The following is a 57,671-nucleotide window of genomic DNA, read 5'->3' as shown; positions in this document are numbered from 1 at the left end:
ACGCTGGCACAGATTGAGTTGTTCACGCATGACTATGATGTCAATGTTTACCTTTTGCCGAAAAAACTTGACGAAGAAGTAGCACGCTTACACCTTGAAAAACTTGGGGTAAGACTAACCGAACTAACTCCGGAACAAGCAGCATACATCGGAGTTCCCCAAGAAGGTCCATATAAACCGGAACATTATAAATATTAATCCGGACCATTTATTTAGAGAATAATCGTCGAAACAAAATTATTGCTGTTGAAGTATATCTATGTTTAGTCAACTTTGCTCCGAAATTTTTGAAGCTTCTACGTCTAAATATCATGACACAGATGATGTGGATGCCGTAATGCCTTCGGTCTATCCTGATCAGACCATTGAGTATTATCTGTTTCGTAAAAACTGGATTGATGCTGTGCAATGGCATCTTGAAGATATCATTCGTAATCCTGAAATTGATCCGGTGGAAGCATTGGCAATTAAACGCCGTATTGATAAATCTAATCAGGACAGAACTGATCTCGTAGAAATGATTGATTCTTATTTCTGGCAGAAATATATCAATGTTACGAGAGCTACAGATGCGACTATTAATACCGAAAGTCCTGCTTGGGCAATCGACCGTCTGTCGATTCTGATTCTGAAAATTTATCACATGAAACAGGAAACGGAACGCCCCGAAGCTACTCCGGAACACCGTCAGGCATGTGTCAATAAGTTAAATATATTACTGGAGCAAAAAGCGGATTTATCCACAGCTATTGATCAGTTGCTGTCTGATATTGAGCAAGGTAGTAAGTGGATGAAAGTGTACAAACAAATGAAGATGTATAACGATCCGGCACTCAATCCTGTATTATATCGTAGCAATAAATAAACGCAAATTAAAAGCCATTTGAAAGAACTCTACACAACAAATTAACGGTCTACTTTCAAGTTCGTTTGTCATTATAAAAAGTTCATGTAGTGCAAATAGCAGTGACACGATTTTCGGCTTTAGGAGATGTGGCAATCTCTATTCCCGTGGTGCGTCAGATGGCAATACAACATCCTGAACATCATTTTTATATGATTTCCATGCCAATGGTTGTCCCTTTGTTTCGCGAAATACCCAACCTGACATTTATTGCTTTCGACAAAAAAGGTCAACATAAAGGTTGGTTAGGAGCCTTCAGATTATTTCGGGAATTGCAACGCCTGCATATTGATGCTTTGGTTGATTTACATGATGTACTGCGTACCAAAGAGCTTCGTTTGTTTTTCCGGATAACTGGGAAAAAGGTTGTGTCGATTCATAAAGGACGTCATGAAAAACGACTGCTGACAAAAAACGGATTTCAACATTCAGCCCCTTTGACACCGACAATTGAAAGATATCAGATGGTATTTGAAAAATTGGGATTACAAAAAGTAAATCTGGATAAATATGCGTTCAGTATATCTTCAAAACCGATAGACCGGGAATTAAATGCTCTGTTTGGAGCAAAACATGGAGATTGGATAGGTATTGCACCGTTTGCCCAACACAAAGGAAAACAATTGCCCCTTAAGACAATAGAAGAAATCATAGCACATTTTAGTGAGCAGGAAAATACAACAGTATTTCTGTTTGGAGCAGGAAAAACGGAAGGATCGAAAATGCAGGAATGGACAAATCAATATATAAATGTGATTTCTGTTGCCAATCGTTTTGAAATAGATGAAGAAGTGATGTTGATGAAACGGTTGGATATGATGCTGACCATGGACTCAGCCAATATGCATCTGGCTTCTTTAGCTGCGGTGCCGGTGCTTTCCGTTTGGGGGGCAACACATCCTTATGCTGGGTTTTATGGATTTCATCAATTGGAAGATACCTCCATTCAGCTTGATTTGGCCTGTCGGCCATGTTCTGTTTTTGGAAATAAACCATGTCGGTTTGGTACGTACGAATGTTTGGAAAGGATTGATTCAGGATATATTATTCAAAAAATGAATCGAATGCTACAAACAAAGAAAGAATCTTCTTTAACATAGTGATGTAAGATTGAATATTAAACAATAATTATGGGGAAAATCATTGCATTAGCAAATCAAAAGGGTGGTGTAGGTAAAACAACTACCGCTATTAATTTGGCAGCATCTTTAGCAACACTGAATAAAAAAGTGTTATTGGTGGATGCCGATCCTCAGGCCAACGCTTCTTCTGGATTGGGCATTGATGTGCGTTCCGTGAAAAATAGCATATATGAATGCCTTGTGGAAGAAATTAGTCCCAACGAAGCCATTCTTGAAACCGATATTCCAAACTTATCTATCATCCCTTCACATATTGATTTGGTGGGGGCTGAGATAGAAATGCTCGAAATAGACGAACGGGAAAAAATTATGCGTCGTCAACTTCAACCACTGAAAGATAACTACGATTATGTATTAATCGATTGTCTTCCATCATTAGGCCTTATTACTGTGAATGCTTTAACAGCTTCTGATTCGGTTATTATTCCTGTTCAATGCGAATATTTTGCGTTGGAAGGAATCAGTAAATTATTGAATACCATAAAAATAATTAAGACCAGACTTAATCCTGAACTGGCTATCGAAGGATTGCTTCTCACCATGTACGACAATCGGTTGCGTTTGGCAAATCAGGTATATCAGGAGGTACAAAAACATTTCGGTAGCTTGGTATTCTCAACGGTAATTCAGCGTAATGTAAAATTAAGCGAAGCGCCAAGCCATGGGAAACCGGCCATTCTTTACGATAAAGAGTCGAAGGGAACACAAAATTATATGGATTTAGCGAAGGAATTGATTAGCAAAAACCCAATACCATCAACAGAAAGTAAAAAATAAAAAATACTATGGTACAAAAACATGCTTTGGGTCGTGGATTAAGCGCACTCATTGATGCAGAGCCGATTTCCACAAGCGGCTCTTCGTCAATTAATGAAATCGAGATTCACAAAATTCATCCGAATCCGCACCAACCCCGTACGCATTTTGATGAAGAAGCCTTAGCCGAATTGGCAGCTTCCATTAAAGAGATTGGTATTATTCAGCCGATTACCCTACGTAAAATTGACGAGGATAACTACGAAATTATTGCAGGAGAACGACGCTACCGGGCTTCAAAACGGGTAGGATTAACAACAATTCCTGCATATATCAAAACGGCTGATGACGATCTGGTTGTGGAAATGGCTCTGATCGAGAATCTTCAGCGCGAAGATTTAAACGCTATCGAAATTGCGCTCACGTTCCAACGATTGCAGGAAGAATATAAAATGACACAGGAGCGCCTCAGCGAAAGGGTTGGCAAAAAGCGTGCAACTGTAGCCAATTACCTGCGGCTTTTAAGATTACCGGCCGAAATTCAAATGGCTATCAAGGATAAGCAAATTGATATGGGACATGCGCGTGCTATTATCACGATAGATGATCCTGCAAGACAGTTAGGTATTTATGAGCAAATTATTAAAAACCATTTGTCTGTTCGGAAAGTTGAGGAACTGGTACGTAATATTGACGAAGTACGCGATAATGAGACAAAAAATCAACATCCGATTCCAAAAGAGCATGTCCAGATTGAGAAACAATTGAAAGAACACTTCGGCGTTCCCGTGAAATTCATTTGCAACGATAAAGGGAAGGGGAAAATTACCCTTTCATTCCGCTCGGATGAAGAACTGGAAAAATTGATGGAGTTATTCGACAAACTACACTAACGAAGACAATTGAAACGATTTATTCTCATATTATCAGGGTGCTTCTTAGTGATTGGATGGCATGTTAACGCTCAGTTCACACCAGTCAAAGCGGCAAGGGATACCATTGTGTTGCCATTGGCAAATGGTTCGGCGGCAAATCACAAAATGCTGACTGATACAATAAAAAAACCGGTATTCACACCTAATCCGTCTCGTGCTTTATGGTTAGGTGCCATATGTCCCGGGTTGGGTCAAATTTACAACCACAAGTATTGGAAACTGCCAATTATTTATGGTGGCTTTGTCGGACTGGCATATGCAATTTCATGGAATAACAGAATGTATAATACCTATAAACAGGCGTATCTCGATTTGATGGACAATAACCCAAATACCAACAGTTATTTAAATGTTTTTCCTAAAGGAACGATTACCAATCCTGCCCAGATTGATAAAGCTTGGCTTCAGACTGCTCTGCAACAGGAAGTTAATGTTTTTCGCCGATACCGTGATTTAAGTATTATTGCAGCTATAGGTTTGTATGGAATTTCTTTAATTGATGCTTATGTTGACGCCCAAATGTCTCAATTTGACATTTCCCCCAATCTATCGCTGAGAGTGGGGCCATCTATTATCCAAGAACAACAATTAGGAGCTTCTACTTCGTACGGTGTGAAGCTGCACATTACATTTTAATTTTTATGCGTAGATTCCTGCCTTTGATGATTTTTGTATTGATGATTGTACCAGGAAACAATCTTCGTGCGCAACTTCCCAATGATGTTAAACCAATTGCTGATACCTCTCAAAATACGGATCCGGCGTCTCCTATGGTACCATTAGTAATTCCGGAAGGCATGGATATGAGTTTTGATGGCCTCTTAAATCAATGGTATGCGAAAAAAAACATACCGTCTATAGCGCCATCTGATACGATTAATCCATATGTTTCGGACAGCACTATTATTTCCAGGCTCTCCCGTTTGCCTGATATTATCGAAATGCCCTTCAATGAATATGTTCGCACCTGTATCAATTTTTATACCAACAAAAGACGCAAGCAGGTTTCCTATATGTTGGCATTAGCAAAATATTATATGCCGCTGTTTGAGCAAGTAATATTGGCTAATAAACTTCCTGATGAGCTTAAATACCTTCCGATTATTGAATCAGCATTAAACCCTACCGCTTATTCGCGTGCCGGAGCAGCAGGATTATGGCAATTAGTTGTTTCTACTGCAAGAATTTATGGATTACAGGTCAATAGTTTGATCGATGAGCGGATGGATCCTGTGAAATCAACGAAAGCTGCAGTACATTATCTGAAAGATCTATATCATATCTATGGTGATTGGGATCTTGTTATTGCCGCATATAATTGCGGACCGGGGACAATCAATAAAGCTATCCGGCGATCAGGGGGTAAACATGATTACTGGCAAATTTATCCATACCTGCCAATGGAAACCCGCAGTTATGTCCCGATTTTCATTGCTGCCAACTACGTAATGAACTATTACAAAGATTGCAATTTATCCATAGCCCCGATTTATATGCCATTGTCAGATACAGTTATGGTGCATGATAAGATTCATTTTATACAACTTTCAGATTTGTTGCATATCCCGATTGAAGAACTTCGCACCCTCAATCCTGAATATCGACAAGATATCGTTCCGGGAAATATTGAACCTTGTCCTTTACGTCTGCCACTGGAAGCTACAAGTATTTTTTTGGCGAATGAGAGTAAAATTGCGGCATATAAAGCGGATGAACTTTTTCCGAACCGTTTGGTAGTCGAGCCTGTTAAAGCCAAAAGTGCTTATAGACATCGACGGATTCATCGTGTTCGAAATGGAGAATCACTGTGGGAAATTGCCAGAAGATATCACGTGACTACACGTGAATTAAAACGATGGAATCATCTGCGAACTAAGACATTAAGAAAAGGTACCCGGTTGGTGATTTACTAAGTGGAAATTCGGAAATACAAAATGGCTTTTTGTAAAGAAAGCGAATATTATTTTTGAAGGTTACTATATTATTTATTCAATGATGGAACGTCTTTATTATTCAATCACAGAAGTTGCTGAAGAGTTGAACGTAAATCCTTCTTTGTTACGTTTCTGGGAAAAAGAATTTCCACAACTCAAGCCAAGGAAAAATGCCAAAGGGAGTCGTTTTTATACCACAGAAGATATTAAACTCATTAAAGAAATTCAATATCTGGTAAGAGAACAGCATCTCACTCTGGAAGGTGCACGTCAACGACTAAAATCTTCGAAAGACGAAATATCAAAGAAACAAGAGATTGTAGAACGTCTCACAAACATTAGAAAAGAGCTTCTCAGCATTAGAAAAGCATTAGTGGCAAGTGCGAAGAACAACGAATAACGATAAGATCAATTTAAAACTAGAAAGATTAAATTTCAAAATTATTATTGCTAATTTTGGCATCTAAAGATTCCCGGTCTTCAGATGCCATTATTTTTTTAATCAACATAACATGAATAAATTTATATACACTCTTTCAGTCATGCTTGCTTTTTCTGTAAGCATTGGCATTGCCCAACAATTATCACTGGTACCGACAGATCCTCAGGTTCGTATTGGTAAACTTGATAACGGGCTTACTTATTACATTCGGCACAATAATCTTCCTAAAAACCGGGCAGATTTTTACATTGTACAAAAAGTGGGAGCTATCCTTGAAAATGACAATCAAAATGGTCTTGCTCATTTTCTGGAACATATGTCTTTTGATGGAACAGAGAATTTTCCGGGGAAAGGGATCATTAATTTTTTTGAACAACATGGAGTTCGTTTTGGAGAAAATGTGAATGCATATACATCGTTGGATGAAACTGTGTATAATCTTACCAATGTGCCAACGCTTCATCAGGGAACCATTGACAGTTCATTATTGGTTTTGCATGACTGGTCTCATTTTGTATTGCTGAAGGGAAATGCTATTGATAATGAACGTCGTGTGATTATGGAAGAGTGGAGAACCCGAGCCAGTGCCAGCCGTAGAATGTGGAAAGAGATTAACAGCATTATTTATGCCGGATCTCAATATGCAAAACGGGATGTTATTGGTGATACAGCTGTTATTCTGCATTGTCCTTATCAGGCACTTCGTGATTACTATAAAAAATGGTATAGACCGGATCTTCAGGGTATTATTGTCGTTGGAGATATTGATGTGGATAAAACGGAAGCTGAAATTAAGCAATTGTTTGGTTCTATACCCAATCCGGCTAATCAAGCCAAAAGAATTGTTTATGCCATTCCCGATAATGAGAAACCTATCGTGGCTATTGTAACCGATCCCGAAGCAACAAGTTCTGCCATCATCATTCGGTACAAACATGATCCAATGCCTGATTCATTGAAAAAAACAATCTTAGGGTATGTTGCCCAAGTAAGAAACTCACTGATTTCTATTATGATCAATAACCGTTTTCAGGATCTGGCGCAGCAGCCCAACGCTCCGTTTACTTTTGCATTAAACGAATACGGAGATATTACCAAATCGAAAGATGCATTCATGTTTTACATGATTCCCCGCGAAGGACAATATAAAGAGGCATTTCGGGTGTTAATGAACGAAATTGAGAAAATCAAAAGGTATGGCTTTACCGCTTCCGAATATGAACGCGCTAAGGCTGAAATGCTGACTCAATTGCAGAATCAATACAATAACAGAGACAAACAGGAAACTCAAACCTATGTCAATGAATATATTGCAAATTTTTTGAATTTTGACCCAATTCCAGGTATTGCATGGGAATATAAAATGACACAGGCCCTGTTACCCAAGTTGCCTTTAGAAATCCTCAGTCAACAGGCTGAAAAGTATATTACAAATAGTAATATCTTAGTCTCTATCCAGGCTCCTGAAAATGAAAAATCTAAGCTTCCTACTACCGGACAGGTGCTGGATATGATGAATGCAGTTAAGACAGCAAAACTGGAGCCGTATAAAGATTCAACGATTCATAAGCCATTGCTTTCCACGATTCCTAAACCGGGGAGTATTGTAAAAACCATCGAAAACAAAGAGATGGGGACTACCGAATGGATTCTATCCAATGGCATAAAAGTGATGCTTAAACCTACAAATTTCAAGACAGATGAGATTCGTCTCGGAGCTGTTGCTTATGGTGGGTTATCACTTGTCCCCACTGATCAGCTTCCCTCAGCTTCAGTAACATGTGATGTTATTAACAGTACAGGATTAGGAGATTTCTCTCCGATTGATTTGAATAAACTTCTGGCAGGAAAAATTGCCAATGTATCACCGGCTATGAACGACTATGAAGAAAGTTTTTCAGGATATTCTTCTGTGAAAGATTTTTCCACCATGATGCAAATGCTTTATCTATACTTTGTGGCGCCAAGGAAAGATTTCAATGCCTACAAGGTGTTTATGAACAACATGCGTACAAATCTGGCTAATGCAGCCAACAACCCAAATCAGGCATTTAATGATTCCGTGGTGACAATGCTTTATAATCATTCTCCGCGAAAATTTGTTTTCCATCTTTCAACACTTGATAAAATAAGTCTGGAGCAGATTATGAATATTTACAGGGAACGATTTGCCAATCCGGCAAATTTCACTTTTTTCCTGGTTGGAAATATCAATCCAGACACTATTAAAACAACAGTTCTAACCTATTTGGGCGGACTGACCACATCTAAAAAAACAGAAACCTGGAAGGATCAGAATATCCGGTTCCCCAATGGAAAAATTGAATCTGTATTCAAACGCGAAATGGAAACACCTAAGACTTCTAATTTCATTTTCTATCACGATAAGGCAAAATATACGCTTCCTGATATTTTAGCAGCCAAAATATTGGGTAATATTCTGACCATCCGCTACACACAAAGCATCCGTGAAAAAAATGGAGGAGCCTATTCGGTAGGTGTATTGGGAACGGTATCCCGGTTACCTTTCCCACAGACATTGCTTTATATGCAATTTGACACGGATCCGAAACTCGATGCTAAGATGCTGGGAATTATTCATCAGGAATTACAAAAGATTGCCGACAATGGTCCCGCTGCTGAAGATCTGACCAAAGTGAAAGATAACCTGCTAAAAAAACATGCTGAAGAATTGGAAGATAATAACTGGTGGATCTCTACGTTGAATTCATATTACATTCCCCATATCAATTATGTAAACAATTACAACACAATTGTTGACAACATTACAGGAAAAACAATCCAGGATTTAGCAAAACAACTCATTACAAAAATGAACCGACTCGAAGTAGTGATGCAACCAAAATAAATACATTGAGGGAAAATTGAGAAGACATCATAAGATTTTTTTTCGATGACTTTTTTATTTTGAAGAATGAAATTTGATAGCAATCATAAGACAAAATGAGACTCATCAAATAAATCAGCAACAAAATCAATACATAACCATCTATTTATTATATACTTAGAATCAAAACGCATTAATCAGGTTATTTTCTTTGTCTTGCTATTTTGAGAATAGTAAAAAAATTGTACTTTTGCAACGCAAAAAAACGGCGATTTAGCTCAGCTGGTTAGAGCGCATGATTCATAATCATGAGGTCCGGGGTTCAAGTCCCCGAGTCGCTACCTTAAGGCACTTGTGAAAAACACCTCACAGGTGCTTTGTCTTTTTTTATAATCTTCCATTACTGAAAGATTTTGTTCATTGAAACTTTCAACATAAAACCGATTCAATATGACAACCATTTGTAATATTCCTTCTACTAAAGATAAAAAACGTGTCGTCATCATTGGAGGTGGCTTTGCAGGGTTAAAACTGGCAACACTGTTGGATTCCAGATATTATCAAACCGTACTACTCGACAAAAGGAACTACCACCAGTTTCAACCACTGTTTTATCAGGTAGCAACATCCGGGTTAGAGCCAAGCACAATCTCATTCCCATTTCGAAAAATCTTTCAACAGAAAAAAGAGCTCCATTTTCGTCTTTGTTCAGCAGAAACTATCAACACCGAACTCAATTATGTTGAAACTTCTATTGGAAGGATTCGATATGATTATTTAGTGATTGCCACAGGATGTGATACAAATTTTTTTGGCAATCAGGCGCTCAAAGAGGCTACGCTTCCTTTGAAATCAACCACGGAAGCAATGACCATGCGCAATCAAATCATATACACTTTGGAATGTGCCACCAGTACAGATAATAAGGAGGAACGTCAGAAATTACTTAATTTTGTAATCGTTGGAGGAGGTGCTACCGGAGTCGAATTAGCAGGAGCCTTGGCTGAAATGCGAAAATTCATTTTACCGAAAGATTACCCTGACTTCAAGGTGCAACGAATGCAAATTTATCTGATTGATGGAGCTAATCGTCTTTTAGGGGCCTTTTCAGAAAAGACATCAAAGATTGCATACGATTATTTGTCGAAAATGCATGTTAATATTACCCTTGGAGCTACGGTTAACTCTTACGAAAATGAAATTGTTACGCTAAGCAACGGAGAGCAGGTTCCGACAAAAAATTTATTTTGGGTAGCCGGCGTAAAGGCCAATAGCTTGGATGGTTTTGACAAACAGTTGTATGGACGCGGAAATAGATTGATTGTCAATGAATTTAATCAAATCAACGGATTTAAAAATGTTTTTGCTGTAGGAGACACAGCCTTAATGACTACACCGGAATGGCCTAATGGTCATCCCCAGGTGGCACAACCAGCTATTCAACAAGCAGAAAATCTGGTCAATAATTTAAATCGAATGGCAAAAGAGAACGGTGCATTTAAGCCATTCAAATACAACGACAAAGGTTCTTTGGCAACCATAGGCCGTAATACAGCCGTGGCAGAATTGCCATTAGCTAAGTTTTATGGCTTTTGGGCGTGGTTGTTGTGGTTGTTTGTTCACCTCAGATCCATTGTTGGCGTAAAAAACCGGTTATTCACATTTTTCAACTGGTTGTGGAGTTACCTCACCTATGACCAGTCGTTACGATTATTATTGAAAGACGAAATACCTGTCAGTGAAGGAAAACCATGCGAAACCGACTCAATCACTCAGAACCCTTAGCGGGGAATATTTGGAAAGACATTCCCGAAGCCGGTTGTGACGAAGCCGGACGGGGATGCTTGGTCGGTCCAGTATTTGCTGCAGCCGTGATCTTACCAAATGACTTTCAATGTTCTTCATTAAATGACTCGAAACAACTGACAGAGAGACAACGCTACCAATTGCGCCCTATCATTGAACAGAATGCTATAGCCTGGGCAATTGGCGTAGTATCAGCAGAAGAGATCGATCAAATCAATATTCTGAATGCTTCCATTTTGGCAATGCATCATGCTATTGAAAAACTTTCCGTTACACCACAACATCTTATCATAGACGGGAACAGATTCAAGCCCTATCAACAGATTCCACATCACTGCTTTATCAAAGGCGACGGGCGGTTTCTTTCTATTGCCGCCGCATCAGTATTAGCAAAAACCTACCGCGATGATTACATGTTGGATTTAGACAAGCAATTTCCTGAATATCATTGGATAAAAAATAAAGGATACCCAACCAAAGAACATCGTTCTGCTATTGTACAATATGGAATCAGTCCACATCACAGGAAATCTTTTCGATTGTTAGATCCCCAGACAGAATTAATGTTTTGAAACACGCCAGATCAATAGAAATCGCAAATTTCCGTATCTTTGCTGGAGCAATTTTTACTATGAAACGAGCATGTAAATTATATATCCAAGGATATGATAATGATTAACATGCGAATTTCATGCGACATTTAAAAATAAAAGTTATTATCGTATGAAACTGCTAACTTTCTTCCTATCTACACTTTTTCTAACCATTACATCACAGGTGATGCATGCACAAACCCCAACAAATGACACTTTACTTCATCAAATCATTAATGGGGATTTTCAGCCAAAACAAATAAAAGCGTTACAATCAATGGAAAACGGGGATTATTTCACCCAGCTCTGTGATTCGGGCAAAGCCGTTGTAAAATTCAGTTACAGAACAGGGAAAGCCGTTGATACATTATTTAATATCCGCACGGTATTCCATTGCCCGTTAAAATCTATTGAAGGATACCAGTTAGATTCAGCTGAAGACAGAATGCTGGTTTATGTAAATGCGAAACGCACTTACCGTAGAATTTTTTCGGCTAATTATTATGTTTACGATGTAATGCGCAAAAACATGAAACCTCTTTCCGATGGAGGGCCTCAGGAATCACCCGCGTTTTCGCCCGACGGACGGATGGTCGTATTTGCACGCAACAATAATCTATATATAAATAAGTTGGATTATGATACGGAAGTTCCTATTACAACGGATGGAGAAGCCGGAGAAATAGTCAATGGCATGCCAGACTGGATGTATGAAGAAGAATTTGACTGCATCAGAATGTTTGTTTGGTCGCCGGATAGCAAGTTAGTTGCCTTCGTCAAGATTAATGACACCAATGTAAAGCCATACAGTTATATACGATACGAAGGTGAAGATCCATCCTTTCCTTCCTCTGCAACTTACCCGACAGTTGTATCTTTCAAATATCCTAAAGCAGGGACGGCAATTCCTCAAGCAACAGTACAGATTTACAATACATACTACAAAACAACCCGGCAAGTCAATATTGGCAATGACTCCGACGTTTACATACCAAAAATCGAATGGACCCGAAACATAAATGAGTTAGCCATCGCAAAATTCGATCGTGACCAAACGAAAATGCAGCTTTATTTTGCCAATCCCCGGTCAACCGTTTCACATCTTGTCCTAACAGACCAAAGCAATACGTATGTAGATTACCGCAATCTACAATATTTATCGTTTACCCCTGATGGAAAACATTTTGTATATGTAAGTGAAAAAGATGGCTATCGTCATGCCTATCTATACACAACAACCGGCATTTTAGAAAAAGACCTTACGAAAGGCAATTGGGATATCACCGATTTCTATGGTTATGATGCAGCAAAACGAATCAGTTATTTTCAGGCAGCCGAAATTTCTCCATTGGAACGTAACGTATATTCGATGAATGCCAAAGGAATAGAGAAAAGGCTCACAGAGGGTCAAGGCACGCATTCAGCGACGTTTAGTAACAATTTTGCATTTTTCATTGACCACACATCTTCACTAAACACTCCCGATCAATATATCCTTCGTTCAACAAATGAGAAAATGGAACGTCCTTTGGAAATGAATGAGGCTCTCATTGCCAAAATTAACGCTTTGGGATTGCCAAAAAAAGAGTTCTTCACCTGCCATGGAGCTGACGGAACCTTACTCAATGGATGGATGCTGAAACCTGTCAATTTTTCAAGCTCAAAAAAATATCCGGTCTTAATGGTTCAATATAGCGGACCAGATTCACAAGAAGCCGGAGATTTCTGGACATTTGATTGGGAATATGTCTTGGCTGCTAAAGGTTATATCGTAGCATGCGTGGATGGCCGGGGTACTGCAGCCCGCGGAGTTGCCTTCCGAAAATGTACCTATGAACATTTAGGCGTAAAAGAATCGGATGATCAGGTAGCTGTTGCCAAATATTTGGGAACCTTGCCTTATGTGGATAGCCATCGCATAGGGATTTGGGGATGGAGCTACGGAGGATATATGACGTTGATGTGTATGACAAACGGGAGCCATGTGTTCAAAGCGGGAATCGCCGTTGCTCCTGTAACAGATTGGAAGTATTATGACGCAGCATACACCGAACGTTACATGAAAACGCCACAGGAAAATCCTGATGGATATAAAAAAAGTTCTCCTTTGGAACATGCAGCAAATTTACATGGAAAATTATTGATTATCCATGGGCTAGCCGATGACAATGTTCATCCTCAGAACACATTCGAATTTACCGAACGTTTGGTTCAAGCCAATAAACAGTTTGAAATGCAGATATATACCAATAGGAATCATAATCTTATCGGCGGTAATACGCGTTATCACCTCTTTCAGCGCATGATTAATTTTTTGGATCGAAATTTATAACAATACAACCCTTTCAGTCTTCCTGTTGAAAGGGTTTTTTGCACAAAACCAAGATGCTGACAATCTCTTTTTTAGAATTATTGCTACCCCATAAAAAAATAACAAATATCACACAGGGTACAAAATAAAAAATGTACCTTTGAATAAACAAACAGAATTTATCCCGTACATTATAATCAACTATTAAACAATACGATAAGGCAACTTTCTTTACCCATATTCCAAAAAAAGGAAGAGAAAAAGAGAAATTATTCACTAAATCAAATTGATATTTTTATGAAGAAACACAATTTCAATGCAGGGCCATCAATTTTGCCTCAGAGCACCATTGAAAATACTGCTAAAGCTATTCTCGATTTTGACGGTATAGGACTATCAATTATGGAGATCAGCCATCGTTCGAAAGAATTTCAAGCAGTGATGGATGAAGCAACTGCTTTGTTCAAAGAATTGCTTGCTATTTCTGAAGGTTACTCTGTTCTTTTTCTCGGAGGAGGTGCCAGTATGCAGTTTGCCATGGTACCATTCAATTTATTTGAAAAAAAGGCTGCATATTTGAATACCGGAACCTGGGCATCCAAAGCCCTAAAAGAAGCAAAATTGTTTGGCGAAGTGATTGAAGTTGCTTCTTCTAAAGAAGCCAATTTTAATTACATTCCAAAACAATACACTATTCCGTCTGATGCAGATTACTTTCACATTACCACCAATAACACCATTTTCGGTACGGAACTGCATGAGGACATTGACTCCCCGGTACCTTTGGTTGCCGACATGTCTTCTGACATTTTCTCTCGTCCTATTGATGTTTCTAAATACGCATTAATTTATGGCGGAGCTCAAAAAAATCTTGCTCCTGCTGGTCTTGCTTTTGTTATTGTAAAAGACTCTGTATTGGGGAAGGTTTCACGTGCAATTCCTACCATGCTTGACTATCGCACACACATCAAAGAAGGTTCTATGTTCAACACTCCACCTGTTGTCCCTGTTTATGCCGCTTTGCAAACCTTGAAATGGATGAAAGAGTTAGGAGGTATTTCGGTTTTGGAAAAAATAAACAAGGAGAAAGCAGCATTATTATATGATGAGATTGATCGTAACAAGCTTTTCAAAGGCACTGCCGCAATCGAAGACCGATCATTGATGAACATTTGCTTTGTGATGAACGACGAATACAAATCCTTAGAAGAAGAATTTGGGAAGTTTGCCGCTGCAAAAGGTTTGATAGGCATCAAAGGGCATCGGTCCGTCGGAGGTTTCCGTGCGTCAACCTATAATGCTTTACCAAAAGCCAGCGTCATAGCATTAATCGATGCTATGAAAGAATTTGAAAAAGCACACTGATCGTTCAAAATTTTGCCTCTTTGTCATTGTTCACCAATGATAAAAAGGCAAAATCTTCTATGCGTACTATATGAATTTACGCATTCTTTGCATTCTTCACATTCAATTTATTTTATAAACATCATAGGTCGTTAGCCGTAAATTCTTGTATTCAAGGTTATTTGCGGTATTTGACGTATATAAACATTAATATAATACTGCAATGAAAATTCTTGTAGCAACTGAAAAGCCGTTTGCCAAAGCAGCAACGGATGGCATCAAAAAAATTGCTGATGAAGCTGGTTATGAATTGGTGTTATTGGAAAAATACACTGATGTGAATGATCTTTACAAAGCTGTAACTGATGTAGATGCATTAATTGTACGTTCCGATAAAGTGACACAAGAAGTGATTAATGCTGCTAAAAATCTGAAGATTGTAGTTCGTGCAGGTGCCGGATATGATAACTTGGATTTGAAAGCTTGTTCTGGACGAAATATTGTGGCTATGAATACTCCGGGGCAAAATTCCAATGCAGTAGCAGAATTAGCCATTGGCATGATGATTTTCATGGCAAGAAATAATTTTCAACCAGGTACCGGATCGGAATTGAAAGGAAAAAAATTGGGAATTCAGGCATATGGTAATGTCGGAAAATTAGTGGCACCATTGGCTAAAAGTTTTGGTATGGAAGTTTATGCTTTTGATCCGTTTGTCCCTGCTTCTGTTATGGAAAAAGATGGAGTGCATGTGGCATCTTCCGTCGAAGAATTATATAGCACCTGCAATTACATTTCATTGCATATTCCGGCAACTCCTGAAACCAAAGAATCAATTAATTTTGAACTACTAACAAAAATGCCTAAAGGAGGATGTCTCGTCAATACTGCACGCAAGGAAGTAATTCATGAAGCCGATTTAATGAAAGCTCTTGAAGAACGTCCTGATTTGAAATACATAACCGATATTATGCCCGGTTCTCACGCTGAGTTAGCTGCAAAATTTGGGACACGCTATTTTTCGACAGCAAAGAAAATGGGAGCTGAAACAGCCGAAGCAAATATTAATGCCGGGTTAGCTGCAGCAAGACAAATCGTGGCATTCTTTACAAAAGAAGACACTACATTCCAGCTTAATAAGTAAAGGAGTATTCATTCTTTATTGCTAAAAGTAAAACCTGAATTTATGAAACGTATTATATCAACACCAAACGCCCCGGCGGCAATAGGGCCTTACAGTCAGGCCATCGAAATAAATAATACTCTTTATTTATCAGGACAGATACCTGTTGACCCTAACACAGGCTCTATTGTTGAAGGTGGAATTATTGAACAAACCCAGCAAGTATTCAAAAATATCAAAGCAATCCTTGATGCAGCAGGCTATACAGTAAATGACGTCGTGAAATCAACCGTATATCTTGCCGACATGCAATATTTTGCCGAAGTGAATTCTCTTTACAAGATGTTTTATACATCCGATTTCCCGGCACGCTCAGCTTTTGCTGTAAAAGGACTTCCATTAGGAGCTCTGGTGGAAATAGAAACCATCGCAGCAAAAGAACCCGCATGAATTTTTTTCGATAAAATGCTGGTTTCTAAAATAATGAAGTCAGCATTTTTTATTGAAGATTAGCTGTCACCTCTCCAAAGCGGATAAAAGTGATAATGCTAAAAAAATTAGTTTTTCTATTTGCCAATATCAAAAAATCAACTACCTTTGCATTCGCAAAAAGCCCAGATGGCGGAATTGGTAGACGCGCTGGTCTCAAACACCAGTGGATTCACTTCCATGCCGGTTCGATCCCGGCTCTGGGTACAAAGTCAAATGATAATCTTGTCATTTGACTTCATTTTTAGAATATAAAGTTGCAAAGCAGCGGAGTTTCATTGTCAATCTCTACTAACAATAAATTCCAAAAAGAACGTTATCTTTGCATCGCTTTTGGAGAGATGGCAGAGTGGTCGATTGCGGCGGTCTTGAAAACCGTTGTACTGAAAGGTACCAGGGGTTCGAATCCCTTTCTCTCCGCAAATTGAATATACAAATATAGTAAAAGCTCGTAAAATCAATGATTTACGAGCTATTTTGTTTTTCGGGAATAGTCAAAATATTCAATTTTCATCAATCTTTAGGAGATCCATTCGGGTACCCAAAGATTTAGGATCAATCGGGAAAGTTGTGTTTTTGTTGATTAAGCATAAATTTTTGTTAGTCTGAAAAGGAAAAAATTCACATCTCTCACGCCTCTGAAAGATGCCCTAAAAGCTTTGATTTTGGCATTGAATGATTCTGCAGAAGCATTTGTACTTCTGTGATTAAAATAATTCAGGATTGTCAAATAATGTGATTGAATGGTTCTGGTGATGCTTCCAAATGACAAAATACCTGAGTTATCAACCCTATCATACCACTGTGCCAGTTTAGCAAAAGCTACTCCTTTGTCTTTTGTTTGATGGTAAATAGCCCCCAATTGCAAGGAAAAATGATATGCTTTCTTTAGGTCAGGATACAGTTCAAAAAGAATTTCAGCTCTTGTTTTCTGAGAATATGTCCATGCTGTGGGTTTCTTAAACAACAAATATCTGCTACGCGCCAGTAGTTGCTTGAGAGTGTCTCCGTTTGCCAGAACCGGTGGATTGTATTTCCTTCCGCAGGCTTTCGCTAATGCCATATCGATCGTTTCCCTGTCCAGTGCATTCCAACGATGTTTAATTCTGAGCTCCTGAACGGCATCATAAGCCAACTGTTGAACATGAAACCTGTCGGTCACTCTACTGGCTTGGGGAAAGCAAATTTTGATCACGTATTCCATATTGGCTGCCATATCCATGGTAACTTCCCGGACTTTCCACCTGACACGCTTTGGCAGCTTGTTGAGAACCGCGACAATATCCTCTGCCTTAGTTCCCCGAACCATAGCCACAATGGTTCCTTTACCTCCTTTTGCCGCTTTGTTGGTGACAATAGTATATAGTTCTCCGTTAGACAAGCTGGTTTCATCTATACTTAAGAAGCGGCCTACATTATCCGGATAAAGCAGCCATTGGTGAGCATGAGATTTTTGATCCCACTGATGATAATCACTCAGATAGTCCTTGTATTGCTCTTGCAACTGCTTGCCATCCAGATAATAATGCACTGCAAGGGATTTAGCACTTATGGGATGAGTATCCAGGTAATTCTTTTAAAAAAGCCGCGAATTCCTGTGTAAATCGCGTTCCTTTTGCCGTAAGTTCCCAATTTCGGCTAACCACTTGGTTTGTATTGGCATTCAACCACCTTCGACACTTAATCTTCAAATCAAATACCTTTCCTCGTATTGGAAAATCATGTATGGTTTGTTCCTGATGAAAGCCATGACAACGAAGAGGTTCTCCTGCATACTCTGAAGGAATATCAGGCTTTTCTTCAAGATAAACCGCATAACCTATCCCAATGTTCCTAACTGATTTTATTTCAAAATACTCCAGAATCCCTTCTGGCAATATTAACTCCAACAACTGATGTTCCGCTGACTTTAATTCTGTCTCTTTTTCCATGAAACAAAATTATCATTTTTTATCCTCTAACACAACTTTTCCGATTGATCCAAGATTTACAAGTTCCGGGTAACCGATTTATTCAAAAATTATTCATAATCAAGTAGTTCAATCATTGAACATCTTGTATAAGAGTTAAAGAACAACTATTTTTGAACATTCTAAAAGGTTACCACTAATGAATGCCAAGCTTTCCATTCTCTTTTATGCAAAGAGAGCAAAAACAACAACAGAAGGATTAATCCCCATTTATCTAAGAGTTACAGTTGATGGCGAGCGTATCGAACTGTCAACCAAACGTTACACCCATCCCGACAAATGGTCTGTCGAAGGCAACCGTATGAAAGGCACTACGGCAGAAGCCAAAGCCGTTAATGCTTATCTTGACACCCTAAAGGCCAAAGTATATGATTATCAGCAACAACTTATCCGAGAAGATGAGGAGGTGAATGCAGAAAACATGCGTAACAAGATATTAGGGATAGATAAGCGCAAACACATGCTGGTGCCGATTTTCAAACAACACAACGACGGAGTTAAAGCCTTGATTGGAAAAAATTATGCTTCAGCTACTCATGTTCGATATGAAACAGCCTTAAAACATATCGTTGAATATCTCCAGTGGAAATACAAAGTATCCGATATAGATATTCGCAAGATAGATCACGAGTTTATTACAGGCTATGAATTCTATCTCAAGTCAGAATGCAAATGCTGTCAAAATACCACTTCAAGGTATATTAAGAACTTTGGGAAAATCATACGCATTTGTTTATCCAATGGTTGGATTCAACGCAATCCCTTTATCAACTTCAAAAGCAAAATCGTTGAAGTAGAACGGGTATTTTTATCCCCGGATGAGATTGACATCATGTTGAATAAAGAATTCGCCACGGAGCGGTTAAATCAGGTCAAAGACATATTTCTCTTCAGTTGCTTTACCGGATTGGCATATGCCGATGTTAAAAAGCTATCCTACAAAAATATCGGGATAGGAATCGATGGGGAACGCTGGATCTTTATCAACCGTACCAAAACCGACACCCGGTCTAATATACCCATATTACCCATAGCTTCAGCCATTCTGGAAAAATACCGGGAACATCCGCAAGTAATCATCAAAGGTAAACTGTTGCCCATATTGAGTAATCAGAAAATGAATGCTTATCTCAAAGAAATAGCCGATTTGTGCGGTATCAACAAAGAATTGACATTTCACATTGCCAGGCACACATTCGCCACCACAGTTACCCTCTCTAATGGCGTTCCGATCGAAAGCGTCTCTAAAATGTTAGGGCACAAAAACCTCAAGACAACCCAGCATTACGCCAAGATTTTGGATCTGAAAGTCAGCAATGACATGCAAATATTGAAAGCTAAATTTGAGAATAAAAGCTTATCGGATAGAAAAAAGAAACTTGGATAAATTAGTAATAATTCTTCATCTACTCCTAGAAAAGGATTTTCAGGTTGCTCCCGGAAATCCTTTTTTATTGCTTATGGATCAACTTCAATTTAACAGATATGGCAATCTAAAAATGTCAGTATATCTAAAAATAAAAAAATATGTGATTAACATTATGCTGTATAACATGATTATCTAAATTTCATACTACTTCTTATTTTATAAGTTGTATTTTTGTAGGTTCAATTTAATTTTTTGTATCTGATATTATCAATTATTGAAAGAAAGGAAGAGTTAATGCCTTGTGATAATTAAGCTGTTGATTTACAGCTAACCAGATTAATTAAATAAATTGAAATTAGTAGTTAAGTAGCCTTTATTTGAAATGATAAATACAACAACCCGGATCAGTAAGAATCTGAATGCTCAATTGCAAGCCATTGATTTGGAAGAACCTAATATCATCAGAAAATCACAAAAATCCATTACGTGTATTAAAGAAGCACTTAGTCGCCTAAAATCCTTTATTGTTGACTATAAGTTTAAAAATAACGATGATGAAATTCTTTTTTTCAAAGAGATAAAACCCGATATATTCAGCAAGCTGATTTATTATGTTGAAATTTTCAATATCGAAAGCCGCCGACCAATGGGAGTCTTTGAGTTACAACATAACTACATATGTCAGGAGCTTGAAAAACTCACTCTCTTTTTCAACGAACATCTCGAGTTTTACCAATACTACAGGATGAGATCCACCTTACTCGATGACAAATACTTCCTTCGCGGTAAAGAAAATCTCCATCTTTACCAGGATAGCTTGATGTTTTATGCCGATCCTGAATTTTCAACCAGCCATGATTACATGGTGGCAAAAATCATTGCAAATGACCGGCTCGAAGCATACCTCAATACTGAATTGGAAGTCTTGTCACTGAAAGCCTCAAATCCAAATTGGGGACAAGTTGGGAGCGCTTGTAATAGCGTTTTACAATGGACGGATAGTAAAACATCATTAATAGAACTCATCTATGCCATCTGCTCAGCAGGGTGTATCAATAACGGTCATTGCGAGATAAGGGAGCTTTCCGCACTGTTTGAGCAAGTCTTTAATACCCGTCTTACAGATATTTACCGCACCTTTCTTGAAATCAAAATCCGTACCAATCCATCCAAATTTATGGATACCCTTAAAGAAGCCCTGCTCCGGAAGATTGACGAAGACTTAAGCGAAAAAGTACTCTCCCTCATTTTTCTGATTTCCATGTGGTTTTGAATCAAATGAATGAAGAAACCCCCTGTCAATAACACATTTCCACATTTAAACCCAAAAACTATATTTTTTTCATCCCAACTGGGGACAACTTGTGAATGAAACCCGCTAATAATTGTTTTTTGACAAAAACGGCTATTCAGGTTTGATATACAAGATTCCAAAGGTTAATTGTCTCTCTTCGAACTCTATTTCCCCCTTTTTGTTATCAGCTAATAAACCTTGTGGTTAACCCGTCTATGGTGCTTTGCGCCTTCCATGATCTATTGTTGGATTTATTATACACAACTCAGGTGTAATTTGTTTTAACGTATATTTTTTGCAGGCTTTCCATAAAGATTTTAGCGAAAAGGGGGGAAAAAGGGAATGCTGAGGACAAGACATTGGTTTTTTTTCTATTTTTTGAGAGAGGAATTTGATTATTCAGGATGGATAATCATGATATGGGAGGGTATTTTGGATGTATTTTGGCCTTATTTTTTCATTTAGGGCAGAGTCCGGTGGATAAATGGGGGAAAAATATATTCTTATATTTCAGTTTGTTGTATGTTTTTTGAGGGAAAATAGGATAAAAAAGGGGGATAAATTTGGAATGGGAATAAAAAAGGGCTTATCTTTGCAGCCGCTTTGCCAGGGGACATGAGAGTTCCTGATCAGGGGGGCGGAAAAAAAGAGCACAAGATATTTTGCAGACCGAAAAAAAGCAGTATCTTTGCAGTCCGTTTCGCCAGGGCAGGCGGGCGAGCGATCTTTGGAAGAATGAACAACAAATGTAGTATACAAGGAAAGGTTAGAAAAGAGCTAACCGTCAAGAGCCAAAACAGGGGGTTTGTATTTCGGTTAGAGACCGGGGTACAGGCAAAATAAAAAGGAGACATCCTGAGCAGAACAAGTTTTTTCAGCGCGAGCAGAAAAGACAGAAAGAACAAAAGAGATTAATACAATGAAGAGTTTGATCCTGGCTCAGGATGAACGCTAGCGACAGGCTTAACACATGCAAGTCGAGGGGCAGCACAGGTAGCAATACTGGGTGGCGACCGGCGCACGGGTGCGTAACGCGTATGCAACCTGCCTATAAGAGGGGGATAGCCTTCTGAAAGGAAGATTAACACCGCATAAGACAAAGAAACCGCATGGTTTTTTTGTTAAATATTCATAGCTTATAGATGGGCATGCGTCTGATTAGATAGTTGGGAGGGTAACGGCCTACCAAGTCAACGATCAGTAGGGGTTCTGAGAGGAAGGTCCCCCACACCGGAACTGAGACACGGTCCGGACTCCTACGGGAGGCAGCAGTGAGGAATATTGGTCAATGGGTGAGAACCTGAACCAGCCAAGTCGCGTGAAGGAAGAATGTCTTATGGATTGTAAACTTCTTTTGCAGGAGAATAAAGTGGGATACGAGTTATCCCTTTGTAGGTATCCTGCGAATAAGGATCGGCTAACTCCGTGCCAGCAGCCGCGGTAATACGGAGGATCCGAGCGTTATCCGGATTTATTGGGTTTAAAGGGTGCGTAGGCGGTTTGTTAAGTCAGTGGTGAAAGGTTTGCGCTTAACGTAGACATTGCCATTGAAACTGGCAGACTTGAGTACAAATGAGGTAGGCGGAATGTGTTGTGTAGCGGTGAAATGCATAGATATGACACAGAACACCAATTGCGAAGGCAGCTTACTGGGATGTAACTGACGCTGATGCACGAAAGCGTGGGGATCAAACAGGATTAGATACCCTGGTAGTCCACGCAGTAAACGATGATTACTAGCTGTTAGCGATAGAATGTTAGTGGCTAAGCGAAAGCGATAAGTAATCCACCTGGGGAGTACGACCGCAAGGTTGAAACTCAAAGGAATTGACGGGGGCCCGCACAAGCGGAGGAACATGTGGTTTAATTCGATGATACGCGAGGAACCTTACCCGGGCTTGAAATGTACCCGAATAGACTGGAAACAGTTTAGCCAGCAATGGCGGGTATGTAGGTGCTGCATGGTTGTCGTCAGCTCGTGCCGTGAGGTGTCGGCTTAAGTGCCATAACGAGCGCAACCCTTATTGATAGTTACTAGCAGGTAAAGCTGAGGACTCTATTGAGACTGCCACCGTAAGGTGCGAGGAAGGTGGGGATGACGTCAAATCAGCACGGCCCTTACGTCCGGGGCGACACACGTGTTACAATGGATGGTACAGAGGGGAGCTACTTAGTGATAAGATGCCAATCTCAAAAACCATTCGTAGTTCGGATCGGAGTCTGCAACTCGACTCCGTGAAGCTGGATTCGCTAGTAATCGCGCATCAGCCATGGCGCGGTGAATACGTTCCCGGGCCTTGTACACACCGCCCGTCAAGCCATGGGAGTTGGGGGTGCCTAAAGATTGTGACCGCAAGGAACGATTAAGGGCAAAACCAGTGACTGGGGCTAAGTCGTAACAAGGTAGCCGTACCGGAAGGTGTGGCTGGAACACCTCCTTTCTGGAGAGATGTCTCTGAAACCCTTGAAAGAGGCACAAGACAAAGGTTAGGTCAAGACAGCCTGACTTGTGTACTGCAAAAGTTGTTTTTCATGATAAAAGCTGCGGAAAGAGAAAAGATGCAGCACGGATCCTCAAGGCAGGGGGAAAGAACAGTCCTATAGCTCAGTTGGTTAGAGCGCTACACTGATAATGTAGAGGTCGGCAGTTCAACTCTGCCTGGGACTACAAAAAAACAATTGGCAATGGACAGTGACAATTGGCGAAGGACGAGTCAAATAGTCAGGAGCATAAACAGTCAGGTATAATTGTCAATTATCAATTATGAATTGTATAGCATAAGGGGGATTAGCTCAGCTGGCTAGAGCATCTGCCTTGCACGCAGAGGGTCAACGGTTCGAATCCGTTATTCTCCACAAAAAGGGGACAACCAGGGGAGGTTGTTTGGCATGGGCAGGGAGCAATGCAAAGCCAGTATGGCAGGCACAGGATTGATGAGCAATTAAGAAAAAGCAGGAGCATGCTGGAATCCTCCCGGTAAAGAGCAAGCAACCCGAGCGCGGGAAGCGGAAGAGACAAGGGACAAAAGATGAAAGAAGGAGTAACATGACCACAAGGGGTCTGCACGGTAATAAACCCAGAGCGGGTTTGAGCAGTGCGCACGGTTCGAATCCGTATCACTCCACGCAAGGCGTAGAGCCAGAAGGCAACGCCGTAAGGTCTTTGACATATTGAAAAACAAGAGAGAAACGAGTAAAGTAAGGCGAAGGGTGAAAGTAGTGATACTGAGCTTAACGCAAAAGAAACAAATGAGATGTATTTTTCTGGCAACAGGGAGATACGTTTTAGACAAAAAGTAAGCAAGAGCGCAGGGTGGATGCCTTGGCTCTCGGAGGCGAAGAAGGACGTGATAAGCTGCGAAAAGCTGCGGGGAGGTGCAAATAACCGGTGATCCGCAGATGTCCGAATGGGGCAACCCATCCCGTTGAAGGCGGGATACTCGGCGAAAAGCCGGGGGCGAACGCAGGGAACTGAAACATCTTAGTACCTGTAGGAGGAGAAAACAAAAGTGATTGCGCAAGTAGTGGCGAGCGAACGCGCAGGAGCCCAAACCAAGAGTGTTTTGGCATTTTTGGGGTAATAGGACCTCGATATATAATTATAAACAGAATCAGAACCGTAATGGAAAATTGGACCAGAGGGGGTGAAAGTCCCGTATGAGTAAAGTTTATAAGAGTTAGGGGTATCCTGAGTAGCGCGGGACACGAGAAATCCTGTGTGAATTAGGCGGGACCATCCGCTAAGGCTAAATACTCCCGAGAGACCGATAGCGAACAAGTACTGTGAAGGAAAGGTGAAAAGCACCTCGAATAGAGGAGTGAAAAAGAACCTGAAACCGTGCGCTTACAAGCGGTCGGAGCATATATAATATGTGACGGCGTGCCTATTGCATAATGAACCTACGAGTTACTTTCACCGGCAAGGTTAACCCCGTCACGGGGGGAGCCGAAGCGAAAGCGAGTCTGAAAAGGGCGTTAAGTCGGTGGGAGTAGACGCGAAACCAAGTGATCTACCCTTGAGCAGGTTGAAGTCCCGGTAACACGAGATGGAGGACCGCACCGGTGAGCGTTGAAAAGCTTTCGGATGACTTGAGGGTAGGGGTGAAAGGCTAATCAAACTTGGAGATAGCTCGTACTCCCCGAAATGCATTTAGGTGCAGCCTTGAGAAAGTTTATAAGAGGTAGAGCGACTGATTGGATGCGAGGGTTTCACCGCCTATCAAGTCCAGATAAACTCCGAATGCTTATAAATGATTTTCAGGAGTGAGGGTGTGGGTGCTAAGGTCCACATCCGAGAGGAGAAGAATCCGGACCAACCGCTAAGGTCCCCAAATAGATGCTAAGTTGAACTAACGAAGTCAGACCGCAGAGACAGCTAGGATGTTGGCTTGGAAGCAGCCATTCATTTAAAGAGTGCGTAACAGCTCACTAGTCGAGCGGTCAGGCATGGATAATAATCGGGCATAAAGCATCTTACCGAAGCGATGGTCTCATATGGTAAACATATGAGAGGTAGGGGAGCATTCCTGGACAGCGTTGAAGATATTCCGTAAGGGGTGTTGGAGCGCCAGGAAAAGCAGATGTAGGTATAAGTAACGATAAAGAGAGTGAGAAACTCTCTCGCCGAAAGACTGAGGGTTCCTGAACAACGTTAATCGGATCAGGGTCAGTCGGGGCCTAAGGTGTACCTTTTTAAGAGGGGAGCCGATGGAAGAACCGGTTAATATTCCGGTACTACCTTATAGAGAGAAGTGGGGACGGAGAAGTGACAATCCGGCGTCCTGACGGAATAGGGCGTTAAAGGGGGTAGATGTTGAGAATGGCAGGCAAATCCGTCATTTGAGTCGAACCTGACAGTACAGAGAGCCTTCGGGTGATCTGAAAAGGATGTAAACAGGCTTCCAAGAAAAGCCGCTATCGTTAATTTATAAGGTACCCGTACTCTAAACGGACACACGTGGTCAAGTAGAGCATACTGAGGCGCTCGAGTGAATCACAGCTAAGGAACTAGGCAAAATAGTCCCGTAACTTCGGGAAAAGGGACGCCATCTGAATAAGGTGGCCGCAGAGAAATGGCCCAGGCGACTGTTTAACAAAAACAAAGGGCTTTGCAAAATCGAGAGATGAAGTATAAGGCCTGACACCTGCCCGGTGCTGGAAGGTTAAGAGGAGAAGTCAACCGCAAGGCGAAGCTTTGAATTGAAGCCCCAGTAAACGGCGGCCGTAACTATAACGGTCCTAAGGTAGCGAAATTCCTTGTCGGGTAAGTTCCGACCTGCACGAATGGTGTAACGATCTGGGTACTGTCTCAGCTGTGAGCTCGGTGAAATTGTAGTATCGGTGAAGATGCCGATTACCCGCAACGGGACGGAAAGACCCCGTGAACCTTTACTGCAACTTTACATTGAATTTGGGTAATTAATGTGTAGGATAGGCCGGAGACTGTGAGTCAGGCACGCTAGTGTTTGAGGAGTCGACGTTGAAATACGGCCCTTTGATTATTTGAGTTCTAATTCCCTGTTAAGGGGAGACAGTGTATGGTGGGTAGTTTGACTGGGGTGGTCGCCTCCAAAAGCGTAACGGAGGCTTCCAAAGGTGCGCTCAGTCCGATTGGTAACCGGACGAAGAGTGTAATGGCACAAGCGCGCTTGACTGAGAGACCGACAAGTCGACCAGGTAGGAAACTAGGGCATAGTGATCCGGTGGTTCCGTATGGAAGGGCCATCGCTCAAAGGATAAAAGGTACTCCGGGGATAACAGGCTGATCATTCCCAAGAGCTCAAATCGACGGAATGGTTTGGCACCTCGATGTCGGCTCGTCACATCCCGGGGCTGGAGAAGGTCCCAAGGGTTGGGCTGTTCGCCCATTAAAGTGGCACGCGAGCTGGGTTCAGAACGTCGTGAGACAGTTCGGTCCCTATCTGTTGTGGGCGTAGGAGATTTGCGAGGATCCGGCACTAGTACGAGAGGACCGTGTTGGACGAACCTACGGTTTACCGGTTGTTCCGCCAGGGGCACTGCCGGGTATCCGCGTTCGGGCAGGATAAGCGCTGAAAGCATCTAAGCGCGAAACCAACCTCAAGATAAGATCTCCATGAGGGCCGTTGAAGACGACGACGTAGATAGGCTGCAGGTGTAAAGGCAGTAATGTCAAAGCCAAGCAGTACTAATTGCCCGAAACTTTTTGTAAGTTTGTAGCTACCCAGTCAGGTAGCAAGGTGTAAGGTTCAGTAGTGCTATTGGAGCCGTTGCCAACTTTAGGGTATTTTCTTTCTTGTTTTTTGGTAAGTCATACAAAATATATTGGCAGCCTCAGGTAAAGATAAGCCGGAGGGCCAGAAGATTTAGGTGGCTATAGCGCTGGGGATCCACCTCTTCCCATTCCGAACAGAGAAGTTAAGCCCAACCACGCCGATGGTACTGCCCACAAGGTGGGAGAGTAGGTAGCCGCCACTTTTTAAGAGAGCTTCATTTGATAACAAATGAGGCTCTCTTTTTTTTTCCATAACAACCTCACTCCCCTGTTCAAAAAAGCAGAACGTTTGATTTACTTTAATTCCGTAAATAGATTATTATTTCAGGACATAAGGGATAAATACATTGCGGCTATTTATTTTCTTTTAAGAGCATTTATTTTTACTTTGTCTTATGTCATGTAACTTTATTATCGTATTTTTGTAATGTTGTATTTCTGCTTTGCTTAATCGGCAAGAAAGATATATTTGTTTGACTATTAATTAACAACAAAATATACTACAATGAAGCGACGTGATTTTCTTTTAACGGCAGCTATGACAGGAGTAGCTTCGACATTGCGCTTTGATAAACTGGAAGCTGCATTGAAAAATAATCGAATAGCTGTTAGTTCTACACCTGACTTGGTGGCTGTTATGGGTGGGGAACCAGCTATCATGTTGGATCGGGCATTAGCTAAATTTGGTGGCATTAGCGCATTTGTCAAAAAAGGACAAACTGTTGTTTTGAAGCCTAACATTGGCTGGGATAAGACTCCCGAATTAGCTGCAAATACTAATCCTGCTTTGGTTGGAGCGATGGTGCATCAGTGTTATTCTGCTGGTGCTAAGCGGGTTGAAGTGTTTGATCATACTTGTAACCAATGGGATAGATGTTATGTTGATAGTGGAATTAAAGGTGCCGTTGAAGCTGCGGGTGGCATTATGGTTCCTGCTAATGATCAAAGTTTTTTCCGGACTGTGTCAATTCCTCAAGGGAAAAAACTTAAGCAAACTGCTATTCATAAATCGTTACTTGATTGTGATGTGTGGTTTAATATGCCTATTCTTAAAAATCATGGAGGTGCAAAAATGACTATCTCCATGAAGAATTATATGGGTGTTGTGTGGGATCGGGAACATTTCCATAAAACAGATCTGCAACAATGTATTGCAGACATCTGTACTTTTCATAAAAGGCCCGCTTTGAATATTGTAGATGCATATCGTATTATGTTTAAAAACGGACCTCAAGGAAAATCTGTTGCTGATACGGCATTACTCAAAACATTGATAGTGTCTCCTGATATTATTGCTGCTGATGCTGCATCTGTAAGATTCTTCAATCAGGTGCAAAAGATGGATATTAGCGAAGTCGAACATATCGGGATGGGGCAGGCTTTACATTTGGGGACAGATGATCTGAATAAGTTACGTATTGATAGGATTAAAATTTAATGCCTGTATTATCAACTTATGAAAACAAATGGATTGAAGTGGCTTCGGGTAGTATTGGCATTGTTGATTTTTATTCCGACAGTTCTTTTTTTTATAGATGTATTTCATCTGCTCCCTATTAAATGGGATGTTATCCTTCATGTGCAGTTGGTGCCTGCAATACTGGACAGCATGTGGGGAATCGTGATAGTTATTTTATTATTGACATTATTATTTGGTCGCATTTATTGTTCTGTGATTTGTCCTGCCGGTATTTTACAAGACTTTTTTAGTCGTTTTTCTGCAGGAAAAAAGAAACGCAGGCAACGTCGCGTTCTAAAGTATGCCAAGCCTAAAAATTGGCTACGATATACCATCCTTGCTTTGACTGTAGGATCTTTTATGCTCGGAAGCAGTGCTTTAATTGTATTGCTTGACCCATATAGTAATATGGGTCGGGTTTTGGCAGATTTGGTACGTCCAGCCTTAATTCCTTTAAATGCTTTTGTTGTGAACAAAGCTTTTGCAATGGGAATTTATTCTTTTTTACCTGTTAGCGCGTCAGGCATTTCCATGGTCGCCATTGTTGTGTCGTCGTTGTTTTTGATTACCATTGCCGTCATGTCTTTATTGCGGGGCAGGCTTTATTGTAACACTATTTGCCCTGTCGGAACCTTTTTAGGATTAGTATCCCGGTTTTCCTTGTTTCGTGTTGTGATTAATGAATCAGCTTGCACCCATTGCAATGTTTGTTCACGTAGTTGTAAATCGCAGTGCATTGATTCTAAAGAAAGCATTATCGATACTTCTCGCTGTGTAACATGTTTTAATTGCTTGACTTCCTGTACGCAGAATGCTATTGGTTATCGATTTGCCGGGTTTAGCAAGTCCCACAAAGCCGTTCCTACTGTAGAAAAAACGGTCAATACAAGAAGACGTGAATTTTTAGCTTTGAGCACCACTGCAATGATGACTGCTCCATTCGCAATGGCGCAATCACAATCAAAAAAACTTGCAACTCAACAATTACCGATTATGCCTCCAGGTGCCGGGAAAAGAGAGCATTTTAATATGAGGTGTACTGCCTGTCATGCTTGTGTTACGCAATGCCCCTCAAATGTTTTGATTCCTGCTGTATTTGATTATGGTATAATGGGATTGATGCAACCGCGGATGTACTATGATAAAGGTTTTTGCCAGCCTAACTGTACCATTTGCATGGATGTTTGTCCTGCAGGCGCATTAACCCCTTTAACATTGAAAGAAAAACAATTAACACAAGTGGGACGCGTTGCATTTACACTTGAGGATTGTGTCGTTTATAAAAATCATACCGATTGTGGTTCTTGTTCCGAACATTGTCCTACTCAGGCTGTAAAAATGGTCGATTATAAAGATGGATTACGAATTCCCGAGGTAACGCCTGAAATTTGTATAGGATGTGGTGGTTGCGAATATGCATGTCCTGCACGACCGAAAGCAATTGTAGTTCATGCCAATTACGACCAGCAGTGGGCTAAGAAGCCACCTAAAGAAAAAGAGAAAAACATTGAAGTCCAGAGTTTTGGATTTTGATAAATATCTGCGTTGCATTGAAGATGAGAATGAGAATGTCCTTCCGGGAATATTCTCATTTTTGTTTTATAGGAGGCATTTGAACTCTCTAAAATCTTTTCATTCGAAAGTTTTCAACAGTTCTTTTTTTTATGATTTCTACTCTGATTTTTTCCTCCAGAATGTCTTACTTTGCATATATGACGGATAACATTCTTGAAAAACTAAAAATACTGGCAGAATCGGCGAAATACGATGTTTCATGTGCTTCCAGTGGAACTTCCCGAAAGAATATTCCGGGAGGAATAGGGAATACTGCAGGCTGGGGTATATGTCATAGCTTTACCGAAGATGGACGATGCATATCTTTGCTTAAGATTATGCTTACCAATTATTGTATTTACGATTGTGCTTATTGCATCAACCGAAGGAGCAATGATTTGCCTCGCGCCACGTTTAGCGTATCGGAACTGGTGGAGTTGACGATCGAGTTTTATCGTCGCAATTACATCGAAGGATTATTTCTTAGTTCGGGTGTAGTTCGTAATCCGGATTATACGATGGAGCGTATGGTTCGTGTGGTGAAAGATTTACGTACTGTGTGGAAATTTAATGGTTACATTCATATGAAGAGCATTCCGGGGGCAAGCGAACATCTGGTGCACGAAGCCGGTTTATATGCTGACCGTTTAAGTGTGAACATTGAAATTCCTATCGAACAGAATCTGAAGATGCTTGCTCCTGAAAAAGATCATGCGAGTGTTTACCAACCCATGCTTTATATTCAACAAGGCGTATTGGAAAGCAAAGAAGAGCGGCAAAAACATCGATTTGCTCCGCGCTTTGCTCCTGCCGGACAGAGTACGCAAATGATTATTGGAGCGACGAATGAAAATGACATGAAGATTTTACAAACTTCTGAGGCATTGTATCAGCGTCCAAGCATGAAGCGGGTTTATTATTCCGGTTTTGTGCCTGTCAATAGTTACGACAAGAGACTTCCTGTTCTTAAGCAACCTCCATTAGTTCGTGAAAATCGTTTGTATCAAGCCGATTGGCTGATGCGTTTTTATGAGTTTAAGGTAGATGAAATTGTGAATGACCAATATCCTGATCTCGACTTGGAGATCGACCCAAAGCTGTCGTGGGCATTACGTCATCCTGAAATGTTTCCGGTTGATGTTAATAAAGCGGATTATCAGTTGATCTTACGTGTTCCTGGCATTGGTGTGAAATCTGCAAAACTTATTGTTGTTTCACGTCGTTACGGTCGCATTACTGGGGATACGCTCAAAAAAATGGGAGTGGTCATGAAAAAAGCTCAATATTTCATTACATGCAAGGAACTTCCTGTGCATAGCGTAAATGAAATTTCTCCCGAGTATGTTCGAAAAACACTGACTGACAGTAGTGTGAGCTCGTCCAAACGATTTGTCACCCAACAACTGTCCTTGAACTTTCCTTAATCCTCCTTGTTGAATTTCTATGGTTATTTTTCATTATGATAAAACGTTCGAAGGCTTGTTGTCTGCTGTTTTTGATGCCTATTTTCGGAAAACTTTTCCAGATAAACTATTGGGATTGGAGGAGATTGACCCTTTGTTTGTAGATGAGAATTACACTGTTGTTACTCAAAAAGATAAAGCAGAGCGTGTTTGGAAAGCATTGAAAAAGAAACTTTCTTCGAATGCCTGCAATATGCTGACTTATGTATGGCTTTCGGAATTAGAAGAGAGCGACAGGCTTATCTTTCAATACATCAGGAAGGTATTTGACAGCGAGGTATCCATTGAACTGAATTTGATTGATGATGATATCCTGCAAGTTCGGAATCTGGCGCAAAAAGTAAATAAGGAACGGCTTCGAATGATTGAATTTGTTCGTTTTCAGAAAGCGGCAGATGATATCTTCTTCGCACCTATTTCTCCTGATTATAACTGCCTCCCATTAATCATTCAGCATTTCAAGGCACGTTTTGCTGACCAAAAATGGATTATTTACGACATCAAAAGAGATTACGGGTTTTATTATGATCTTAAAACTGTCACGGAGATGACACTTGAAACAACTTCCCTTTTTCCCGGGGGAAAACTGAATGAAGCCTTAATGGCGGAGGATGAGAAAAAGTTCCAGCAGTTGTGGAAAGCCTATTTCAAATCCACGACTATCAAGGATCGAATTAATCCAAAGCTACATTGTCAGCTTTTGCCGCGACGTTATTGGAAATACATGACGGAAAAGCAATAACAATCTGAAAATAAAATTATAAACGAGGATACTGTCTACGCAATGTCCTCGCATAATGAAGATTTTATTTTTCTCCGCTATCCGTATTACGGATTTCAACACGGCGAATTTTTCCACTGATAGTTTTGGGAAGCTCCTCTACAAATTCGATTACACGCGGGTATTTATAAGGTGCCGTAACTTTTTTGACATGATCCTGAATCTCTTTTACAAGTTCGTCGTTTGCCTTTTTTCGATATTCAGGCGCTAACACAATCGTTGCTTTCACCACTTGCCCCCGGATTTCATCAGGAACGCCAGTAATAGCACATTCTACTACAGCCGGATGTGTCATCAGGGCACTTTCCACTTCAAACGGGCCGATACGGTAGCCCGAACTTTTGATTACATCGTCCGTTCTTCCTACAAACCAGTAATATCCGTCCTGATCGCGCCAGGCAACATCGCCTGTATGATATAAATGGTTTTGATATACGCTTTTGGTCAGAGCTTCATCCCGATAATAGCCTAAGAAGAGTCCAACAGGCATCCAGCGGTCGGTTCGAAGGACAATTTCTCCCTGTTCTCCATCTTCTGCGGAACGTCCGTCAGCAGTGATGAGATCCATATCATATGCGGGATTTGGGATTCCCATTGATCCTGGTTTGGGTTCCATCCATGGATAGTTAGCAATAGTCAGGGATGTTTCCGTTTGTCCGAATCCTTCCATCAATTTTATGCCTGTCATGTTATAGAATGTCTCAAAAACAACCGGATTAAGCGGTTCTCCTGCTATAGTGCAATATTTCAGGGAAGATAGGTCAATCTTTGACAGATCTTCACGGATTAAAAACCGGAAGACGGTAGGAGGAGCACAAAACGAAGTAACTTTATATTTTGAAAGCATTTCTAAAAGCTCGCTTGGTACAAATTTCTCGTGATCATAAACAAAGACGGCTGATCCTGCAATCCATTGGCCGTAGATTTTTCCCCAAACCGCTTTGGCCCATCCTGTGTCGGCTAATGTGCAATGCAGACTACTTTCGTTCAGGTTGTGCCAAAATGATGCAGTAACGATATGTCCCAATGGATAGGTAAAATTATGAATTACCATTTTGGGATTTCCTGTTGTCCCCGAAGTAAAATAGAGCAGTGAGATATCATTGTTGTCATTCACGTGTGCTGGTCGTTCGAAGGGCTTGGCACGGCGAATTCCTTCCTGAAAATTCAACCAGTTTTCAGGATAAATATCGCCTACCGAAACGACATGTTTTATTGTTGGGGCTTGCGGAAGCGCTTCATTGACATGCTGTATAACATTCGGTTCTCCTACAGCAACAATCATCTTAATATCAGCTGCATTTGCACGATATATAATATCTTTTTGTGTTAAGAGATGAGTTGCCGGAATGCAGACTGCTCCCAGTTTATGCAGTGCCAAAATAGAAAACCAGAATTCATACCGGCGTTTCAGGATCAGCATCACCATATCGCCTTTCCCAATGCCTAATTGTTGAAAAAAGGTTGCCGTTATGTCGCTGTAGTGCTTGAGTTGGGCAAAGGTGAAATCGATATGTTCCCCCTTATCGTTTGTCCAGCAAAGCGCCCTTTTTTCAGGTGCAATTTTTGCCCATTCGTCCATTACATCATAGGCGAAATTGAAATTATCCGGTACGTTAATATGAAAATTCTTCAGAAAATCATCTAAAGAGGTAAACACTGATTTGGTAAGGAATTTAGCTAACATGAAATATCATATTTTAATGAATATCAGAATTGTGTAAGGTTCAGTTCAAGAAAATTTTTCAGCCATTAAAGCTGAACGTGGTTATGATTGCTTCGTCAAACAATCCATCGATTTGATCTATAAGGTGAAGATTATCTGTAATGTACGATGCTGTAGCACAAAATTGTTGTATTAACGGTTCGGTCAGAATGGCTTTTCCTGATAATACCTGATGCAACAACAGGTTATCTCCAATGGCGAATTGCCATTGTTTCACTGAAACTGGTGCAAAATAGTTGGTCGAATTGATATATACTGCCGACTCTTTTTCAACAAAAAACATGCGTTCGATTCTGTTATTATCTGAGCTGGCATTGTATTGTGGTGCGTGATTTTTTATCCCTGAAAATGAATTTTGAAGATGCAGTTGCATACATTGTCGTCCTTTTAATGCCAATTGGTCAAAAATGGCACGATCCATAGGAAATGGTATTCTGGGGATAGAATTGGTTTGGTGTTGTGCCGCAATAGCTTTATAATGATTGCTCCACAGAATGGCATAAAGATAATCAAAAAGCATGCCGGCATCCACTTTTTTGCTATAGCCTGTAGCTAATTGTTTGAGTAAGTTTTTGTCAAAGTTGAAGGTGCTTTGCACATAATTCTCCTCCTGTTCAAACAACGAAAGAACAGTTTGAACAGGTTGTGTTTCTGTTGCATTTGTGGTTTGGTACAAATGTAAAGGGAAAAGATATTCTCCAATGATAGGACGTGTTGATAAAAACGGATGTGTCACAAAATGATTGACGGCAAAGACTGAAAAAATCAGATCTCCTTTCCCCGGGATTACATTTTGTGATACCACTAATGCTTTATTGGCATGCTCAAAATGATGGGCTATCCGATTATATTCTTCCGACGTGGCATCATCTGGTATATATACAAACTTTTCCTCGAAAAGGCCTGTCTGGATCGAAATGATTTGTTTTTCAAAATCCTTTGCTGTTTTTTCCTCTTTTGAAGCAGTTGAATAGCGCATAAAACGCTGTTGCTTTGCTTGCCGGTCGAGCAATCTTTCGATAAGTTGTGTTTTATCCTCATCAATCCAAATGTTTTCGGTAAGCATAGGTAATGTTTCGTATGCTGGCATGATCTCATTCAACGATTTCCATGCCTGGTACGATTGTTTGGCATGAATATCATAGGGAGAAAAAACATAGTGTGGTGATGAAGGATTGATTGGCTGATAAGTATATAATTCGAAATCCGTATGTTTCAACCAATTCTCTTTTACATAGCGTGATCCTAGCAAATCAGCATGATATATTTTACAGGTTGATTGCTGGATACGTTTTACTAAAAAGAGGACTGCAACTCCCTGATCGTCATCAAAGACATGTTCATCATGGCTTCCATCGGGTACATGTTCATCGTGCATTGCGCTACCGTGTAAATCCAGAATATAGATTTCATTCATGGTTTGCATTAGGCTAGACCGTACACCCCGGAAGTCAGGATGGTGCAACAATTTCTGTGGAACAATTAATGCTGATACGCCTTGTCCGTGTTGCGTCATGAAATATTGGCTGATCCAAATCATGGCTACCATTGATTCCTGTAGCGATCCGGGTTGTAATGTCGGAAATTGTTTGCCTTCCACTTCAGAAAAACGTGGCAGGTTCAATGGATTTTTCTGCATCATCATTGCCAGTTGTTTGTTGAAAAGTGGCGTTTCGTACAATTGGAATGTATTACAAATGATGATTGGCAATGGTTGTTCCGAGATTGCAGCAAATGTTGACGCATATTCAGAATCTGATGGTGCTTCATGCCAGAATTTGGTTTCCTGAAAAAAAGGAGACAACAAAAAATGCTGAAAAGGCTGATCAGGCACAATAAAAGGAGTATCTGCTGCTACAAAATGGGTATTGACAGCGCCCCATGCAAATGCATCAAGGCGATGTTCGAAGGCTATAAAGTGAGGTTGTATGTGTTGTTCAAAAAGTTGTGGCTGGCGACGGAATCCAAATTGATTAATATATGTCCGTGCGGTTAGTTTCATTAGCTCATTCATCAGATTGCAGAATGAGCTTGCCGGATGAATCACACGAATGCGTTCATCAGCCAGTCCATTGTAGCATAAAAGCTGGGTTTTAACCAGCTGATGCACTGCTTTTGTAATATAATTTGCCAATGGATAAGTTGTTTCATCAATACCATTACGAAACGTAAATGCATCATCAAAACTGCTGCGGAACATCCTGTAAAAATCAATAAATCGTTCTGATGTCCTTTGTGTTGCAACGGTTTTATCCCACCATGCCTTAAGTGAATCATTCCCGATCAAAGGCTTGATCTCATCTTCTACAATATGTAAAGCATAGCATGTTTGATCCTGGAAACTTTGCTCTACTTCATCCCATTGATTGCCGGCATTGTCATGATGGATACCCGGCGCGGGAGGATTGATAAATGCAGTAGGTTGTAACGTATGCAGGATGAAAGCCTGTGCATACTGATCGGCGAACTGTTGGGATGTAAGGGTAGGATCAATCTTTTTTTGAATCGTTTCCAATAGCGAGGCAAATGGTGTATCCTCCTGTATATTGTTGGCAAAAATTCGTTGGATATATTTTGAAAGCCGTTGTGCCCATTTGGCAGCAGCTGTTGCCAATTCTGTGGCCGATGCAGCCTGCTTTGTCCTAAAACGGAAAAAATCGGACAACACTTTTTCCGGCAATTGATGCAATCCTGAGTTTGCCTCTTCCGGTAGTGCATCAAACAGCGAAACAGATATATCTGCCTGCATGAACATTTTTCCTTGCCGGTATAACCTGAACTCGTGCGAGTTCAGAAGTAGCAGATTGTCGAATGTAGCAATGTATTCCCTGACAGAAAGGTCTTCTTCTGATTCCGGACAAGCAGGTTTCGAGAGAAGGATATCAATGTAGCCAATCAGCTGATTATTGTATTTTACCTGCCAGGCAGGTAAGGAAGGCGTTGCTGGTTGATCGATGGAAATGACGGTGGTACCAGGTTGAAAAGAGGCCAGAAATGTCCTGAAAAACGACGAAAACGCTGTTTTTTGATCATCTTTACTTGCCAGTTTGGCTTGCATTTCGCGTACAAATTGCTCAACCATAGCTCATCCCCTCGATTCCTTATTTTGTTTGCATTCGTTTTGTTATCAATAAGTGTTATTTACCGTCCCAATCAGGATCACGATCTTTCTCTGTATTCGGATTCATCAGTTCTATCGGTTCTTTCCACGTATCAAAATAACCAATATTCGGATTATACCTGAAAAGCCCTTTGTTTACATGGTTTTTATTAATTTCTGCCTGAACCCGTAACAAAGGCTTGTAAATGGCTTCCATTTCCTTCCGGTATTTATCGGAAGCCGGTTGTGTAAACTTCATAAATTCATTGACAGTAAGCCTCTTAACAGTTTTATATCCGTTAAACTTCAAACTGTCACTAAACGTCAACGTTTGCGGACGTTTCTGAATATATCCGTTAAAGTGAATCACATTTTCCCAGGGCGACTTAAGAGTCACATGCGGAATGGTATCATTTTTTTTTGTCTGGGCATGAAGCATCATGCTATTGACAATCAGAAAGCAAACGATAACCCTTGGAAAATGTGCATGTTCATTTTCCTGTAAAAAAGGAGTATCCCCATTTTTACAGGAATGATGATCAAAATACGTCACTCAGTTTGTGATTGAATATACCTGACAATCCATTCTCCTACATCCGAGGTGGAACGGGGTTGTCCGTTTGTGCAAATATCTTCTGTTACATAGCCTGCTTCCAGCGAAGCGTCAACGGCTTTACGTATCAAAGCTCCTTCTTCCATCAGGTTGAATGCATATTCAAACATAAGTGCAGCCGAAAGGATGGTTGCTAACGGATTGGCAATGTTTTTTCCTGCAGCTTGCGGATATGAACCATGAATTGGCTCGAATACCGAAGTATGAATTCCTATGGAAGCGGATGGTAGCATACCTAACGATCCGGTGATAACAGAGGCCTCGTCGGTAAGAATATCACCGAACATGTTTTCCGTTACCAGCACATCAAATCGTTTTGGCCATTGAATAAGCTGCATGGCGGCATTGTCCACGAACATATATTCAGTCGTTACATCGGGATAATCCTTTTCGAGCCGTTGCGATGTTTCTCTCCAAAGCCGTGATGTTTCCAACACGTTGGCTTTATCCACGATGGTTAGTTTTTTACGTCGTTTTTGTGCATATTGAAATGCCAGCCGGACAATGCGTTCTATCTCTTCGCGCGAATAGGTGCATGTGTCTACGGCACTGTTGCCATCTTCCGATCTTCCTTGCGGTTTCCCGAAATAGATTCCACCGGTAAGTTCACGGATGCACATCAAATCGGCATCCTGAATTAAATCAGAACGTAATGGCGATTTATGCAATAAAGAAGGGAATGTGGTGACGGGGCGTATATTAGCATACAAACCCAGTTGTTTACGCATTGCGAGCAATCCTTGTTCCGGGCGAACCTTAGCCGAAGGATTGTTGTCAAAACGGGGATCACCAATAGCGCCAAAGAGTACTGCATCGGAATTCATACATAAAGTGTGCGTCTCAGGTGGATAAGGATTTCCTGTTTTGTCGATGGCGCATGCTCCTACCAATCCGAATTCATATGTAAGTTGATGTCCGAATTTATTAGCTACGACTTTGGTTACTTCTAACGCAGTTTGAGTAATTTCAGGCCCGATGCCGTCACCGGGCAGTACAGCGATGTTCAATTGCATAATGACTGGTCTAGTTAAATGGGTTCTTTCAAAAAAGAGCTATATGTTTATGATTTCTTTTTCTTAGAGGGCTTACGGCTGAACGGCACATATTGTGCTTCAACCGGTTTATAATTCTCATCATCCCATAGTGGACTGGTAATCATGAGATCAGCACTGTATCGATTACATGCTATAGGTACATTGTGTATACGGCACTGGCGAAGTAACATCTGGATATCAGCTTCATGAGGCTGGGCAAAAAGGTCATCAATCAGGAAAATAGCCAAATCGATCTTTTTCTGAGCCACAAGTGCTGCAATTTCAGCATCTCCGCCCATTGGACCTGAATTGACCCTGGTAACGTCTGCTTCAATGCCTTTATCTTTGAATGCCTTTTGAATTAACCCTCCGGTAGTGCCGGTACAAATAATTTTGTGCTGGGCAAGAGTGGCAGCATTATACGTTGCCCATTCTACCATGTCTGCTTTGCGTCTGTCATGAGCCACAAGCGCAATGGTCAATTGTTTGTGCATGTTTTGTTCCATACCTTTTAATTTGTTACCACAAAGGTAGTGTAAAAGCGGCAAATGTCAAAGAAACGGGTTAATTCCTTCCGGTTTATTTCGTTTCCTGAACATGCAATGACAATTCGATTACTTCCATATCACGGATATCTTTGCCATCGATCACAAAGCGAAGGAGTGTTTGTACTTTATGAAAGCCATACCTTCCGGCAGCTCCCGGATTAACCGTAAGCATTTTAAGATGCTGGTCATATTGTACCTTGAGAATGTGAGAATGCCCACATACGAACATGTCGGGTATTTCAGTGCGTAGCAGGGCTTTGGCTTCAGGGCTGTAGTGATTGGGATATCCCCCGATGTGTGTCAGGAGCACGTTGACCTTTTCGCATGTAAAACGTAAAAACATGGGGCATACATGGCGTATATCGTATCCGTCGATGTTGCCATGAACAGCACGGAGTGGCTTGAATGCCATCAGTTCATCCACAATGTGTAACGAACCAATATCTCCTGCGTGCCAGATTTCATCACAGGCCGCAAAATGGGTAAATACCCGTGGATCAAGATAATTATGTGTGTCAGAAAGTACTCCTATAGTAGTCATTGGGTCATCATTCAGTTCAAAAAAAAAGCGTATCCGCAAAGATACGCCTTTTTGAAACGACTGTGTTGGGTTTATCCATCAATTTTCAGATGCATGGCGGCGTTTCCGTCCTGCATTTTTATATGCTTTAGCAAAAATGAGCGGAAAGACCAGTAATGAAAATATCATTGCAAATAAAATGCCTCCGATTACAACTCTTGCCAGGGGACGTGAACTTTCCGATCCAATGCCATGTGAAATGGCGGCAGGTAACAATCCGATGGCGGCCATTAAAGCAGTCATCATGACGGGACGTGTCATTGTTCTTACCCCTGTTTTAACAGAGAGATACAGGGCGTCTTTCTCTCCCCTGAATCTTTCAAGGTTGTTTTTAAAGGCCGTAATCAACAATACCCCGCTGAGAATACAAATGCCAAACAGAGCAATAAATCCTATTCCTGCTGAAATACTGAAGTTCGTATGTGTCAACAGAAGAACGGTAATACCTCCGACGATTGCAAAGGGAACATTAAGAAATACCAGACCGGAGTCTTTCAGGTTGCCAAACATGATAAACAACAACAGGAAGATCAAAAGCAGGCTTATAGGAACAACTTCGGCCAGCCGCTTCTCCGCACGTTGTTGATTCTGAAAATCTCCCTGCCAAACCATTGAATATCCTTTTTTCAGTTTGATTGCCTTATTTACCTTAGCCCTGGCTTCATTGACTGCGCTACCCAAGTCCCTGTCGCGAACGGAGAACTTGACGGCAGAATAACGTTCATTGCCATCCCTGAAAATTAAACAGGGGCCAGTTTTCATGGAAATGTCGGCAATTTCTTTTATGGGTACTTTAGAGCCACTTAATGTTGGCACCATAAGATTCCCGATTTTGTTTACCGTATTTCTATCTTCCTCCGGAAATCGTATTCTGACATCGAACTTTTCGATTCCTTCATATAATTGCGTTGCCGCTTTCCCGCCAATAGCCATTTCAATCACAGCATTGGCATCGGCTGGCGACACTCCATAAAATGCCATTTTTTGTTGATCGAGTTTAATATCCAATTCGGGTTGTCCTATGTTTTTAATAACTCCCAGGTCGGAAATGCCCCTGACGGTTTTCAGTATGTCACATATCTTGTCTGCTTCATTTTCCATATAATCCAAAGAGTCTCCGAAAATTTTCACACAGTTGGCTCCTTTCACTCCTGACACTGCTTCTTCGACATTATCGGATATGGGTTGCGAGAAATTGAAATCCACACCCGGGATTACAGCAAGTCGTTTATTCATTTCGTCTATCAGTTTATCCTTGCTTATTTTGGGTTTCCAATCCGATTCGGGATAAAGTTGGATATCAAACTCATTGTTGTAAAACCCTGTGACATCGGTACCATCATCAGGACGCCCCGTTTGCGAAACAACGCTTTTCACCTGGGGAAACTGCATTACAATGGAACGTATCTGTGTAGATACTTCTACCGATTTGTTTAAGGAGGCCGAATAAGGCAACTGAGCCCGTAACCAAATGGCTCCTTCGTTTAACTCGGGTATAAACTCTGATCCTAAAAGTTTAAATGACAATAAACCAACAACAATCAGAAGGGTAGCAATTGAAAGGGTTGCTTTTCTATGGTGGTAGGTATATTCAAAGCCTTTCATCATTTTCTCTGTCAAAAAATGGACAACAGGATTATGCCTTTCCCTGACATTTTTCTTCAATAACAGGCGTATTAAAACCGGGACCAGTGTCAATGTGATGATTAATGCTCCCAATAAAGCAAATCCGAGTGTATAGGCCAACGGAGAAAACATTTTACCTTCCACTTTCTGAAAAGAGAAAATAGGGATTAATGCGCTTATGATAATAAGTTTAGAGAAGAAAATGGCTTTTGCCAGTCGTATGCTATGCTGCTTTATCAATCCAGTCTTGGTCATCTTGTTAAATTGAGCCATGCCAACTTCTTCCGCTTTGTTGCTTAATGCCACAAAGACCCCCTCGACCATGATGACTGCGGCATCAATAATAATACCAAAGTCTACTGCTCCCAGAGACAGCAGATTCGCACTCATCCCCATGAGGTTTAAACAAATGAAGGCAAAGAGGAGGGACAGTGGAATGATGATGGAGACAATGAGTGTTGTACGCCAGTTAAACATGAATAGCGATACCAGTAAAGTCACCAGCAGGATACCTTCCACCATATTATGCAATACGGTATGTGTGGCATAATTAATAAGGTCTTGCCGGTTGTAGTAGGGGACAATCTTTGTATCATGGGGTAAAACATACTTGTTCAGATAATCTACCTTGGCTTCGACGGCCTTGATCACCTTGGTGGGATTTTCCCCTTTCCGCATCACCACAATAGCTTCGACTACGTCTCCCTGATCGACTACCGATCGTTTGCCATTTTTATCATACACAGCATCCGAACGGGCTACCAGTCCTAAACGGGGAAGATTTGATTCTGTGACATCCGCAACATCTTTCACTAAAACCGGAATACCGTTATTATTCTCAACTACAATGTTTTTTATAGAGTTTATATCTTTTAGCACTCCGATGCCGCGCACTACGTAAGCCTGATCGTTTTTAGTAATGATATCCCCTCCAATATTGATATTGCTTCTGCTTACCGCATTGTACAGATCCAAAGGCGTAATTCCAAGCGTACTGAGTTTCCCGGGGTCTGCCTGTATTTCATATGTCTTGACCATGCCACCAAAACTGACCACATCGCCTACTCCCGGAACTGCTCTTAATTGCCGGTCGATGATCCAGTCCTGCATTGTCTTTAGTTCGCGTGGACTTCGGACGGAACTGTGTAGGGTATAGCGGAAAATTTCTCCCGTAGGACCTGTTGGTGGTTGTACCGAAGGTTCTACTCCATCAGGCAGATCGGCATTAGCCAATAAATCATACACCTGGGTTCGTGCAAATTGATCTGTTACGCCATCTTCGAATATCATATCAATGACGGACAATCCGAAAATACTTGTAGACCGCATGCTTACTTTTTTCTGAACGGGATTCATTGCGATTTCAATCGGAACGGTAACAAATTTCTCTACTTCTTCTGCGCTTCGTCCCGGCCATTGAGTGATAATCGTTATCTCAGTGTTGGTCACGTCGGGGAATGCTTCAATCGGCATATTTTTAAAGGTAATCACCCCTACAACAATAAGCAATCCCGTGGCAAAAAAGATAACATATTTGTTCTTCAGCGAAAACGATATGATTTTGCTTAATAATTTGTTCATCTGTGAATAAAATAAATGGTTATTGACTCAACATCTCTGTAGGGTAATGCACATGGCATTACTGTTGTCATTTACCGTTGGCTAGCTGTTTAGTGCCTGGTAAATTAAAATGGTTTGAGATGCAATCAATCGGTCTCCGGGTTTTAAATTACCTGTGATATATGTTTTGTCTCCCAGTGTGTTGATCACCTGAACGGGAACCGTTTCGATATTGGCATTGTTGTGATAGACCAACACATAATTCTGGCTGTGGTCAAACACAATTGTAGAGGATGACACACACAGTGCTTCCTGTTGTTCGTGATTAATCACAACCACATTGGCAAACATTTCGGGTTTCAATAAATAGCCCGGATTAGGCAACTTGATAATGATCTTCATTACTTTATTTGTCGGATCCAATACGTTCATTATTTTATTGATTGTCCCTTTGAAAACTTTGTCCGGATAGGCAAGCGTAGTAATCCTTACGCTGTCATTTAAATGTATCTGGCTAATGTTCGATTCATAAACATTGGCGATAATCCATACATTTTTAAGATCGGAAATGGTAAACAGGTTTGTATTATCATCTGCCCGGATAGCCATATCATTTGTAATATTTTTTTCAACAATAAATCCATCAATCGGAGAGCGAATGATGTAGTCATTATTCATATTCCCCCCATTGATACTCAACACACTCCTTGCATGGTTCAATTCCGACCCGGCTTGTGCATAGGCTGCCTGGGCAATAATAATATCTTTACGGGACGCCAGACCGCTCTTGTACATACCTTGCGTGGCATCCAGATTTTCTTTCGCAACCTGCATGTTGGTTTTTGCATTATTCAGGTCGTTTCTGAATCCGGCCATTTCAGAGCTTTTGATTTTACCCAGCATTTCGCCTGCATGCACATAATCGCCCAGCATTACCCTGATGTTTTCGCAATTACCACTGACTACCGAATATACTTTCACTACATTATCTTCATTGAAAGAGACCTTGCCGCTAAGTGATATTGTCCTGACCAAAGGACAGTCTTTTATCGTGTCATACTTTAATATTTTTGCTATGGAGTCCGGCAATATATAGGCCGATGTATCTGTCGCCACTGGATGGCTTTTACATGATTGTCCCAGCAGAACAACCAGAATGATCATGATGAAAGCCGGATATGAAATAAATTGGATTGACTTCATGTTGTGTTATATTATTTGTTGAAAAAAGTATTGCCTGTATAAAAATTCAAGTCTTCGCATGCATTGACGAGGTTAAACTTCAGTGCGTTATATTCGATGGCATTTTCCTTGTATGAATCGTAAAAGTCAAGGAAATCCAGCAATGAAATATTCCGCTTTTGGTAGTTCTGTAAAATGCCTGTCAATAACTGGCTGAAATTTTGATCAAATGTCTTGTCCCGTTGCTCAATGAGTTGATATTCTCCAATTGCTTTTTGCAGGGCGTTGTATATTTCCGCCTGAACGCTTAGCCTCATGTCATCATAGGAAAGCTGATTATATCCGATTAAAGCTTTCGCGGATTTAATATTTCCCTGATTCCGGTCGAGAAATGGAAGATCCATGCTGATGCCCACCGTTGTCAGATTGTGAATGTAACTGCCTTGCTGGTCATATCCGAATTGCAACGTGATATCGGGCACTGCCATGGCTTTTTGCAAATCATAATTCTGGTTACTGAGTACAACATTCAGCTTTGCGATTTTCAGATCGGGACGCGAGGCATAAGCCGAATCAATCAGCACGGAAGCCGAATATTGAAACGGATTTAACCGGATAATCCCTCTCTTATTGACTGTCGGGAGAATAATCACATTGTTCTTCAGTTGCAACATCACCTGCAATTCGCTTTGAAGATCAAGAAACTGATTGTGCAGATCATTATATTCATTTTCAAGACTGTATAGCTGAGCCTGAATACGGATTGCCTCCTTTTCAGATACATATCCCCTGCGTTTTTGTTCGTTAAATGCCTGTGATAACTTTTGCAGGGCATTGATCTCCGTAGTATAAACCTGTGCCGACTCCATCAAATAGTGTAAATTAAAAAAGTCTACCCTTAGTGTGTGGTTGAGCGTTCGCAGCAAATCATAGAACTGGTATTTTGCCAGTGCTGTGTTGGTTTCTGCTATTCGGATTTGCTTATTGTGCTTGTTAGCCAACAAAATGATCTGGGATATTCCGCCGGAGAGTTCGCCGGTACTCCCAAAAGGGAAAAACTGTTTTGTGTCTGTTTCGTATATGGGCGTATTGATGTTGATCGTAGGATTGGGAAACATTTTTGCCTGCAACACTAAAGCCTGGTGAGCAGAAATATTATAGTGTTGTGCCAGCAGCAAAAGGTTTTTATGCAGGAATATCGTTTCGATGCTGTCAAGCGTCAAATGGATTGTATCTGCCTGCATGATGGGTTGTGATATGGTTTGTGCCTGCCCTTTTATCGCAAAAGAGAGGAGCAAAACAATCACGATTGTTTTTATCTTGGATTGCATATGTCTTTTGAATTAAGAAATTTATGATTGATGCCGCCCTGACTTTCAATGTGTGGAGAAAAGAGAGGACTATAACTTTATGGCATACTCAAAATGGCACACCTTGTCCCTGCCAAACAAAAGCGCTTTGTTGGCAAAAACATGATAACAGGAAATGATAAAAGGATGATTTGATTGCCGGGCAATCAAACCGTGAAGAATTGGGGAGGTTTCGGGATAACCGTTTTGTAGTATTCCAGAATGAAGAATTCATTGCCCGGAACGACATACTGTTTAATAAGGTCTATGATTCCCAGGTCTGCGATTTTAATTTCATTCCAATGGGTATCCCAGTCGAAGTGCATGTTGCTTTGCAGAATTTTTGCCATGCTGTTCCCATTGGATTTGTCATGAAATGTGTTTTTGGGGAATCCCAATATATTTTCTACCACAAACTCAATCATGGAGTCAATATAATCAGGATCGTCCACATTGGCTTCTTTTTGATAGGATATATAAAAAGAAGCGGAACTAAAACTGAGATTAATTACCTGAAAGACTAAAAGCAGAATAATTAACCGCGTAGTGATATGCAAATTACTGTTGGGCATGGTTTTATGCTCTTCAACGCATACTTATAAAATTATCCGGGGCAAAGGTACTGGAAATTTTCTTTATGTTTTTTCTGAAAATCACTGCAATCTTGTTGTTTTCAATCACTAAAAAGCTGAAAATGAAGATGGAAGAAGGGGAAGAAAATCCCATGAATGTCAACCGTAATAATCAAAACTTTATGGTTTCTTTCTTTTTTGGCTGCTATCTGCTAAATAGTGCATTTTTATTCCTTCGAAACTTCCTTTATCTCTATTAATTTCAGTTGGTTGCCTGTAATGTCCGGTATTTGATTTTCGATCTTGGTTATTTTTCTGTGCAAATGTAATGGCAAATAATCGAAACACAAAGAAGAAAAAGATAAATATTCGAAACGTACCATCAGATGTATAATTTGATGAAACGGAATTTGAGGCAATGCTAGCTCTGCTTCGTATTGCACATCAGGCAATAGATCCGTTTCCTGTTGCCTTTTGACTCCCTCACGTCCACTGTGAGGCTAATTTTCCATTTTGCAAGGTGATTTTCGCCAATGTAACCTTACATAGTGACAATGTAAGCTTGCAAAGTGACAATGTAAGCTTGCAAAGTAACAATGTAACCTTACATAGTAATAATGTAAGCCTGCAAAGTGACAATGTAAGCTTGCATAGTGATAATGTAAGCTTGCAAAGTGATAATGTAACCTTACATAGTAACAATGTAACCTTACATAGTAACAATGTAAGCCTGCAAAGTGACAATGTAACCTTACATAGTGATAATGTAAGCTTGCAAAGTAACAATGTAAGCTTGTTTTCTCCAGAATTGAGGTTGCATAGCCTGCAAAGCAGGTAAAAATGTTGTAGAAAAGAAAAGCCTTCACTTGGAGTGAAGGCGTTACTATCGGAAATATAATTAATGTTATACTGGGATTATCAGAATGCCTCATAATAAGGCTCTTTATGCCGTATTGAAGATTTTTATCAGAACTGAGTGCTTTATTATCGTGACTTATTTCCCTTTGTTTTTCTTCGCCGAAAGGAAACGGATCGGCATTTTGATGGGTTTGGATTTTATTTCGTCAGGGTTGTGGGGATTCACTCTGTCGCCATGCGATGGAGGTTCGGAAATGACCAGAAACTTCAGATCCGAATTGGTGTTATTTATGATCCGGTGTTTGATTCCGGGGTTGATCAGGACTCCTTCTCCGTCTTCGAGATTATACATCATTCCGTCGATCTCAAAAGTGGCAACTCCGCTCAGGATATAAAAGAACTGGTGCGACTTCCGGTGATAATGAAGCGTTTCCTTTGTTGCGGGAGGCATGCATTCCCGGATAATCGCTATATTTTCGGAATTTAAATAATACCATCCGCTACAACGGTCTCCCCATGTATAATGTTCCGCATTGTAAGTGCTTATGATTTCAACTGATTCATGTTTCATAATAATGTACGGCTAATGTTATGGGTGAAATATCCCTGTTTCTGTATAAAGGCGTTGCATGCAACATCACTACAGACTGTAAGTATCGTAATCTACAGTCAGTTCTTCGCCTGCGCGGATATCTCTCAGGGTAATGAAATTATAATCTTCATCGCAATACACGTTGGGGGTTTGGGAATGGTTGAGGTACCAGGATATTTTCAGGTTAGAAAAGTTATCCGGACATCCGTACAGGGTTTCTCCATCCTTTTCTTTGACTACGCAAAAATCTTCATATAGTTTCCGTATGGCCTCGGGAAGTTGCTCCAGTTTGAGTTCTTCCTCTTTCAGCCATACCATTTCCGACTCGACTTCACTAAACAGATCGGTCTCCCCGGGAATATCAACAATGGCAAAAACCCCGATTCCATGTATCTCTGAGCGTTGTAACCGGGTATATACCCCTTTATGCGGCAGTTCCATAGTATTGTTATTTGGTATATTACAGAATATAGGGTGCAAATATACCATTTTCTGTGTTATGTGCTTATTTCTGCAGAAACATTGCTTTAAACGGAAGATATATGCTGTGGCAATCGGGTATGATATATACACCCGTGGAATGAGTGCTTTTTGCCCTGAACATTGCAAATATTCTTTTGTCTTTTCTGAAACATTCTATTGAATAGACTCAACTTAGGAATCAATAGAAGATGGATGAAGATATCAGAGCTAACGCTCCTACCTGATTATTGGTTGTCATTATCCTGCGAAGAGGGCAAAGCTATGTTCCTTCAATCTGCCGGGGATTTTTTCACTGATGGTTATAATTGAATTAAAATGTAAGCTCCTGTAGGTCAATGATGATATTTCTGTTCTCTTACAAAATGGGCCGTTAGTCCTGTGACCTTTATCATTGGTTTTCCTGTTTTATTTGGTTCTGGTAGTATCATTCTCGTCTGTCGGCCAACAATCTCGCATAGGTTCCTTTACTACTTTGTAGTTTTTGGATTTTTGCATGGGAACCATTATATATTCATTGGGAATCGTTGAACCGTCATCATCCGATAATGTAAATGACCATCGGGCAATCCTTTTGGACAGATCAAGAAACTGCACTTTCACCATAGTTGTCCGCGGCTTTTCAAAAACTGTATATAGGATAGTAAGATCCAATTCATTGACTGAAATATGTTTTGAAGCCAGAATTTTAAATACTTCATTTTCCTGTCCATAATGCATGATCATTTCATGGTTTCCTTTATCAATCACTATCTGACTGATTTCAGCATCACAAGGTTCATAGAGAACATATTTTCCGTTTTGTTTTGTTATGCTGATCCAATGAGATTCGATGTTCAAATTATTTTCTTGCGCTGACAGCAAGATAGGATTAAAAAACAGCAACAGAATGATTAATTTTCTCATAAGACTATAAGGTTATTTGTTATTATTATGCAGGACTAAGACTAACTATTGCGCTGAATATATGGATTTTTAACTACAAATGCGTTGTGTTTGTTTATCATTTATCCCACAAAACAGAACAGGAATAAAGCAGTAACCGTATCTTTTATTTTATTTCTGCTTTTGCCCAATTCTCCATGTCAGTTGGCGTTTTTTTCCCGGATAATTTGAAGTATCGATTAGCTTGCCGGATAAATATAGCTTTGTTTCCAAGTGCATAATTGGATAAGGCAGAATAAAAGTAAGCATACGCGTGATTACCAGGTACCTTATTGAATGCAGTCTTGATGATTTGCCTATATTGCTTGTTGTCTAAAAGGAGTCTGAAGTAGTTGACATAAATCAATTCAAACATTTTATCCGTTGGATTTATTGCATGATAACCATTTTCAAAAATTTGGGTGGCAATCGTTGTGTTTCCAATCATTCTATAGGTGTTCCCAAGATTCAATATAACAGAGGGGAATGTTGGATATAACTTATATACAATGGTAAAGTAATAAATAGCACCATTTGGATTGTTATATTGCTTTAGCTGGACAACGCCAAGATTTAGCACTTCAAAAGGATTAATTTCTGCAGCTTTGATGAAGTCTTCCCTGGATTCGTCATATTTTTTAATCTGATATAAAGCAGAGGCTAAATTGATGTATGCCTTTTCATTGGTTGAGTCCCTGTCAATTGAAACTTTGGCATATTGAACTGCATCATTGTATTTGTGTTCCTCAAACATTAATGCAGATAAATCCGAATAAGGCTCTCCATAATTCTTGCCTTTTTCGCCTGCTAATAAATAATATTTTTCGGCGTCATTAAAATTATTTTCATCTTGAAATACTAATCCAAGGTAATACAAACAAGGGGCATAATCCGGCGCAGACTTCTCAATGCGTTTTAATATTGTTTCTGCGCCATGTAAATCCTTTTTTTCATACAATACCTTAGCCATGTAAAATCCGGATGTGTCAATTTGAGCATATGCTGTAACGGAGCATAGCAGGAATGTAAATATTAACAGTTTCTTCATGTTATCTATCTTGATTTATAGTCAATGGTTTACTCTTGTTGGAGAATTCAGAGCAAATATCTATCAAAAAAGACTTTGCCTAATGTGAACCACAACCTTGCATAACCTAAGAACTCCAATGTTTTATACTATTTGTTGCATTGGTTTATTGGATCACGTCATATTTGAAATCAACTAATCCATATATACAATTGACACTACCCTGGAGAATATTTCCACCCTCCAGGCAGTACATGCCATTATAGAAGGTTCCAGAACAATAAAAAAGAGATTCTATTTTAATACCTTTGATAGTTAATGGAATACTAATATAATGCGGGAATTGGGCCTGATATACGGAAAGGTTATTGCTATTAAAATAGGCAATCAGGTATTTGGTGCTTGCTGATAAAATTAAGGCTTGGCTTATATTTTTGTATTGAAACTCGCTTGGGTTATTTATCGTAATGCTGTCAAGAAGCATGTAGTTACTGTCTACAAAATCATTTAATACTCCACTTGTTACAATAATTTTATAAGTTCCTTTTTCGGGTATTTTGGCTCCTATAGCAGTTATTTTTATGTCTTTGGATGGAATGAAATAATAGCCCCTATATATTCCAAAATTAGTTGTAGATGGAGAAACATTGGGCTCGCTTATTGGAGAAACAATGATTTGAGAATTATTGGTTAAATATTCTCCAAAAAATCCCGGACTTGAAATTGATTCTATGTCATCTTTTTTGCACGAAGCAATCATCAAAATAGCTATTAGGTAAAGTATTTTTTTTTATCATACCGGTTAACTAGCCTTATATGTATACATAAATGGCTTTTCTGCTTTATTGTGCAAATATATTTTTTATTTTTCAAAATATTGCTTTGGCAAATAGACAGACAACAAAATAAGGAATTTATTTGGAGAGTTTGAATTCACCGGATGAGTGGAAGATAAAATAAGGTCATTCAGCTTTCGCACGTTTCAATTAACCCGGTTAAGTTAGATTAAAGCCTTATTTTAGAAGGAACTGAACCTTAGTAGCAATCGGTCATATTAAAATCAGGCAAACCTTATTCCCTTATTACATGAAATGAGCCGTGAACCAAGGACCAAGAGCCAGCAACAGGTCCAAAGTCTAAAGGCAATCTGTTATGAGAATGGAGATTGTTCCTATTGTTTTTCACTTGAAGAAAAAAAGCAGTTTATCTCTGAAAGTATTGATATTCCTTTGTTTCGCATCATTTTGTGTTGCCTTATTTTTCGACATAAGGTTACTGCAGTTGGATGCCTTTCCCAAAATCTTATACTGTTTGTTTATTGTATATCAGCCAGTGCATTTTATCTGCACAAATTGAATCAGATAAGCAAAGAACAGAGAAACAGCGTTATCCTGTTTTAGGCTGGATGTTCATTCCGGCATTTCCCGCAGGAGCACTCTTTGCCTTCTATTTTTTCAAATGCTTCTTTTCCTTCAGAAACAGAAAAATAGATAAGACCTGCCACTCCCAACAGATCAGCATAAGCAAAACGGGTAAGCGCATAAATTAAACTGGAAGCAAGCAGTACTACTGACATATAAACACAAATCCTTGTGCAATTGGCATCAGCAATAATAGGTTCGGAATGTAGTTTTTTCCCGATGCTCTTTTTTGCATAGGTAAGCCATATCATTGTCAGGATGGAAACAGAGGAAATGATTATTCCCCAAATCGTTGTCTGAGGCTTATGCCGGGTAACAAGATCCGATATGATGCCTGCCAGTAATCCGGCTGAAAGTAAATAGAATGACACACCTGTAATCCTCAAGGCTGTTGTCTCGAATTTGCTTTTGACATTTCCTGCATTGCGTCGGATGCGGACGATCATCACAGCAATACCGATGCCCGACATTACTTCAATAAAACTATCTATGCCGAAACCAAACAGTGCCAGTGTACCGTCATGGTACCCAAAAAACATGGAAACAACTCCTTCGAAAATATTATAAACAATAGTAAACAAGCTTAGCTGATAAGCCCTGGTATATAACTTTTGTTCTGATGTAATCATTAGATTGAATATTGAGTAAAAAAACTAAGAGTCTAAAATGTAAAGACAAACAGTCTAAAGACAGGAATCTGTTGGTAACGCATCACTGCGTTGTTTCAGCTTTCAAAGGTAACAAGAAGCTTTTTGGGGTACAATACTTAAAAACAGTGATTTTGATACATAATAATCATTATAATTGAGGATACATGGTAAAATGAGATGCAACTTAACAATTACGGGATGAAAAACTGCTTTCTACCGTAATGATACGGTTAAAAGATAATTTCTCCTGTTTGGTTTGCTTCTTACATTTATTAAATCAAAGATCGTCCAGCAGAAAGCAAGAAAATATGGAGCACGCTACATTGTTACAAAAATAATAAGATTGTAGTCACGCAAGAAAATAGCTGATAGTGTAACGGATTATTTCCATTGACTCTTTGTACATTTGCCATGGATTCATGTGTTTCTATCCGAATCCCAGTAATCAAAAGATAACCATCAGTTTATTTGAATATGAAAAAGATCTTATTATTTGGTTTATTATTCTCGTGCATTTTTGGACTGAATGCCCAAACGGCAAAAGAAGAAATTTATGCGAATGTGCAACGTTCCGGTGGTAATTATTATGCTTATCCCGGACCGGAAAATGCAAAACAAACTCCTCCTCCGGCTGGATACAAACCTTTTTATATCAGTACCTATGCCCGTCATGGTTCACGTTTCCTGATTGATGAAGGAGATTATACCAAACCGTTGGCAATATTGCAGAAGGCTGATCAGGCTGGAAAACTTACTCCGCTTGGTAAAGAAGTAATGGCTGTGGTAGATAGCATGGCGCGAATGTCCCGTGGACGTCTTGGAGAATTAACTCCCCTGGGTGCTATACAGCATGAAGGTATAGCCAGGAGGATGTTTAATAATTTTCCACAAGTGTTCAGTGGGCATGCCTATGTAGATGCCCGTTCCACGGTTGTGATACGTTGCATTCTCTCCATGATGGATGAATGCCTGCAACTGAAAGGGATGAATCCGGAAATAAACATAAAGAATGATGCCAGCATGCACGACATGTATTATATGAATTATGATGATAAAACATTGGACAAGCTGCGTGAATTGCCGGAAGTCAAGGCCGCATACCTGAAGTTTAGAAATGAACACACACATCCTGAACGTCTGATGAAAACTCTTTTTACGGATGAAAATTATGTAAAAGAAAATGTCAATCCCGATATCCTAATGAAAGAGTTGTTCAATCTTGCTGCGAATATGCAGAGTCACAAATACCAAACTAACATGGATTTATACCACATATTTACGAAACAGGAATGTTACGATTTATGGCAGGTTGACAATTTCAGGTGGTATATTGATTTCGGTCCTTCGCCGTTAACTGAAGGAAAAATGCCTTATGTGGAAGCCAATTTACTGAACAATATTCTTAATACTGCAGATACCTGCATCTTAAAAAAAGGGAACGGTGCAACCTTACGGTTTGGTCATGATGTTTGTATTGTTCCTTTGGAGTCATTGATGGAACTTGGTAATTGTGCGAAGGAAATCAGCAATCCCGATCAATTGGCCAATGAGTGGCGTACCTATAAAGTCGTTGCAATGGGTAGTAATATCCAGTTGGTTTTCTTTCGTAAACAGGGAAGTAAGGATGTTCTGGTCAAAGCGTTGCTCAACGAGCATGAAATGAGTTTGCCTGTGAAATCAGATCTCGCACCTTATTATCATTGGAAAGATGTGGAGGCTTATTACCGACACAAGCTTGCAAATTTCAGAAATAGTAAAATGTAATTCCATATCATTACCACGCTAACTAAAAAAACCATCCCGTCCTGACAGTAGATATCTATTCAGGACGGGATTTTTATTTTACTATTTCCGGACATTGCTGTCCCATTAAAGTCTAAGGAAGCTCTTTGAAATATTTGAAATTTAGTTAGTTACTGGGGTTTTTCGATTAAACGGATTTCAATTTGCACTTTTGCAATACTTAAACAGATTTGCAAATGCATAAGGAAAAATACGTTTTCGCTTAGTTAGCCTCTTTCTTGGATCGGAATAAGTTCAACTACATTGTTCACAAGTTCGATGGCGACAAATACGTGAAGCATTTCACGTGCTGGAATCAATTACTTGCTCTGATGTTCGGACAACTGTCCAACCGAGAAAGTCTGAGAGATTTGATTGTCGCACTTGATGCTCATCACTCCAAATCTTATCATTTGGGTTTTAGCAAAAATGTTTCAAAATCATCTCTGGCAAGAGCCAATCAAGACAGAGATTATCACATTTTTGAAGAGTATGCTTACTACCTGATAATACAAGCCAGAGAGAAACGAGTTTCTGATATCTTCCAACTTGGTGGTAATGTCTACGCTTTCGATTCAACAACGATTGACTTGTGCCTTTCCGTATTCTGGTGGGCGAAGTTTCGCAAGAAAAAAGGCGGAATCAAAGTGCATACATTGTATGATGTAGAAACACAGGTTCCGGCTTTCTTTCATATTACCGAGGCGTCGGTACACGACTCTAAAGCGATGAAAGAAATTCCTTATGAACCAGGATCTTATTATATATTTGACAGAGCCTACAACAGCTTCAAAATGCTGTATAAGATTCATCAGATAGAAGCTTTCTTTGTTGTTAGAGCCAAGAAGAACCTGCAATACAAATCCCTCAAATGGAAACGCAGGTTACCTGAAAATGTGCTTTCAGATGTGATGATTGAATTGACCGGATTTTATCCAAGTCAATACTATCCAAGAACTCTTCGTTTGGTCAGATATTGGGATCAAGAACAAGAACGTGAGTTTGTCTTCTTAACCAATGCAGTGCATATTTCGGCACTTCAAGTTGCCGAACTTTACAAGAACCGCTGGCAAGTCGAGCTGTTCTTCAAATGGTTGAAACAACATCTGAAAATAAAGAAATTCTGGGGTACAACTGAGAACGCAGTTCGGATTCAAATCTACGTGGCTATATGTACTTACTGTCTGGTGGCAATTGTCCAAAAAGACATACAACTTGATAGAAGTACCTATGAGGTCTTGCAGATCCTGAGTATATCTTTAACCGATAAAACTCATCTTCGGGACCTCTTCGAGAGAACTAAATTTCAAAATGACAAAGATCGTTTTAGGCTTAATGAGCCAAGTTTATTTGATTTTTAATTTCGCCCCAATTTTAATGGGACAATAATGATGCTAAAAAAAAGCCTGAAAATCATTGATTTTACAGACTTTTGTTATTTTCTGATATTCAATTTGCGGAGAGAACGAGATTCGAACTCGTGAAACCCTTTAGGAGTTTACACGCTTTCCAGGCGTGCCTCTTCAACCACTCGAGCATCTCTCCCTTGAATTAGGCGTGCAAAGTTAAGAAAAATTGGTTGATTACAAATATGATTTTCAGAAAAACTCAAATGGCACGAATATTTTGACTTGGGTGAATTCTTGCGTTGAGGGATCTCCTGTTTATAAACTGAATAGACTTAAAGCATTACGGGACGTAATTTCTTCAACTTCCTCTGTCGTGGTATGGTATATTTCGCTTATTGTTTTGGCAATGAATGTAAGATAGCTACTTTCATTTCGTTTCCCGCGATAGGGAACTGGCGTAAGGTACGGGGCATCTGTCTCAAGTACCAGCCGATTCAGCGGCACTTGCGTTAATGTATCAGCCAGATGAGAATTTTTGAATGTAACCACACCATTGATGCCCAGAAAGAAATTGTCTAATGCCAGTATACGGTTGGCTTCTTCTTCGCTTCCGCCAAAACTATGGAAAATACCGGATAATCCTGTGTGATGATATTTTTCAACTGATGAGATTGCTTCTTCAAAAGCATTGCGTTGATGAATAATGACCGGCAGTTGGTAATCGATTGCCCATTGAAGTTGTTGTTCGAATGCCATAATTTGTTCATCCCGAAAAGTTTTATCCCAATAGAGATCAATGCCCACTTCTCCGATTGCACAATAATACCGGCGATCGAGTTCACTTTTGACCCATTTAAGTTCGGCGCGGTAATTAGCATTGACACTGGTGGGATGCAATCCGATAGCTGCATGAAAATAAGCCTGATCCATTACTTCGAGATTCCACATGGGCTCCAGTGTTTCTTTGTCGACATTGGGAAGAATAATATGCCGGATATCAGTCGCTTTGGCGCGGGCTATAACATCCAACCTGTCATCATCAAACTCGGGAAGGTATATGTGAGAATGGGTATCAATAAGCATGTGTTCGGCTTGTCAATAATTTGTAATGCAAAAATGCCAATGAGCTAAATAGTCTTTGGGTTATTGACAAATTAATTCATTGGCATGTATATAAGTAAGTTGTGGTTTATTCCCATTCAATTGTTGCAGGCGGCTTGGAGCTGATGTCATACACAACTCGGTTGACGCCTCGCACTTTATTTATAATATCGTTGGATACTTTCGCCAGAAAATCATACGGAAGATGTACCCAATCTGCTGTCATTCCATCGGTGGAATGAACTGCACGCAATGCAACAGTATTTTCATACGTCCGTTCGTCTCCCATGACTCCGACTGATTTGACAGGCAATAGAATGGTTCCAGCTTGCCAGATGGAATCATATAAACCGCTTTCGATCAAGGAATCAATAAAAATAGCATCAGCATCCTGCAAAATTCGAACCCGTTCGGAGGTCACTTCTCCCAGAATGCGAACGCCCAATCCAGGGCCAGGGAAAGGATGACGTCCCAATAGTTTTTGCGAAATGCCTAATGCCGACCCTACACGACGAACTTCGTCCTTGAAGAGCAACCGCAATGGTTCTACCACTTTCAGATGCATTTCTTTGGGAAGTCCACCCACATTATGATGCGATTTAATGGTGGCAGAAGGGCCGTTGACTGATACTGATTCAATAACGTCAGGATAAATGGTACCCTGTCCTAACCATTGCACATCCGTCAATTTCTTTGCTTCTGCATTGAAGACTTCAATGAAATCCCGTCCAATGATCTTCCGCTTCTTTTCAGGGTCGGAAATACCCTTCAGATCATTCAGAAAACGATCGGAAGCATCCACTCCAATAACATTGAGTTGCATGTGC

General features: G+C 40.2%; 43 protein-coding genes, 6 tRNA genes and 3 rRNA genes (2 of these 52 running past the window's edge). 31 read left to right on the top strand and 21 right to left on the bottom strand.

Annotated elements, in window-relative coordinates:
* From ahcY to FHX64_RS04465, 18 genes are all read left to right on the top strand, one after another.
* Nucleotides 1–198, top strand: the final stretch of a protein-coding gene (ahcY, locus tag FHX64_RS04550) for an adenosylhomocysteinase (protein WP_183412622.1). The gene continues 1,221 nt to the left of window position 1, outside the view; the window shows 198 of its 1,419 coding nt (coding positions 1,222–1,419); its start codon lies beyond the left edge, outside the window; its stop codon occupies nucleotides 196–198.
* A gap of 61 nt (nucleotides 199–259) precedes the next feature.
* Nucleotides 260–865, top strand: a complete 606-nt coding sequence (locus tag FHX64_RS04545; protein ID WP_183412621.1) for a DUF4254 domain-containing protein — start codon at nucleotides 260–262, stop codon at nucleotides 863–865.
* Nucleotides 866–966: 101 nt separating this feature from the next.
* Nucleotides 967–2,004: a glycosyltransferase family 9 protein gene (locus tag FHX64_RS04540; RefSeq protein ID WP_183412620.1), complete on the top strand. Its 1,038-nt coding sequence runs from the start codon at nucleotides 967–969 to the stop codon at nucleotides 2,002–2,004.
* Nucleotides 2,005–2,034: 30 nt separating this feature from the next.
* Nucleotides 2,035–2,823 carry a ParA family protein gene (locus FHX64_RS04535; RefSeq protein WP_183412619.1) on the top strand — a complete coding sequence of 263 codons (789 nt, stop codon included), beginning with the start codon at nucleotides 2,035–2,037 and terminating at the stop codon, nucleotides 2,821–2,823.
* Nucleotides 2,824–2,831: 8 nt separating this feature from the next.
* Nucleotides 2,832–3,695 (top strand): ParB/RepB/Spo0J family partition protein, encoded by an 864-nt coding sequence (locus FHX64_RS04530; RefSeq protein ID WP_183412618.1) that lies wholly within the window; start codon nucleotides 2,832–2,834, stop codon nucleotides 3,693–3,695.
* Between the two features lie 9 nt (nucleotides 3,696–3,704).
* Nucleotides 3,705–4,373, top strand: coding sequence for a DUF5683 domain-containing protein (locus FHX64_RS04525; protein WP_183412617.1), 669 nt, complete (start codon nucleotides 3,705–3,707; stop codon nucleotides 4,371–4,373).
* Nucleotides 4,374–4,378: 5 nt separating this feature from the next.
* Nucleotides 4,379–5,650, top strand: coding sequence for a lytic transglycosylase domain-containing protein (locus FHX64_RS04520; RefSeq protein WP_183412616.1), 1,272 nt, complete (start codon nucleotides 4,379–4,381; stop codon nucleotides 5,648–5,650).
* 79 nt (nucleotides 5,651–5,729) lie between these two features.
* Nucleotides 5,730–6,071 carry a MerR family transcriptional regulator gene (locus FHX64_RS04515; protein ID WP_343053488.1) on the top strand — a complete coding sequence of 114 codons (342 nt, stop codon included), beginning with the start codon at nucleotides 5,730–5,732 and terminating at the stop codon, nucleotides 6,069–6,071.
* 112 nt (nucleotides 6,072–6,183) lie between these two features.
* A complete protein-coding gene (locus FHX64_RS04510; protein WP_183412615.1) occupies nucleotides 6,184–8,982 on the top strand; it encodes a M16 family metallopeptidase in 2,799 nt (932 codons plus the stop codon).
* Nucleotides 8,983–9,228: 246 nt separating this feature from the next.
* Nucleotides 9,229–9,302, top strand: a tRNA-Met gene (locus FHX64_RS04505).
* A gap of 109 nt (nucleotides 9,303–9,411) precedes the next feature.
* Entirely contained in the window at nucleotides 9,412–10,746 is a 1,335-nt protein-coding gene (locus tag FHX64_RS04500) for an NAD(P)/FAD-dependent oxidoreductase (protein WP_183412614.1), read from the top strand.
* A complete protein-coding gene (locus FHX64_RS04495; RefSeq protein WP_183412613.1) occupies nucleotides 10,713–11,339 on the top strand; it encodes a ribonuclease HII in 627 nt (208 codons plus the stop codon). The genes FHX64_RS04500 and FHX64_RS04495 overlap by 34 nt, the downstream gene beginning before the upstream one ends.
* 151 nt (nucleotides 11,340–11,490) lie before the next feature.
* Nucleotides 11,491–13,692 (top strand): S9 family peptidase, encoded by a 2,202-nt coding sequence (locus tag FHX64_RS04490; RefSeq protein ID WP_246392298.1) that lies wholly within the window; start codon nucleotides 11,491–11,493, stop codon nucleotides 13,690–13,692.
* A gap of 276 nt (nucleotides 13,693–13,968) precedes the next feature.
* Nucleotides 13,969–15,036, top strand: coding sequence for a 3-phosphoserine/phosphohydroxythreonine transaminase (gene serC, locus FHX64_RS04485; RefSeq protein ID WP_183412612.1), 1,068 nt, complete (start codon nucleotides 13,969–13,971; stop codon nucleotides 15,034–15,036).
* 202 nt (nucleotides 15,037–15,238) lie between these two features.
* Nucleotides 15,239–16,159 carry an NAD(P)-dependent oxidoreductase gene (locus FHX64_RS04480; RefSeq protein ID WP_183412611.1) on the top strand — a complete coding sequence of 307 codons (921 nt, stop codon included), beginning with the start codon at nucleotides 15,239–15,241 and terminating at the stop codon, nucleotides 16,157–16,159.
* Nucleotides 16,160–16,201: 42 nt separating this feature from the next.
* Nucleotides 16,202–16,588 carry a RidA family protein gene (locus FHX64_RS04475; protein ID WP_183412610.1) on the top strand — a complete coding sequence of 129 codons (387 nt, stop codon included), beginning with the start codon at nucleotides 16,202–16,204 and terminating at the stop codon, nucleotides 16,586–16,588.
* Between the two features lie 162 nt (nucleotides 16,589–16,750).
* Nucleotides 16,751–16,834 (top strand) — tRNA-Leu (locus tag FHX64_RS04470).
* A 128-nt stretch (nucleotides 16,835–16,962) separates the two neighbouring features.
* Nucleotides 16,963–17,047 (top strand) — tRNA-Ser (locus FHX64_RS04465).
* A 163-nt stretch (nucleotides 17,048–17,210) separates the two neighbouring features.
* Here the strand turns inward: FHX64_RS04465 and FHX64_RS04460 are convergent.
* Together FHX64_RS04460 and FHX64_RS04455 are read right to left on the bottom strand one after the other, a co-directional pair.
* On the bottom strand, nucleotides 17,211–18,158 hold the full coding sequence (locus FHX64_RS04460; RefSeq protein ID WP_425487950.1) for an ISAon1 family transposase: 948 nt from the start codon (nucleotides 18,156–18,158) through the stop codon (nucleotides 17,211–17,213).
* Nucleotides 18,159–18,168: 10 nt separating this feature from the next.
* A complete protein-coding gene (locus tag FHX64_RS04455) occupies nucleotides 18,169–18,558 on the bottom strand; it encodes an ISAon1 family transposase N-terminal region protein (protein WP_183411864.1) in 390 nt (129 codons plus the stop codon).
* A gap of 178 nt (nucleotides 18,559–18,736) precedes the next feature.
* Between FHX64_RS04455 and FHX64_RS04450 the strand changes: the two genes are divergently transcribed.
* The 11 genes from FHX64_RS04450 to FHX64_RS04400 all read left to right on the top strand — a co-directional run bounded on the left by FHX64_RS04450 (nucleotide 18,737) and on the right by FHX64_RS04400 (nucleotide 32,731).
* On the top strand, nucleotides 18,737–19,984 hold the full coding sequence (locus FHX64_RS04450; RefSeq protein WP_183412609.1) for a site-specific integrase: 1,248 nt from the start codon (nucleotides 18,737–18,739) through the stop codon (nucleotides 19,982–19,984).
* Nucleotides 19,985–20,348: 364 nt separating this feature from the next.
* Nucleotides 20,349–21,239 carry an RteC domain-containing protein gene (locus tag FHX64_RS04445; protein ID WP_183412608.1) on the top strand — a complete coding sequence of 297 codons (891 nt, stop codon included), beginning with the start codon at nucleotides 20,349–20,351 and terminating at the stop codon, nucleotides 21,237–21,239.
* Nucleotides 21,240–22,176: 937 nt separating this feature from the next.
* Nucleotides 22,177–23,701: ribosomal RNA gene (locus FHX64_RS04440) — 16S ribosomal RNA — on the top strand.
* A 153-nt stretch (nucleotides 23,702–23,854) separates the two neighbouring features.
* Nucleotides 23,855–23,928 (top strand) — tRNA-Ile (locus tag FHX64_RS04435).
* Between the two features lie 114 nt (nucleotides 23,929–24,042).
* A tRNA-Ala gene (locus FHX64_RS04430) sits at nucleotides 24,043–24,116 on the top strand.
* Between the two features lie 434 nt (nucleotides 24,117–24,550).
* A 23S ribosomal RNA gene (locus tag FHX64_RS04425) occupies nucleotides 24,551–27,449 on the top strand.
* A gap of 155 nt (nucleotides 27,450–27,604) precedes the next feature.
* Nucleotides 27,605–27,716 (top strand): 5S ribosomal RNA (gene rrf / locus FHX64_RS04420).
* The 16S, 23S and 5S rRNA genes sit together here with 2 tRNA genes alongside, the layout of an rRNA operon.
* 302 nt (nucleotides 27,717–28,018) lie before the next feature.
* Entirely contained in the window at nucleotides 28,019–28,951 is a 933-nt protein-coding gene (locus FHX64_RS04415) for a DUF362 domain-containing protein (protein ID WP_183412607.1), read from the top strand.
* Between the two features lie 18 nt (nucleotides 28,952–28,969).
* Nucleotides 28,970–30,505, top strand: a complete 1,536-nt coding sequence (locus FHX64_RS04410) for a 4Fe-4S binding protein (protein ID WP_183412606.1) — start codon at nucleotides 28,970–28,972, stop codon at nucleotides 30,503–30,505.
* A 179-nt stretch (nucleotides 30,506–30,684) separates the two neighbouring features.
* The gene (locus FHX64_RS04405; protein ID WP_183412605.1) at nucleotides 30,685–31,950 is read left to right on the top strand and encodes a putative DNA modification/repair radical SAM protein; all 1,266 of its coding nucleotides are present in this window, start codon (nucleotides 30,685–30,687) and stop codon (nucleotides 31,948–31,950) included.
* A gap of 19 nt (nucleotides 31,951–31,969) precedes the next feature.
* Nucleotides 31,970–32,731 carry a TIGR03915 family putative DNA repair protein gene (locus tag FHX64_RS04400; RefSeq protein WP_183412604.1) on the top strand — a complete coding sequence of 254 codons (762 nt, stop codon included), beginning with the start codon at nucleotides 31,970–31,972 and terminating at the stop codon, nucleotides 32,729–32,731.
* 64 nt (nucleotides 32,732–32,795) lie between these two features.
* On the opposite strand, the gene FHX64_RS04395 is transcribed toward FHX64_RS04400, so the two are convergent.
* From FHX64_RS04395 to FHX64_RS04320, 16 genes are all read right to left on the bottom strand, one after another.
* The gene (locus tag FHX64_RS04395; protein WP_183412603.1) at nucleotides 32,796–34,457 is read right to left on the bottom strand and encodes an AMP-binding protein; all 1,662 of its coding nucleotides are present in this window, start codon (nucleotides 34,455–34,457) and stop codon (nucleotides 32,796–32,798) included.
* Between the two features lie 58 nt (nucleotides 34,458–34,515).
* Complete coding sequence (locus FHX64_RS04390) at nucleotides 34,516–37,578, bottom strand: type ISP restriction/modification enzyme (protein WP_183412602.1); 3,063 nt, start codon at nucleotides 37,576–37,578, stop codon at nucleotides 34,516–34,518.
* Nucleotides 37,579–37,633: 55 nt separating this feature from the next.
* Nucleotides 37,634–38,149, bottom strand: a complete 516-nt coding sequence (locus tag FHX64_RS04385) for a hypothetical protein (RefSeq protein ID WP_183412601.1) — start codon at nucleotides 38,147–38,149, stop codon at nucleotides 37,634–37,636.
* Nucleotides 38,146–39,222 (bottom strand): 3-isopropylmalate dehydrogenase, encoded by a 1,077-nt coding sequence (leuB, locus tag FHX64_RS04380; RefSeq protein WP_183412600.1) that lies wholly within the window; start codon nucleotides 39,220–39,222, stop codon nucleotides 38,146–38,148. The genes FHX64_RS04385 and leuB overlap by 4 nt, the downstream gene beginning before the upstream one ends.
* Nucleotides 39,223–39,269: 47 nt before the next feature.
* Nucleotides 39,270–39,737 carry a methylglyoxal synthase gene (locus FHX64_RS04375; protein ID WP_183413521.1) on the bottom strand — a complete coding sequence of 156 codons (468 nt, stop codon included), beginning with the start codon at nucleotides 39,735–39,737 and terminating at the stop codon, nucleotides 39,270–39,272.
* A gap of 85 nt (nucleotides 39,738–39,822) precedes the next feature.
* A complete protein-coding gene (locus FHX64_RS04370; RefSeq protein ID WP_183412599.1) occupies nucleotides 39,823–40,332 on the bottom strand; it encodes a metallophosphoesterase family protein in 510 nt (169 codons plus the stop codon).
* Between the two features lie 78 nt (nucleotides 40,333–40,410).
* A complete protein-coding gene (locus FHX64_RS04365) occupies nucleotides 40,411–43,578 on the bottom strand; it encodes an efflux RND transporter permease subunit (protein ID WP_183412598.1) in 3,168 nt (1,055 codons plus the stop codon).
* 81 nt (nucleotides 43,579–43,659) lie between these two features.
* Nucleotides 43,660–44,760 carry an efflux RND transporter periplasmic adaptor subunit gene (locus tag FHX64_RS04360; RefSeq protein WP_183412597.1) on the bottom strand — a complete coding sequence of 367 codons (1,101 nt, stop codon included), beginning with the start codon at nucleotides 44,758–44,760 and terminating at the stop codon, nucleotides 43,660–43,662.
* 11 nt (nucleotides 44,761–44,771) lie between these two features.
* Complete coding sequence (locus tag FHX64_RS04355; protein WP_183412596.1) at nucleotides 44,772–46,070, bottom strand: TolC family protein; 1,299 nt, start codon at nucleotides 46,068–46,070, stop codon at nucleotides 44,772–44,774.
* A gap of 185 nt (nucleotides 46,071–46,255) precedes the next feature.
* Complete coding sequence (locus tag FHX64_RS04350) at nucleotides 46,256–46,660, bottom strand: hypothetical protein (protein WP_183412595.1); 405 nt, start codon at nucleotides 46,658–46,660, stop codon at nucleotides 46,256–46,258.
* A 994-nt stretch (nucleotides 46,661–47,654) separates the two neighbouring features.
* Nucleotides 47,655–48,089 (bottom strand): cupin domain-containing protein, encoded by a 435-nt coding sequence (locus tag FHX64_RS04345; RefSeq protein WP_183412279.1) that lies wholly within the window; start codon nucleotides 48,087–48,089, stop codon nucleotides 47,655–47,657.
* A 69-nt stretch (nucleotides 48,090–48,158) separates the two neighbouring features.
* Nucleotides 48,159–48,551 (bottom strand): SET domain-containing protein-lysine N-methyltransferase, encoded by a 393-nt coding sequence (locus FHX64_RS04340; protein ID WP_183412594.1) that lies wholly within the window; start codon nucleotides 48,549–48,551, stop codon nucleotides 48,159–48,161.
* Nucleotides 48,552–48,998: 447 nt separating this feature from the next.
* Nucleotides 48,999–49,496, bottom strand: a complete 498-nt coding sequence (locus FHX64_RS04335) for a hypothetical protein (RefSeq protein WP_183412593.1) — start codon at nucleotides 49,494–49,496, stop codon at nucleotides 48,999–49,001.
* A gap of 145 nt (nucleotides 49,497–49,641) precedes the next feature.
* Nucleotides 49,642–50,562: a tetratricopeptide repeat protein gene (locus FHX64_RS04330; protein WP_183412592.1), complete on the bottom strand. Its 921-nt coding sequence runs from the start codon at nucleotides 50,560–50,562 to the stop codon at nucleotides 49,642–49,644.
* 145 nt (nucleotides 50,563–50,707) lie between these two features.
* Complete coding sequence (locus FHX64_RS04325; protein ID WP_183412591.1) at nucleotides 50,708–51,301, bottom strand: hypothetical protein; 594 nt, start codon at nucleotides 51,299–51,301, stop codon at nucleotides 50,708–50,710.
* Between the two features lie 636 nt (nucleotides 51,302–51,937).
* Nucleotides 51,938–52,591: a cation efflux transmembrane domain-containing protein gene (locus FHX64_RS04320; protein ID WP_183412590.1), complete on the bottom strand. Its 654-nt coding sequence runs from the start codon at nucleotides 52,589–52,591 to the stop codon at nucleotides 51,938–51,940.
* Between the two features lie 495 nt (nucleotides 52,592–53,086).
* Between FHX64_RS04320 and FHX64_RS04315 the strand changes: the two genes are divergently transcribed.
* Together FHX64_RS04315 and FHX64_RS04310 are read left to right on the top strand one after the other, a co-directional pair.
* Complete coding sequence (locus FHX64_RS04315) at nucleotides 53,087–54,376, top strand: histidine-type phosphatase (RefSeq protein ID WP_183412589.1); 1,290 nt, start codon at nucleotides 53,087–53,089, stop codon at nucleotides 54,374–54,376.
* A 257-nt stretch (nucleotides 54,377–54,633) separates the two neighbouring features.
* Nucleotides 54,634–55,755, top strand: coding sequence for an IS4 family transposase (locus tag FHX64_RS04310; protein WP_246392296.1), 1,122 nt, complete (start codon nucleotides 54,634–54,636; stop codon nucleotides 55,753–55,755).
* Nucleotides 55,756–55,851: 96 nt separating this feature from the next.
* Here the strand turns inward: FHX64_RS04310 and FHX64_RS04305 are convergent.
* From FHX64_RS04305 to guaA, 3 genes are all read right to left on the bottom strand, one after another.
* Nucleotides 55,852–55,939 (bottom strand) — tRNA-Ser (locus tag FHX64_RS04305).
* A gap of 119 nt (nucleotides 55,940–56,058) precedes the next feature.
* The gene (locus FHX64_RS04300; protein ID WP_183412588.1) at nucleotides 56,059–56,826 is read right to left on the bottom strand and encodes a TatD family hydrolase; all 768 of its coding nucleotides are present in this window, start codon (nucleotides 56,824–56,826) and stop codon (nucleotides 56,059–56,061) included.
* Nucleotides 56,827–56,932: 106 nt separating this feature from the next.
* Nucleotides 56,933–57,671 carry the 3' end of a glutamine-hydrolyzing GMP synthase gene (gene guaA / locus FHX64_RS04295; RefSeq protein WP_183412587.1) on the bottom strand. The gene runs 791 nt beyond the window's last position, so 739 of the gene's 1,530 nt are visible here — the last part of the coding sequence; its start codon lies off the right edge, out of view; its stop codon occupies nucleotides 56,933–56,935.

The sequence above is a fragment of the Microbacter margulisiae genome, assembly GCF_014192515.1.
Classification (GTDB): Bacteria; Bacteroidota; Bacteroidia; order Bacteroidales; family Paludibacteraceae; genus Microbacter; species Microbacter margulisiae.
This window is presented reverse-complemented; position numbering and strand designations above follow the sequence as displayed.

Coding starts and splice junctions, on each gene's coding strand:
- FHX64_RS04300 (WP_183412588.1), bottom strand. CDS start 56,826: ATGCTTATTGATACCCATTCTCACATATACCTTCCCGAGTTTGATGAT.
- FHX64_RS04415 (WP_183412607.1), top strand. CDS start 28,019: ATGAAGCGACGTGATTTTCTTTTAACGGCAGCTATGACAGGAGTAGCT.
- FHX64_RS04395 (WP_183412603.1), bottom strand. CDS start 34,457: ATGTTAGCTAAATTCCTTACCAAATCAGTGTTTACCTCTTTAGATGAT.
- FHX64_RS04455 (WP_183411864.1), bottom strand. CDS start 18,558: ATGGAAAAAGAGACAGAATTAAAGTCAGCGGAACATCAGTTGTTGGAG.
- FHX64_RS04545 (WP_183412621.1), top strand. CDS start 260: ATGTTTAGTCAACTTTGCTCCGAAATTTTTGAAGCTTCTACGTCTAAA.
- FHX64_RS04410 (WP_183412606.1), top strand. CDS start 28,970: ATGAAAACAAATGGATTGAAGTGGCTTCGGGTAGTATTGGCATTGTTG.
- FHX64_RS04495 (WP_183412613.1), top strand. CDS start 10,713: ATGCGAAACCGACTCAATCACTCAGAACCCTTAGCGGGGAATATTTGG.
- FHX64_RS04365 (WP_183412598.1), bottom strand. CDS start 43,578: ATGAACAAATTATTAAGCAAAATCATATCGTTTTCGCTGAAGAACAAA.
- serC (WP_183412612.1), top strand. CDS start 13,969: ATGAAGAAACACAATTTCAATGCAGGGCCATCAATTTTGCCTCAGAGC.
- FHX64_RS04515 (WP_343053488.1), top strand. CDS start 5,730: ATGATGGAACGTCTTTATTATTCAATCACAGAAGTTGCTGAAGAGTTG.
- FHX64_RS04480 (WP_183412611.1), top strand. CDS start 15,239: ATGAAAATTCTTGTAGCAACTGAAAAGCCGTTTGCCAAAGCAGCAACG.
- FHX64_RS04375 (WP_183413521.1), bottom strand. CDS start 39,737: ATGCACAAACAATTGACCATTGCGCTTGTGGCTCATGACAGACGCAAA.
- FHX64_RS04520 (WP_183412616.1), top strand. CDS start 4,379: ATGCGTAGATTCCTGCCTTTGATGATTTTTGTATTGATGATTGTACCA.
- FHX64_RS04445 (WP_183412608.1), top strand. CDS start 20,349: ATGATAAATACAACAACCCGGATCAGTAAGAATCTGAATGCTCAATTG.
- FHX64_RS04500 (WP_183412614.1), top strand. CDS start 9,412: ATGACAACCATTTGTAATATTCCTTCTACTAAAGATAAAAAACGTGTC.
- FHX64_RS04510 (WP_183412615.1), top strand. CDS start 6,184: ATGAATAAATTTATATACACTCTTTCAGTCATGCTTGCTTTTTCTGTA.
- FHX64_RS04490 (WP_246392298.1), top strand. CDS start 11,491: ATGAAACTGCTAACTTTCTTCCTATCTACACTTTTTCTAACCATTACA.
- FHX64_RS04325 (WP_183412591.1), bottom strand. CDS start 51,301: ATGATTGCTTCGTGCAAAAAAGATGACATAGAATCAATTTCAAGTCCG.
- FHX64_RS04345 (WP_183412279.1), bottom strand. CDS start 48,089: ATGAAACATGAATCAGTTGAAATCATAAGCACTTACAATGCGGAACAT.
- FHX64_RS04350 (WP_183412595.1), bottom strand. CDS start 46,660: ATGCCCAACAGTAATTTGCATATCACTACGCGGTTAATTATTCTGCTT.
- FHX64_RS04330 (WP_183412592.1), bottom strand. CDS start 50,562: ATGAAGAAACTGTTAATATTTACATTCCTGCTATGCTCCGTTACAGCA.
- FHX64_RS04355 (WP_183412596.1), bottom strand. CDS start 46,070: ATGCAATCCAAGATAAAAACAATCGTGATTGTTTTGCTCCTCTCTTTT.
- FHX64_RS04335 (WP_183412593.1), bottom strand. CDS start 49,496: ATGAGAAAATTAATCATTCTGTTGCTGTTTTTTAATCCTATCTTGCTG.
- FHX64_RS04530 (WP_183412618.1), top strand. CDS start 2,832: ATGGTACAAAAACATGCTTTGGGTCGTGGATTAAGCGCACTCATTGAT.
- FHX64_RS04405 (WP_183412605.1), top strand. CDS start 30,685: ATGACGGATAACATTCTTGAAAAACTAAAAATACTGGCAGAATCGGCG.
- FHX64_RS04370 (WP_183412599.1), bottom strand. CDS start 40,332: ATGACTACTATAGGAGTACTTTCTGACACACATAATTATCTTGATCCA.
- FHX64_RS04535 (WP_183412619.1), top strand. CDS start 2,035: ATGGGGAAAATCATTGCATTAGCAAATCAAAAGGGTGGTGTAGGTAAA.
- FHX64_RS04450 (WP_183412609.1), top strand. CDS start 18,737: ATGAATGCCAAGCTTTCCATTCTCTTTTATGCAAAGAGAGCAAAAACA.
- FHX64_RS04360 (WP_183412597.1), bottom strand. CDS start 44,760: ATGAAGTCAATCCAATTTATTTCATATCCGGCTTTCATCATGATCATT.
- FHX64_RS04390 (WP_183412602.1), bottom strand. CDS start 37,578: ATGGTTGAGCAATTTGTACGCGAAATGCAAGCCAAACTGGCAAGTAAA.
- FHX64_RS04315 (WP_183412589.1), top strand. CDS start 53,087: ATGAAAAAGATCTTATTATTTGGTTTATTATTCTCGTGCATTTTTGGA.
- FHX64_RS04320 (WP_183412590.1), bottom strand. CDS start 52,591: ATGATTACATCAGAACAAAAGTTATATACCAGGGCTTATCAGCTAAGC.
- leuB (WP_183412600.1), bottom strand. CDS start 39,222: ATGCAATTGAACATCGCTGTACTGCCCGGTGACGGCATCGGGCCTGAA.
- FHX64_RS04400 (WP_183412604.1), top strand. CDS start 31,970: ATGGTTATTTTTCATTATGATAAAACGTTCGAAGGCTTGTTGTCTGCT.
- FHX64_RS04475 (WP_183412610.1), top strand. CDS start 16,202: ATGAAACGTATTATATCAACACCAAACGCCCCGGCGGCAATAGGGCCT.
- FHX64_RS04340 (WP_183412594.1), bottom strand. CDS start 48,551: ATGGAACTGCCGCATAAAGGGGTATATACCCGGTTACAACGCTCAGAG.